Origin of the sequence: Notoacmeibacter marinus, assembly GCF_002238045.1 — a bacterium.
In the GTDB taxonomy this organism is placed as follows: Bacteria; Pseudomonadota; Alphaproteobacteria; order Rhizobiales; family Rhizobiaceae; genus Notoacmeibacter; species Notoacmeibacter marinus.
Map to the genome: position 1 here is coordinate 620959 of NZ_NBYO01000003.1, position 56664 is coordinate 677622.

At 61.5% G+C, this 56664-nt stretch carries 58 protein-coding genes, 1 tRNA gene and 1 pseudogene (2 of these 60 cut by a window edge); 24 read left to right on the forward strand and 36 right to left on the reverse strand.

Translation table 11 applies throughout. From position 1 onward, the window contains the following. The 5 genes in view from B7H23_RS15330 to deoA are tightly spaced (at most 27 nt apart) and all read left to right on the forward strand, a layout consistent with a single transcriptional unit that may run on beyond the window. A protein-coding gene (locus B7H23_RS15330; protein ID WP_094078287.1) for an ABC transporter permease crosses the window boundary here: on the forward strand, positions 1-736 show its 3' portion. It extends 389 nt beyond the left edge of the window; only the last 736 of its 1125 coding nucleotides appear in the window; the start codon falls outside the window, past its left edge; its stop codon occupies positions 734-736. After that, positions 736-1704: an ABC transporter permease gene (locus tag B7H23_RS15335; protein WP_094078288.1), complete on the forward strand. Its 969-nt coding sequence runs from the start codon at positions 736-738 to the stop codon at positions 1702-1704. Before B7H23_RS15330 ends, B7H23_RS15335 begins: the two co-directional genes overlap by 1 nt. 1 nt (position 1705) lies before the next feature. Further along, positions 1706-2113 (forward strand): cytidine deaminase, encoded by a 408-nt coding sequence (cdd, locus tag B7H23_RS15340; protein WP_094078289.1) that lies wholly within the window; start codon positions 1706-1708, stop codon positions 2111-2113. A gap of 27 nt (positions 2114-2140) precedes the next feature. After that, positions 2141-2905, forward strand: a complete 765-nt coding sequence (gene deoC / locus B7H23_RS15345) for a deoxyribose-phosphate aldolase (protein WP_094078290.1) — start codon at positions 2141-2143, stop codon at positions 2903-2905. Positions 2906-2907: 2 nt separating this feature from the next. Further along, the gene (gene deoA, locus B7H23_RS15350; RefSeq protein ID WP_094078291.1) at positions 2908-4218 is read left to right on the forward strand and encodes a thymidine phosphorylase; all 1311 of its coding nucleotides are present in this window, start codon (positions 2908-2910) and stop codon (positions 4216-4218) included. A 135-nt stretch (positions 4219-4353) separates the two neighbouring features. Here the strand turns inward: deoA and upp are convergent, their stop codons facing one another. The 4 genes from upp to B7H23_RS15370 all read right to left on the reverse strand — a co-directional run bounded on the left by upp (position 4354) and on the right by B7H23_RS15370 (position 8861). Further along, positions 4354-4977: a uracil phosphoribosyltransferase gene (gene upp, locus B7H23_RS15355; protein ID WP_094078447.1), complete on the reverse strand. Its 624-nt coding sequence runs from the start codon at positions 4975-4977 to the stop codon at positions 4354-4356. A 53-nt stretch (positions 4978-5030) separates the two neighbouring features. After that, positions 5031-6002 carry an adenosine deaminase gene (gene add / locus B7H23_RS15360; RefSeq protein ID WP_094078292.1) on the reverse strand — a complete coding sequence of 324 codons (972 nt, stop codon included), beginning with the start codon at positions 6000-6002 and terminating at the stop codon, positions 5031-5033. Positions 6003-6123: 121 nt separating this feature from the next. Next, positions 6124-8529, reverse strand: a complete 2406-nt coding sequence (locus tag B7H23_RS15365) for a putative bifunctional diguanylate cyclase/phosphodiesterase (RefSeq protein ID WP_158215853.1) — start codon at positions 8527-8529, stop codon at positions 6124-6126. A 257-nt stretch (positions 8530-8786) separates the two neighbouring features. Then, positions 8787-8861: transfer RNA gene (locus tag B7H23_RS15370), tRNA-Gln, on the reverse strand. Positions 8862-9007: 146 nt separating this feature from the next. Here B7H23_RS15370 and B7H23_RS15375 point away from each other — a divergent pair. Next, the gene (locus B7H23_RS15375; protein ID WP_094078294.1) at positions 9008-9913 is read left to right on the forward strand and encodes an MBL fold metallo-hydrolase; all 906 of its coding nucleotides are present in this window, start codon (positions 9008-9010) and stop codon (positions 9911-9913) included. 25 nt (positions 9914-9938) lie between these two features. Here the strand turns inward: B7H23_RS15375 and B7H23_RS15380 are convergent, their stop codons facing one another. Together B7H23_RS15380 and B7H23_RS15385 are read right to left on the reverse strand one after the other, a co-directional pair. Beyond that, positions 9939-10709 carry a DUF1499 domain-containing protein gene (locus tag B7H23_RS15380; protein ID WP_094078295.1) on the reverse strand — a complete coding sequence of 257 codons (771 nt, stop codon included), beginning with the start codon at positions 10707-10709 and terminating at the stop codon, positions 9939-9941. 51 nt (positions 10710-10760) lie between these two features. Beyond that, on the reverse strand, positions 10761-12395 hold the full coding sequence (locus B7H23_RS15385) for a 3-(methylthio)propionyl-CoA ligase (protein WP_094078296.1): 1635 nt from the start codon (positions 12393-12395) through the stop codon (positions 10761-10763). A 120-nt stretch (positions 12396-12515) separates the two neighbouring features. Here B7H23_RS15385 and B7H23_RS15390 point away from each other — a divergent pair, with 120 nt between their 5' ends. Further along, complete coding sequence (locus tag B7H23_RS15390; RefSeq protein WP_094078297.1) at positions 12516-12863, forward strand: DUF427 domain-containing protein; 348 nt, start codon at positions 12516-12518, stop codon at positions 12861-12863. A 12-nt stretch (positions 12864-12875) separates the two neighbouring features. Here B7H23_RS15390 and ppdK read toward each other — a convergent pair whose 3' ends face one another. The 3 genes from ppdK to B7H23_RS15405 form a co-directional block, all read right to left on the reverse strand. Further along, the gene (ppdK, locus tag B7H23_RS15395) at positions 12876-15575 is read right to left on the reverse strand and encodes a pyruvate, phosphate dikinase (RefSeq protein ID WP_094078298.1); all 2700 of its coding nucleotides are present in this window, start codon (positions 15573-15575) and stop codon (positions 12876-12878) included. A 112-nt stretch (positions 15576-15687) separates the two neighbouring features. Further along, positions 15688-16590, reverse strand: coding sequence for a DsbA family protein (locus B7H23_RS15400; protein ID WP_240535138.1), 903 nt, complete (start codon positions 16588-16590; stop codon positions 15688-15690). 148 nt (positions 16591-16738) lie between these two features. Next, a complete protein-coding gene (locus tag B7H23_RS15405; RefSeq protein WP_094078299.1) occupies positions 16739-17242 on the reverse strand; it encodes a DUF721 domain-containing protein in 504 nt (167 codons plus the stop codon). A gap of 69 nt (positions 17243-17311) precedes the next feature. Here B7H23_RS15405 and mutY point away from each other — a divergent pair, with 69 nt between their 5' ends. Then, entirely contained in the window at positions 17312-18421 is a 1110-nt protein-coding gene (mutY, locus tag B7H23_RS15410; RefSeq protein ID WP_094078300.1) for an A/G-specific adenine glycosylase, read from the forward strand. 14 nt (positions 18422-18435) lie between these two features. Next, positions 18436-19044 (forward strand): HAD family hydrolase, encoded by a 609-nt coding sequence (locus B7H23_RS15415; protein WP_094078301.1) that lies wholly within the window; start codon positions 18436-18438, stop codon positions 19042-19044. Positions 19045-19053: 9 nt separating this feature from the next. Here B7H23_RS15415 and B7H23_RS15420 read toward each other — a convergent pair whose 3' ends face one another. Beyond that, positions 19054-20211 carry a site-specific DNA-methyltransferase gene (locus B7H23_RS15420; protein WP_094078302.1) on the reverse strand — a complete coding sequence of 386 codons (1158 nt, stop codon included), beginning with the start codon at positions 20209-20211 and terminating at the stop codon, positions 19054-19056. A 164-nt stretch (positions 20212-20375) separates the two neighbouring features. On the opposite strand from B7H23_RS15420, the gene B7H23_RS15425 reads away from it, so the two are divergent. Next, positions 20376-21062 carry an HAD family hydrolase gene (locus B7H23_RS15425; protein WP_094078303.1) on the forward strand — a complete coding sequence of 229 codons (687 nt, stop codon included), beginning with the start codon at positions 20376-20378 and terminating at the stop codon, positions 21060-21062. An 85-nt stretch (positions 21063-21147) separates the two neighbouring features. Then, complete coding sequence (locus tag B7H23_RS15430; protein ID WP_094078304.1) at positions 21148-21480, forward strand: hypothetical protein; 333 nt, start codon at positions 21148-21150, stop codon at positions 21478-21480. Positions 21481-21488: 8 nt separating this feature from the next. On the opposite strand, the gene B7H23_RS15435 is transcribed toward B7H23_RS15430, so the two are convergent. Further along, the gene (locus B7H23_RS15435) at positions 21489-22088 is read right to left on the reverse strand and encodes a hypothetical protein (protein ID WP_240535139.1); all 600 of its coding nucleotides are present in this window, start codon (positions 22086-22088) and stop codon (positions 21489-21491) included. A 189-nt stretch (positions 22089-22277) separates the two neighbouring features. On the opposite strand from B7H23_RS15435, the gene thrC reads away from it, so the two are divergent. From thrC to B7H23_RS15455, 4 genes are read left to right on the forward strand one after another with little or no spacing between them, the layout of a single operon-like run. Then, positions 22278-23672: a threonine synthase gene (gene thrC / locus B7H23_RS15440; RefSeq protein ID WP_094078450.1), complete on the forward strand. Its 1395-nt coding sequence runs from the start codon at positions 22278-22280 to the stop codon at positions 23670-23672. Between the two features lie 53 nt (positions 23673-23725). Beyond that, the gene (locus tag B7H23_RS15445) at positions 23726-25021 is read left to right on the forward strand and encodes a M16 family metallopeptidase (RefSeq protein WP_094078305.1); all 1296 of its coding nucleotides are present in this window, start codon (positions 23726-23728) and stop codon (positions 25019-25021) included. Positions 25022-25035: 14 nt separating this feature from the next. Then, positions 25036-25620 carry a GNAT family N-acetyltransferase gene (locus B7H23_RS15450; protein WP_094078306.1) on the forward strand — a complete coding sequence of 195 codons (585 nt, stop codon included), beginning with the start codon at positions 25036-25038 and terminating at the stop codon, positions 25618-25620. A gap of 12 nt (positions 25621-25632) precedes the next feature. Beyond that, a complete protein-coding gene (locus B7H23_RS15455; RefSeq protein ID WP_420814489.1) occupies positions 25633-28539 on the forward strand; it encodes an EAL domain-containing protein in 2907 nt (968 codons plus the stop codon). A gap of 25 nt (positions 28540-28564) precedes the next feature. Here the strand turns inward: B7H23_RS15455 and B7H23_RS15460 are convergent, their stop codons facing one another. Then, positions 28565-29140: a YqgE/AlgH family protein gene (locus B7H23_RS15460; RefSeq protein WP_094078307.1), complete on the reverse strand. Its 576-nt coding sequence runs from the start codon at positions 29138-29140 to the stop codon at positions 28565-28567. Between the two features lie 143 nt (positions 29141-29283). Here B7H23_RS15460 and B7H23_RS15465 point away from each other — a divergent pair, with 143 nt between their 5' ends. Further along, entirely contained in the window at positions 29284-30108 is an 825-nt protein-coding gene (locus B7H23_RS15465) for a protein-disulfide reductase DsbD domain-containing protein (protein ID WP_094078308.1), read from the forward strand. A gap of 77 nt (positions 30109-30185) precedes the next feature. Continuing rightward, complete coding sequence (locus tag B7H23_RS15470; RefSeq protein WP_094078452.1) at positions 30186-30668, forward strand: peroxiredoxin; 483 nt, start codon at positions 30186-30188, stop codon at positions 30666-30668. Positions 30669-30679: 11 nt separating this feature from the next. On the opposite strand, the gene rnhA is transcribed toward B7H23_RS15470, so the two are convergent. The 11 genes from rnhA to coxB all read right to left on the reverse strand — a co-directional run bounded on the left by rnhA (position 30680) and on the right by coxB (position 39622). Beyond that, positions 30680-31123, reverse strand: coding sequence for a ribonuclease HI (rnhA, locus tag B7H23_RS15475; protein ID WP_094078309.1), 444 nt, complete (start codon positions 31121-31123; stop codon positions 30680-30682). Then, positions 31120-32085 (reverse strand): homoserine kinase, encoded by a 966-nt coding sequence (locus B7H23_RS15480; protein ID WP_094078310.1) that lies wholly within the window; start codon positions 32083-32085, stop codon positions 31120-31122. The genes rnhA and B7H23_RS15480 overlap by 4 nt, the downstream gene beginning before the upstream one ends. Positions 32086-32092: 7 nt before the next feature. Beyond that, complete coding sequence (gene ispH, locus B7H23_RS15485) at positions 32093-33097, reverse strand: 4-hydroxy-3-methylbut-2-enyl diphosphate reductase (protein ID WP_094078311.1); 1005 nt, start codon at positions 33095-33097, stop codon at positions 32093-32095. Between the two features lie 61 nt (positions 33098-33158). Continuing rightward, positions 33159-33953 (reverse strand): SURF1 family protein, encoded by a 795-nt coding sequence (locus tag B7H23_RS15490; RefSeq protein ID WP_158215854.1) that lies wholly within the window; start codon positions 33951-33953, stop codon positions 33159-33161. 97 nt (positions 33954-34050) lie between these two features. After that, positions 34051-34929, reverse strand: a complete 879-nt coding sequence (locus tag B7H23_RS15495) for a cytochrome c oxidase subunit 3 (RefSeq protein ID WP_094078313.1) — start codon at positions 34927-34929, stop codon at positions 34051-34053. Position 34930: 1 nt separating this feature from the next. Further along, positions 34931-35557 (reverse strand): cytochrome c oxidase assembly protein, encoded by a 627-nt coding sequence (locus tag B7H23_RS15500; RefSeq protein ID WP_094078314.1) that lies wholly within the window; start codon positions 35555-35557, stop codon positions 34931-34933. Next, positions 35554-35712: a hypothetical protein gene (locus tag B7H23_RS16115; RefSeq protein WP_173861924.1), complete on the reverse strand. Its 159-nt coding sequence runs from the start codon at positions 35710-35712 to the stop codon at positions 35554-35556. Before B7H23_RS16115 ends, B7H23_RS15500 begins: the two co-directional genes overlap by 4 nt. A 2-nt stretch (positions 35713-35714) precedes the next feature. Next, entirely contained in the window at positions 35715-36644 is a 930-nt protein-coding gene (locus tag B7H23_RS15505) for a heme o synthase (RefSeq protein ID WP_094078315.1), read from the reverse strand. Beyond that, entirely contained in the window at positions 36641-37036 is a 396-nt protein-coding gene (locus B7H23_RS15510; RefSeq protein ID WP_094078316.1) for a hypothetical protein, read from the reverse strand. Before B7H23_RS15510 ends, B7H23_RS15505 begins: the two co-directional genes overlap by 4 nt. A gap of 15 nt (positions 37037-37051) precedes the next feature. Further along, a complete protein-coding gene (gene ctaD / locus B7H23_RS15515) occupies positions 37052-38704 on the reverse strand; it encodes a cytochrome c oxidase subunit I (protein WP_094078317.1) in 1653 nt (550 codons plus the stop codon). 6 nt (positions 38705-38710) lie between these two features. Then, the gene (gene coxB, locus B7H23_RS15520) at positions 38711-39622 is read right to left on the reverse strand and encodes a cytochrome c oxidase subunit II (RefSeq protein WP_094078318.1); all 912 of its coding nucleotides are present in this window, start codon (positions 39620-39622) and stop codon (positions 38711-38713) included. Positions 39623-39944: 322 nt separating this feature from the next. Here coxB and B7H23_RS15525 point away from each other — a divergent pair, with 322 nt between their 5' ends. The 5 genes and pseudogenes from B7H23_RS15525 to B7H23_RS16295 all read left to right on the forward strand — a co-directional run bounded on the left by B7H23_RS15525 (position 39945) and on the right by B7H23_RS16295 (position 43461). Then, positions 39945-40469, forward strand: a complete 525-nt coding sequence (locus B7H23_RS15525) for an invasion associated locus B family protein (protein WP_240535140.1) — start codon at positions 39945-39947, stop codon at positions 40467-40469. Positions 40470-40563: 94 nt separating this feature from the next. Continuing rightward, positions 40564-41988, forward strand: coding sequence for a metalloprotease TldD (gene tldD, locus B7H23_RS15530; protein ID WP_094078320.1), 1425 nt, complete (start codon positions 40564-40566; stop codon positions 41986-41988). A 101-nt stretch (positions 41989-42089) separates the two neighbouring features. Next, positions 42090-42662, forward strand: a complete 573-nt coding sequence (locus B7H23_RS15535) for a type 1 glutamine amidotransferase domain-containing protein (RefSeq protein ID WP_094078321.1) — start codon at positions 42090-42092, stop codon at positions 42660-42662. A gap of 81 nt (positions 42663-42743) precedes the next feature. Next, positions 42744-43196 (forward strand): annotated as a pseudogene (locus B7H23_RS16290) (Sir2 family NAD-dependent protein deacetylase); the annotation flags it as partial. Positions 43197-43242: 46 nt separating this feature from the next. Continuing rightward, a complete protein-coding gene (locus B7H23_RS16295; RefSeq protein WP_338044361.1) occupies positions 43243-43461 on the forward strand; it encodes an SIR2 family protein in 219 nt (72 codons plus the stop codon). On the opposite strand, the gene B7H23_RS15545 is transcribed toward B7H23_RS16295, so the two are convergent. The 11 genes from B7H23_RS15545 to B7H23_RS15595 all read right to left on the reverse strand — a co-directional run bounded on the left by B7H23_RS15545 (position 43458) and on the right by B7H23_RS15595 (position 52542). Further along, on the reverse strand, positions 43458-44720 hold the full coding sequence (locus B7H23_RS15545) for a class I SAM-dependent RNA methyltransferase (RefSeq protein ID WP_094078322.1): 1263 nt from the start codon (positions 44718-44720) through the stop codon (positions 43458-43460). The genes B7H23_RS16295 and B7H23_RS15545 overlap by 4 nt on opposite strands. Before the next feature lie 5 nt (positions 44721-44725). Further along, a complete protein-coding gene (locus B7H23_RS15550; protein ID WP_276295150.1) occupies positions 44726-45472 on the reverse strand; it encodes a TlyA family RNA methyltransferase in 747 nt (248 codons plus the stop codon). Between the two features lie 116 nt (positions 45473-45588). Then, positions 45589-45843, reverse strand: a complete 255-nt coding sequence (locus B7H23_RS15555) for an exodeoxyribonuclease VII small subunit (RefSeq protein ID WP_094078324.1) — start codon at positions 45841-45843, stop codon at positions 45589-45591. Next, positions 45844-46782 carry a histone deacetylase family protein gene (locus B7H23_RS15560; RefSeq protein ID WP_094078325.1) on the reverse strand — a complete coding sequence of 313 codons (939 nt, stop codon included), beginning with the start codon at positions 46780-46782 and terminating at the stop codon, positions 45844-45846. A gap of 42 nt (positions 46783-46824) precedes the next feature. After that, on the reverse strand, positions 46825-47820 hold the full coding sequence (locus tag B7H23_RS15565) for a hypothetical protein (RefSeq protein ID WP_143534792.1): 996 nt from the start codon (positions 47818-47820) through the stop codon (positions 46825-46827). After that, the gene (locus B7H23_RS15570; protein WP_094078327.1) at positions 47817-48248 is read right to left on the reverse strand and encodes a pyridoxamine 5'-phosphate oxidase family protein; all 432 of its coding nucleotides are present in this window, start codon (positions 48246-48248) and stop codon (positions 47817-47819) included. The genes B7H23_RS15565 and B7H23_RS15570 overlap by 4 nt, the downstream gene beginning before the upstream one ends. Positions 48249-48319: 71 nt before the next feature. Continuing rightward, entirely contained in the window at positions 48320-49426 is a 1107-nt protein-coding gene (gene aroC / locus B7H23_RS15575) for a chorismate synthase (RefSeq protein WP_094078328.1), read from the reverse strand. A gap of 79 nt (positions 49427-49505) precedes the next feature. After that, entirely contained in the window at positions 49506-50111 is a 606-nt protein-coding gene (locus tag B7H23_RS15580; protein WP_094078329.1) for a histidine phosphatase family protein, read from the reverse strand. 35 nt (positions 50112-50146) lie between these two features. Beyond that, positions 50147-50971, reverse strand: coding sequence for an enoyl-ACP reductase FabI (fabI, locus tag B7H23_RS15585; protein WP_094078330.1), 825 nt, complete (start codon positions 50969-50971; stop codon positions 50147-50149). Positions 50972-51057: 86 nt separating this feature from the next. Beyond that, positions 51058-52020: a DnaJ C-terminal domain-containing protein gene (locus tag B7H23_RS15590; RefSeq protein ID WP_094078331.1), complete on the reverse strand. Its 963-nt coding sequence runs from the start codon at positions 52018-52020 to the stop codon at positions 51058-51060. A 96-nt stretch (positions 52021-52116) separates the two neighbouring features. Then, positions 52117-52542, reverse strand: coding sequence for an RT0821/Lpp0805 family surface protein (locus B7H23_RS15595; RefSeq protein WP_158215855.1), 426 nt, complete (start codon positions 52540-52542; stop codon positions 52117-52119). A gap of 97 nt (positions 52543-52639) precedes the next feature. Between B7H23_RS15595 and pdxH the strand changes: the two genes are divergently transcribed. Then, positions 52640-53254, forward strand: coding sequence for a pyridoxamine 5'-phosphate oxidase (pdxH, locus tag B7H23_RS15600; protein WP_094078333.1), 615 nt, complete (start codon positions 52640-52642; stop codon positions 53252-53254). A gap of 9 nt (positions 53255-53263) precedes the next feature. Here pdxH and B7H23_RS15605 read toward each other — a convergent pair whose 3' ends face one another. Both B7H23_RS15605 and B7H23_RS15610 read right to left on the reverse strand, forming a co-directional pair. Beyond that, complete coding sequence (locus B7H23_RS15605; protein ID WP_094078334.1) at positions 53264-54022, reverse strand: crotonase/enoyl-CoA hydratase family protein; 759 nt, start codon at positions 54020-54022, stop codon at positions 53264-53266. A gap of 15 nt (positions 54023-54037) precedes the next feature. Beyond that, positions 54038-55861, reverse strand: a complete 1824-nt coding sequence (locus B7H23_RS15610; RefSeq protein WP_094078335.1) for an acyl-CoA dehydrogenase family protein — start codon at positions 55859-55861, stop codon at positions 54038-54040. A 263-nt stretch (positions 55862-56124) separates the two neighbouring features. On the opposite strand from B7H23_RS15610, the gene B7H23_RS16360 reads away from it, so the two are divergent. Next, positions 56125-56664: the 5' end (the start) of a GH25 family lysozyme gene (locus tag B7H23_RS16360; RefSeq protein ID WP_420814490.1), read on the forward strand. Its footprint extends 1041 nt past the window's final position; the window shows 540 of its 1581 coding nt (coding positions 1-540); it begins with the start codon at positions 56125-56127; the stop codon falls past the right edge of the window.

A 56664-nucleotide genomic window follows, 5' to 3' on the forward strand; every position in this document is an offset into this window, starting at 1 on the left:
GCCTGGCTATCTGCAGGCCGTGCGCGGCAGCCATGTCGTCATCACCACCATCATGTTCAACTTCATTGCGGCGGCCCTGATGAACTGGCTGCTGGTGGACTGGCTGCGCCCGGTCGGTCAGATGGGACCGGAAACCGCCGTCTTCGCCGAGGGCGGATGGCTGCCCAAACTGACCGGGCTCATGAACTTTCTGGGTGCCGATGTTCGGAGCACGCCGCTGAACCTGTCCTTCTTCGTCGCCCTTATCTGTTGCTTTCTGGTGTGGGTGCTGATCTGGCGGACCCGCTTCGGCTACGGTATCCGCACCATGGGCCTCTCTCCGTCGGCCGCGAAATATGCCGGCATCCGCCCGGCGCGCACCGTTATAATCGCGATGATGATTTCCGGCGGGCTGGCCGGACTTATGGCGCTCAACCCGGTGATGGGGGATCTTCACCGGCTGACGCTCGATATCGTTCAGGGCGCCGGCTTCGTCGGCATCGCGGTCGCACTGATGGGCCGCAACCACCCAGTCGGCATCGTGCTGGCGGCGCTTCTGTTCGGCATGCTCTATCAGGGCGGCGCGGAAATGGCGTTCGACATGCCGACGATCACGCGCGACATGATCGTGGTCATTCAGGGCCTCGTGATCCTGTTTGCCGGCGCCCTGGAGAATATGTTCCGCCCGCAGCTGTCGCGCTTCTTTCTGGCCATGCACCGACGCGGCGTTGCACCGGAAGCGGAAGGAGCAGCGTGATGGATTTCAACGCGACCCTCCTGATCCTCGACTCCACGCTACGCCTTTCGACACCGCTCCTTCTGGCCGCCCTCGCCGGGCTCTACTCCGAACGCGCCGGCATCTTCGACATCGGGCTGGAAGGCAAGATGCTGGCCGCGGCCTTTGCCGCGGGCGCCGGCGCGTCAGTTACGGGCTCGGCTTATGCCGGCCTTCTGCTCGGTGTTCTCGTCTCGGTGATCTTCGGGCTCGTCCACGGCTTCGCCTCCATCACGGCCCGCGGCAACCAGATCGTCTCCGGCGTGGCGCTGAACTTCGTTGCCGCCGGCGCGACCGTCCTGCTGGGTCAGGCGTGGTTCCGCCAAGGCGGGCGAACGCCGCAGCTTTCCACCGATCAGCGCTTTCTCGGCAGTGAACCGAATTTCGCTGCCGAGCTGCGCGATATTCCTATCGTCGGGTCGATTGTCTCGGAACTGGTCCTTGGCCATTCGCTGCTGGTCTATATCGCCTTCATCATGGTGCCTCTCACCTGGTGGGTGCTGTTCCGCACCCGCTTCGGCCTGCGTCTGCGCGCTGTCGGCGAGAACCCGGCCGCCGTCGACACCGCCGGCATCTCCGTCACCGTGCTGCGCTATAAGGCAGTCATCATATGTGGCGCATTATGTGGCGTGGCCGGCACTTATCTGGCGATCAGCCAATCCGGCGGGTTCAACAACAATATGACGGCAGGCAAAGGCTATATCGCGCTGGCAGCGCTGATCTTCGCCAAGTGGAAGCCGGTGCCGGTGATGTTCGCCTGCCTGCTATTCGGCTTTCTCGACGCCGCCGCCATCCGCCTTCAGGGCGCGGAACTTCCGGTCATCGGACGGGTTCCGGTGCAGTTCATCCAGGCCCTGCCCTATGTGCTGACGGTGGTTCTTCTGGCGGGCTTCATCGGCCGTGCGGAACCACCCCGCGCGGGCGGCGTGCCCTATGTCAAGGAGCGGTGAGATGAGTGCGGGCAACGATCTTTTTCGCCTCGCGCAGTCCGCGCTGGCCCATGCTCATGCGCCCTATTCCAAATTCGCGGTCGGCGCGGCGCTGCGCACCCGAGACGGCGCGACCTTTCAGGGTGCCAATATGGAGAATGTCTCCTTTCCCGAAGGCTGGTGCGCCGAGACCTCGGCCCTTGCCCATATGGTGATGGCGGGTCACGCCGAACCCGGCTGCCTCGCCGAAGTTGCTGTGGTAGCGTCTAAAAAGGACCGCATCACTCCCTGCGGTGGATGCCGGCAACGCCTGGCCGAATTTGGGACGGCAGAAACGAAAATTCATCTTTGCGACCAGACAGGAATCGTCGAGACCGTGACGCTCGGCGATCTTCTGCCCATGGCCTTTTCCGATTTGCCGAACACGTAAATTCATTTGCCGAAAGCGATACTATCCATGACCGAATTATCCGATGCCGCCTATGCGAAACGTCTGATCGGCTGCCTCGACCTGACCGAACTCTCCGATGACAGGGCGGCCGACAAAGCCGATCGGCTTCTGGAAAAGGCGCGCACTCCTTTCGGCCCCGTCGCAGCCGTCTGTGTCTGGCCCGACCATGTCAAGCGCGCGGCCATAGCAGTCAGGGGCACGCCGATCCAGATCGCCACAGTGGTCAACTTCCCTGGCGGAGAGGAGCCGTGGGAGCAAACCCAGCACGATATTCGTCTGGCGCTTGCGAATGGCGCCACGGAGATCGATGTGGTGGTCGATTACCGGCGCGGCGTCGAAGACCCGCATGCCGTGACCTTCTCGGTTCGACAGGTGAAGGACGCTGCTGGCGGCCTGCCGGTAAAAGCCATTCTGGAAACCGGCATGCTAGACGATATCGACGATATGCAGCTTCTGGCAGGAGCGGCTCTGACCGGCGGGGCGGATTTCGTCAAGACGTCGACCGGCAAGGTGAAAACCGGGGCGACGATGGAAGCCGCCGAAGCACTACTAGACGCCATCGCGGCGGCTGGAACCGGTGGTCTGAAGGTCTCCGGCGGCGTTCGCGGTTTTGCTGAGGCGAAGGCTTATGCCGATCTCGCGGCGAGAAAAATGGGTGAAGCCTTCGTCGGCCCGAAGACTTTCAGGATTGGCGCATCGAGTCTTCTGACCGATCTGGTGGCCGTGGCTGGTGGCGAGCAAAGCTCCGCTACAAGCGGATCGGGGTACTGAAAATGCTGCCACAGGAAATCGTCCGCGCAAAACGTGACCGTCAGCCCCTCGATCCAGAAGACATCGGTGCGTTCGTTGCAGGTGTGATGGACAAAAGCGTTGCGAAGGAACAGATCGCCGCGCTCGCCATGGCAATCTATCTGAACGGCATGAGCCGCGAAGAAGCCGTAGCGCTGACGCTTGCCCTGCGCGATTCCGGCACGGTGCTCGACTGGTCCGATCTCGGTCCGGCGGTGGTCGACAAGCATTCGACCGGCGGCGTCGGCGACAATGTCAGCCTTGTTCTCGCGCCGATCATCGCCGCCTGCGGCGGTTATGTGCCGATGATTTCCGGGCGTGGCCTCGGCCATACGGGCGGCACGCTCGACAAATTCGAATCTATTCCCGGCTACGACGTCAAGCCGGACGATGAGACGTTCCGACGCGTCGTCAAGGAGGTCGGCTGCGCGATCATCGGCCAGACCGGCTCGCTCGCCCCGGCCGACAAGATCGTCTATGGCATCCGCGATGTGACGGCGACGGTCGAGAGCGTGCCCCTCATCACCGCCTCGATCCTTTCGAAGAAACTGGCGGCGGGCCTCAGAGGGCTGGTTCTGGATGTGAAAGTCGGGTCCGGCGCCTTCATGGCCGACGAAGCGGCAGCGCGCGAACTGGCGACAAGCCTCGTCGAAGTCGCCAATGGCGCGGGAATGCCGACCGTGGCGCTGCTGACCGATATGGATCACCCCCTCGCCAGCGCCGCGGGCAACGCGGTCGAAGTGCGCAGCGCGGTGAACCTGCTTCGCGGCGATGGTAGCGAGCCGCGTCTCCGCGAGATCACATTGGCGCTCGCCGCGGAAATGCTGGCCATTGTCGGCCTCGCAGACGATGCGGAACAAGGCTTGCGGAAGGCCGAGGATGCCCTGTCTTCCGGTGCCGGCGCCGAGCGATTCGGACAGATGGTCGCGGCTTTGGGCGGACCCTCCGATTTCATCGAACGGATGGACGAGTATCTGCCGTCGGCGTCGATCATCCGCGACCTGACACTGGACAATGACGCGAAGCTTACCGGCAACCTCTCATTTAACACACGTGAACTGGGGCTCGCGGTGATCGAACTGGGCGGCGGGCGAACGCGCTCCGAAGACGATATCGACCACGCTGTCGGGCTTAGCGATCTGGCGCCGCGCGATTGGGACGGCGCTTCGCCGCTCTGCCGCATTCACGCGCGTGACGAGGCAACCTTCGAACGCGCGGCCAAACGTATTCGCGCGGCCGTTCGACAGGGCGACGGCAAGACACCCCCGGCCGTCTCGGAACGGATCGCCCTCTAACGAACAAACCGCTGTTCTGCCCTCCCCGCTGCCGGTTCACAAAATGATTCAAGGCGTTGAAGGGATGATTCAACGCCTTGCGTCCCTGATTCCGATGGGGGCGGATTTGCGATTCAATTCAGCGGGTTCGACAACCTACTTCGTGCCGTACATCCGGTCTCCGGCGTCGCCCAGGCCAGGCAGGATGTAGCCCTTCTCGTTCAGCCGATCATCGATGGACGCGGTGAAGACCGGCACGTCCGGATGCGCCTGCGTGAACCGTTCGACGCCTTCGGGCGCGGCCAGAAGGCAGAGGAAACGGATATTCGTCGCGCCCTCTTCCTTCAGCTTGTCGATCGCCGCCACGGCCGAATTGGCGGTCGCCAGCATCGGGTCGACAACGATGACCAGGCGGTTGCCGAGATCGCTCGGCGCCTTGAAGAAGTAGTGCACCGGCTGAAGCGTTTCGTGGTCGCGGTATAGGCCGATATGCGCCACCCGCGCGGCGGGCACCAGATCGAGCATCCCTTCCAGAAGACCGTTCCCGGCGCGCAGAACCGAAGCGAAGACCAGCTTCTTGCCTTCCAGCATCGGCGCGTCCATCGGCTCCAGCGGCGTCTCGATACGCTCATAGGTGATCTCCAGTCCGCGGGTCACCTCGTAACAGAGCAGCAGGGAGATCTCGCGCAACAGACGCCTGAAGCCGGCCGTCGAGGTTTCCTTCTTGCGCATAATCGTCAGCTTGTGCTGAACCAGAGGATGGTCGACCACCGTCACCATCCCCGATCCGTTTTCCTGGTTCATGATTTTCTCCGATTGCCTTTGAGCCGACGCTAGGCGGACTCGTCCAGCCGCTCAAGAAGGCGCGCACGTGTATCCCCATCGACGAAGGCGGCTTCGATGGCCGTACGGGTGCTTGCGCGCAGTTCGTTGTCCGACAGGCCGAAAGATTGGCGTCCGATCCGATATTCGTTCTCGAGGCTGGTCTGAAAATGGGGAGGGTCATCTGAATTGAGCGTGATCCGGCATCCGGCCGCGATCAGCTTTCGAAGCGGATGCGCATCCAGGCTTTCATAGACGCCGAGAGAGATGTTCGAGGCCGGGCAGACCTCCAGGACGATGTTCTCTTCGGCGATTCTCCGCATCAGGTCGTCGCTTTCCGCAGCGCGTACACCGTGGCCGAGCCGCTCGACCTTCAATAGATCGAGCGTTTCCTCAATGCCGTCCGGCCCGACCCATTCGCCAGCGTGGCAGGTCAGACGAAGACCGCCGTCCCGCGCGATATCGAAGGCCTCTGCATAATCTCCGGGACGACCGACCATCTCATTGCCCGCCATGCCGAAACCGGTCACGGAATCCAAGCCGCATTCGACGCCGATTTTCGCGGCCTCGCTGACGGCATCGGGGCCGAGATGGCGGACGCCCGTTACAATGATCCGTCCCTCGATTCCATGTTCGGCGCCGGCCCGTTCAATTCCATCGGCAAGCCCTTCCAGATAATCCTGCGGCGAAAGACCCACGGCCTCGGCATGGGCCGGCGAAGCGAAGATTTCGGCATAGAGGGCGTTCTGTCCGGCCAGCGCGCTGTAATGCTCATAGGCCAGACGCTCGAAGTCGGCGCGTTCGCGCAGGAGATTGGCGACGATATCGTAGCTGGCGAGAAACCCGATGAAGTTCTGGCGTCGATAGCGGTCGCCGTCGAGAACCGGTTCGAGATCGACATTGTGGCGGCTTGCCATTTCGCGAGCGAACGTCGGGCTGACGGCGCCCTCGATATGACAGTGCAGTTCCGCCTTCGGGATCATTCGGTCGCTCCAAACTATCGGAAAGGCACGACCCTATCCTTCAAATCGCTTCGGGCATAGCCTCCGAAAGCGCTGGACAAGCTTACGCACAGCCAGGGCGGCTCGTGACTCTGTCGATGGGTCAGGCAACGTCGCGGGATGACGGCGTCTGCTTATCCTCGACGCCGGGATTCATGCCGATCATTCGACGCAAATCATAGTCTGAGGCGGGCCGGGCGAACAGATAACCCTGGCCGTAATCGCAGCCCAACCGCCGCAACTCCTCCGCCTGCCATTCTTCCTCGATGCCCTCTGCGGTCACCGGCAGGTTCAGCATCTGGGCCAGGCTGATCATGGCCCGAATGAGCGTATCCGACGTTGCACCACCCTCGACCGGCTTCTGCTGAAGGCTGGAGACGAATGAGCGGTCGATCTTGATCTTGTCGAACGCGAAGGATTGCAGATAGCTCAATGACGAGTAACCGGTGCCGAAATCGTCCAGAATGATCCGAACGCCATGCTCGCGCAGCTGCGCGATTGTTTCCAGCGCGAGATTTGCCTCTTCGAGAAAGACCGTCTCGGTCAGTTCGAGCTCCAGCCGCGATGCAGGGAAACCGGTTTCCTGCAAAATGGTGAGAACGCTTTGCCTGAAACCCGGACATAGAATCTGCTTGGCCGATACATTCACGGAAAGCGAAACCTTCTCGTTCCAGTCTGTGGCCGCCCGACAGCCATTGAGAAGAACCCACTCGCCGATCTCATGGATCAGCCCGCTTTCTTCGGCAATCGGAACGAAGACCTGGGGTGAAACGAAACCATGCTGGGCGCTGTTCCAGCGCAACAGGACTTCGACGCTGGAGACGACGCCGCTGTCGAGTTCCACGATGGGCTGATAAACGAGACGAAGCTCATTCCTGTCGATCGCGTCGCGAAGACTGACCTCCAGTTTCTTGCGGTTCTGGGCCCGCCGATCCATGCCGGCAATATATCGTCTGAACTGGTTTCGACCTTCGCTCTTTGCACGATACAGCGCCAGGTCAGCCCGATTGGTCAGATCCGAGAGGGAGGCGGCATCTTCCGGGAACAGCGCATAGCCGACCGATCCGCCGATCGTCACGGTTCCGCCCTGCAGTTCGAACGGTTCGGCCAGGCAATCAACGATGCTTCGTGTCAGGTCCTGGATAGGGGCCTCATCGGTCTTGTCATCGGCATCCTGCCGCAATGGCGCTGCGGCGAGAAACTCGTCGCCGCCAACCCTGGCGCAAATTGCGTTCGGCGCCGCGTCGCCGGCGCAGCGCCTCAGTCGCTTCGAAACCGCAATCAACAATTCGTCACCGGCAGCATGCCCGAGCGAATCATTGACCAGTTTGAACCGGTCCAGATCGATATGCAGGCAGGCAAAGGGCCGGTCCTGTTCGATCCAGGGGTCGACCGTATCCGTGAAAAGCGTCCGATTGGGCATTTCGGTCAGCGGATCGTGCGTCGCCAGGAACTTGATCTTTTCCTCCGCCAGCTTGGTTTCGGTGACATCGCTGATCAGTCCCCGATAGCCAAGAAAATCCCCGTTCGAGCCGAAGATCGGTTTGCCGCTTATCGCAAACCAAAGGCTCTCCTCGTCCGCGCGGGGAAAGGAGACGAGGTAGTCGTGGAACTTTCTGGGTCGTGACAGAACACCGCTCAGTTCGCTCCGTTCCTGCCGATTGTTCACGCCGGCCAGATCGCGAATGCTCCAGGACAATCCCTCCCGAGCCTGTCCAAGCAGTGTTTCGATCGCCTTGGGCATGCGCGTGATGCGACCGTAGCTGTCGCATTCCCAGGGCCATGTGCGAACGCCGTCCTCATACTCTTTCAGAAGCAGAGCGATCATATCCTGCTTTTCCTGCAGGGATTCGCGAATGATGAACTGACGCGTCATGTAGTCGGACTGCTTGATGCAGTTCACGCCGGCGACGAGCGTGAAGGCGATGTTCATGATGGCCGCGGCCACAAGATGTACATCGCCGAAAAGGAAGAATGCCACGGTGTTCAGCGAAGCGGTCGTGACCAGCCAGGCCAACGCCGCGGAAGGAACCGGATGCAGAACGGTCGGCCCGAGAATCACGCCGCCGACGGCCAGCCCGTTGATGATCAACTGGTCATGGCCGATCGAGACCGGCAAAAGATAGAAGAAGATGATCGACCAGCAGGACGCCATCACGATGCTCTGATGCACGATCCGTCGGGTCGTCCTTTCGGACCCGGAATAGGGCCGCATACGATCCCGCCTCAGCCGCATGATCAACGCGACGGTCGATAGCGATATTTGAATCGCCACCCACACGAAGAGCACGGAATCCACTCCGTGATCGACAAACCAGTAAACCATGAAGACGGCGGCGATGACGTTGAATACGGTGAAGGGCGTCAGATTGTTCATCAGCGCCGTCACGCGTTCGCTACGGAGCTGCCTTGCGGTCAGTTCATCGAACTGATCGGCGCGAAGACGGCTGAGTATACTCCGTAGCTGCGCTTTTTGCCGGGCTAAAATGCGACGAAACCGTCTGAACATTGCTGTGTCCTCTGCAATATCGAAAGCATCGCAGAGGCGCGTTAAATGCGGCTTAATGCCTTTGTGCCGGCCCAATAGTCGCATTCATTGCGTCAACAAATGGTTATTCTTCAAATCAGGCATGCCGAAATCTTGGTGAAACCTGGCGGAATCAATCGATTTAGCGTGCTGCGGTCGCGAAGTTTTCCGGAAACCAAGCAGCATCGCCGCCCATAGTCGATCAAATCAAGCGCATTTGTGCCATGTCTGGAAAGTTCTGGCTGGGGCGGCAGGATTCGAACCTGCGAATGGCGGCACCAAAAGCCGCTGCCTTACCGCTTGGCGACGCCCCAGCAACGGGATGACGATTCATCCTTGGCGCGCTGCATTAGCAAAGGCGGTCCCTTCGAGCAACGCCGTTTTGATGTATAGGTTGGTAAGCCACATTTGTTTGCGGCTGCGGATCCGTCGATCCGGGCCAACATGCTGAAGGGGTTTCATGAAATTCGATCGTGATTTCGAACCGTGCCATGGCGGCGGCGTCCGCGTCGCCGAAAACGTGCTGCGAGTGACATGCGCCAATATGTCGCCTTTCACTTTCCAGGGCACCAACTCCTACATCATCGGCGATAAATCCGTCGTGGTGCTCGATCCCGGCCCCATGGATGAGAACCATCTGGAAACGCTTATCTCCGCCATCGGTGGCCGGCCCGTCAGCCATATTCTCGTCAGCCATACCCATCGCGACCACTCGCCATTGGCACGGACCTTGCAGGCGCGGGTCGGTGGCGAAATCGTGGCCGAAGGTCCGCACCGCGCCGCCCGCGACCTCTCCGTGAACGAAGAAAACCGTCTGGACGCATCGGGCGACCATGATTTCAGGCCCGACCGGACAGTCGGCGATGGCGAGACGGTCGAAGCCGACGGATTCAGCTTCACTGCGCTACATACGCCCGGTCATACGACGAACCATCTGTGTTTCGCCCTCGACGACACGGGAATTCTGTTTTCGGCCGACCATGTCATGGCCTGGTCCACCACCATCGTGGCGCCACCGGACGGCAGCATGAGCGATTACATGGCCTCGCTCGATCATCTGATGGACCGTCGTGACGACCGCCTTTATCTTCCCGGCCACGGCGGACCGGTCGTCAAACCGGCTTCGTTCCTGCGCGGGTTGAAGACCCATCGCAGAATGCGCGAAGGGGCGATTCTGAAACGGCTATCGGTCGGCGACAGGACTATTCCGGGCATGGTGGGCGTGATCTATCGCGACATCGATCCGCGCCTGCACGGCGCTGCCGCCCTCAATGTCTTCGCGCATCTGGAGGCGCTGATCGAGAATGGCTCCGTTCGCTGCGACGACGACGCGCCGCGCCTCGAAAGCTATTATTATCCGGCCTGACCGAGAGACGGTGGACGATGTTCCGTCACTCCTGGACGCCCGCCTGCAGTTCGGCGGCCAGAGCATCGAAAAGTTTGGTGATCACTGCGCCATTGGCCCCCATATCGTGAGCACCCGCCAGGGTGCGGCTGCGAATATCGACGTAGCTGGTTTCGCCCTCTTCGGTGATCCGTACCGCGATGCGGGTCGGCAGAAGCAGAAGGCCGGCTCGGCCTTCGACGAGAAGGGTAACTTCTCCGTTCGTCTCCAAGGTGCCGAACTGGCCCCGAAAGAACCAGCTATTGTCGGCAATCACCCGCCGGAGCGCCTCCTCCACCTCCTCCGGCGAAGAGGCGTAGCGCCGGCCGGTCAGATCGGGCCAGGCTGCGATCTGGGCCTGAATGGCGGGCAGAGCAATCGGTTCCTCCTTTCGCGGCAGAAAGCGCGGCGGCTCTACCGGATCGGTCGATAGCTCGGTCAATGGCGGGTTGGCGACGATATGCACCGCACCGATGGCAAGCAGCACGATCACCGGCAAGGCCCACAGCAGTGCGCGCGCGAGGAGGCCAAGTCCGGCGCTGCCTTCCCGCCAGATATCACGAATGGCGACCACACCCGCCACCATCGCGACGAGCAGCATCAGAACGATGGCCCCGATGATCCAGAACAGGGACAAAGGCGCGATCAGCCCGAAAAAGTGGGCGGCCCCGGCCACGATCGCAACTATAGTCGCCAGCCGCGCCAGAAAATGGCTGAACGCGACCGCCGGATGGGAGGGTGGGGAAAACGCCGCATTGGGCCGGCCAATCACCGTCATGACCGGCCCCAGCCCGCCACTTGCCTGCCGCCGATTAGAATCTGGGTGGCGTCACGCCTCGTCACGATCGGAGAAACTGTAGTCGGAGAATTGGTCACGAAGCGTCATCTTCTGGATCTTGCCCGTTGCCGTATGCGGAATTTCATCGACGAAGACAACGTCGTTCGGCATCCACCATTTGGCGATCTTACCCTCCATGAAGGAAAGAATGTCATCGCGCTCGACCGATTGGCCGCTCTTTCGGACGATCACGAGAAGCGGTCGTTCGTCCCATTTCGGATGCGACACGCCGATCACCGCCGCCTCGGCAACGGCCGGATGGGCGACGGCGAGATTCTCCAGATCGATGGTCGATATCCATTCGCCGCCCGATTTGATGACGTCCTTGGAGCGGTCGGTGATCTGCATGTAGCCGTCCGGGTCGATATGGGCGACATCGCCAGTGTCGAACCAGCCATCGTCATCGAACTGTTCGGCGCCTGCGCCGCCATAATAGCCTTTGGCGACGGCCGGCCCGCGTACCTTCAGGCGGCCGAACGTCTTGCCGTCCCACGGCTTCTCCTCATTGTCGTCGCCGGTAATCTTCATCTCGACGCCGAACGGCGCAAAACCCTGCTTCTGTTTGATCGCGAGCTGTTCGTCCGGTGAAAGACCCCTGAACTTCGGCTTGAGCGGACCGAGCGAGCCGAGCGGGCTCATCTCCGTCATGCCCCAGGCGTGGATGACATCGACATCGTAAAGGTCGCGGAATTTCTCGATCATCGAAGGCGGACAGGCCGACCCGCCAATCACGACATTGGTGAGATGGGGCAATTTCTTGCCGGTTTCGTCGAGATATTGCAGGAGCATCAGCCAGACGGTCGGAACCGCCGCGGAGAAAGTGACCTTCTCCGTATCGAGCAATTCATAGATGCTCTCACCATCCATCTTCGCGCCCGGCATGACCAGCTTTGCGCCGGTCATCGGCCCGGCTTGTCCGATACCCCAGGCATTGGCGTGAAACATCGGCACGACGGGTAGGATCACCGAGTTGGAACTCAGCGCCATCGCATCGGGCATCGCCGCCATCATGGCATGGATCACGTTGGAGCGATGCGAATAGAGAACGCCTTTCGGATCGCCCGTTGTGCCGGATGTATAACACATGCCGGCCGCGGCGTTTTCGTCGATGTCGACCCAGGCGAAATCGCCGTCGGCCTCCGCGATCCAGTCTTCGTAGCAGATCAGATCGATGGCGCTGTCCGGCATGTGATCGCTATCGGTCAACACGACGATCTTCTTCACCGTTTTCAACTGATCGGCGATCTTTTCCACAATCGGCACGAAGGTCAGATCGACGAAGAGCGCTCGATCCTCCGCGTGGTTGACGATCCACGCGATCTGGTCCGGGAACAGTCGCGGATTGAGCGTATGATAGACGCCCCCCATACCCATTGCGCCATACCAGACCTCCAGATGGCGACTCGTGTTCCAGGCCAGCGTGCCGATCCGGTCGCCATTGGCCATTCCGTCCGCCAGCAGTTTCTGAGCGACCTTTCGTGCGCGTTCGTGAATGGCGCCATAGGTGGTGCGCACAATCGGCCCCTCCACGGAGCGTGAAACGATCTCCCTGTCAGCGAATTGTCGCGCGGCATGGTCGATAATCTTGTCGCATGTCAGCGGCCAATCCTGCATCAAACCCAGCATCGCTCTCTCCCTATTGTTTGTGTTCAATCTGGAACGCAGAGGTCTCCACGTAAAGCGCAGAATGCTCTGGAACCGACCTCGCGGCGCGACGTTGGGGAAGCCAGTACGAAGGAGCAGACCATGTCGAACAGCCCGTATATCCGTATCGATCCGTTGGGACGACCGATCACCGTCAAGTTCCGCGATGCGGTCGTTGCCTCATCGGAAAACGCACTTTCCCTGAAGGAAGGGGATTATCCAGCCGTCGTCTATATTCCCCGAGACGACGTCTATTTCGAACATCTGACGCGCGTGGATACGACCAGCCACTGTCCCCACAAGGGCGACGCAGTGTATTTCCGGCTATCGGCTGCCGGCGAAGCGGCAAACGAAGCCGCATGGAGCTATGAGACGCCAAAGGCCGAAGTCGGTCAGATCGCGGGGCACGTCGCCTTCTACCCGGATCATGTGACCGTCGAGCAGGGCTGACAGACGCTCTGACTACGATGCGCCGTTCTTCACCCGCAGAGCCGCCTGCGCGGCAGCGAGCCGGGCGATGGGCACCCGAAATGGGGAACAGGACACGTAATCGAGGCCGGCTTCCTCGCAAAATTCGATCGATTTCGGATCGCCGGCATGTTCGCCGCAAATGCCCGTCAGCAGTTCGGGCTGAACCGCCCGGCCATTGACGCAGGCCATGTTGATAAGCTCTCCGACGCCTTCGACATCCAACGTGATGAAGGGATTCGCTTCCACGATACCGGCTTGGCGATAGGTTTCCAGAAACTGCGCTGCGTCGTCACGGCTGATACCGAACACAGTCTGCGTCAGATCGTTCGTGCCGAAAGAAAAGAAATCGCACGACTGGGCGATGAGACTGGCCCGGACAGCCGCGCGAGGCAGCTCGATCAGAATACCGACCGTATATTCGACGCTCTGACCGGTCTCCTTCATGACGTCCCGGGCGACCCGGTCGATGATCTCGCGCACGAAGTCGACCTCGCGCTGCAGGCCGACCAGCGGCAACATGATCTCCGGTTTAACGGGGCGGCCGGTCCGCTGCCCGGCCTCGATCGCCGCTTCGAAAATCGCGCGGACCTGCATTTCAGGGATGGCCGGATAGGAAATCGCCACCCGCACGCCGCGATGACCGAGCATGGGGTTGGTCTCACGCAGCGTCTCGGCCCGAAACTCGATCTTTTCGACCGGCACACCAAGCGCGTCGGCCGTCTCCCGCATTTCCTCCTCGGTATGCGGGAGAAACTCATGGAAGGGCGGATCGAGCAGGCGGATGGTCACCGGCAATCCCGCCATCTGCTCGAACAGTTCGACGAAATCCCGCCTTTGGCTCGGCAGCAATGTCAGAAGCGCCGATTCGCGGTCGTTATCCGTTTCGGCCAGAACGAGATGACGCATCGCCAAGATGCGCTCATCGCCGAAGAACATATGCTCGGTCCGGCACAGGCCGATGCCTTCCGCGCCGAAATCGCGAGCCAGTTCGGCATCGCTCGCCACATCGATATTGGTGCGTACCTTCATGCGCCGCGTCGCGTCGGCCCATTCCAGTATGGTGCGAAAATCGTCGGAGAGCTGCGGCTTGCGCATGGCGATGGCGCCGGCGAAAACCTCGCCGGTGGTGCCATCGATGGTGATGGTGTCGCCTTCGTCGAATGTGCGGCCCATCGTGGAGAGCGTTTTCGCATCATAATCGACACGTAGCGTGCCGGCCCCCGACACGCACGGCTTTCCCATGCCGCGGGCCACCACGGCAGCATGACTGGTGGTACCGCCACGGGTGGTCAGGATGCCTTCCGCAGCGCTCATGCCGTGAATGTCTTCGGGGCTCGTTTCGGTTCGCACCAGAATGATCTTCTTGCCGCGTTCCGCCAGATCAGCGGCTTCATCCGGCGAAAAAACGATCTGGCCGGACGCAGCGCCGGGCGCCGCCGGCAGACCGCTGGCAATATGGTCGCGCTCGGCATCCGGGTCGATCGAAGCATGCAGCAGACTGACGAGCGACAGCGGATCGATCCGCAAAAGCGCGTCGTTTCGGGTGATAAGGTCGGCCTCGGCCATCTCCACCGCGATGCGAAGCGCCGCACCCGCCGAGCGTTTGGCCGTGCGCGTCTGGAGGATATAGAGCTTGCCGCTTTCCACGGTGAACTCGATATCCTGCATGTCGCCATAATGCGCTTCGAGCCGCTCGGAAACACATTTCAGTTCGTCATAGACGTTCGGAAAGACGACCTGCATCGAGCGATCCGCATTGTCGACGCCGTGCCCGCTTGCCTGTCCGCTGGACAGCGGCAAGGGCGTGCGCATGCCGGACACGACATCTTCGCCCTGGGCGCGCGGAAGATATTCGCCATAGAGCGTCTTCACGCCAGTGTTGGGCTCGCGCGTGAAACAGACACCCGTTGCGGAACGATCATCGCGATTGCCGAACACCATGGCCTGGATGGTGACGGCAGTTCCATCCTGATCCTGCAGGCCGTGAAGAGCCCGAAAGGCGATGGCGCGCGGGTTCATCCACGAACCGAGCACGGCGCGGATCGCACCGCGCAGCTGGGTTTCGACATCCTGTGGGAAAGGCTCACCCAGCTCCTCTTCGACAAAAGCGAGGTAGCGGGTGACGACAGCCTTCCAATCGCCGGCGGTCATTTCGGCGTCGCTGTCGCGACCGAGGCGCTCGCGCTCCTCTTCGATGATCTCCTCGAAAAACTCCAGATCGAGCCGCAGAACCGTGTCGGAATACATCTGAATGAAGCGACGATAACTGTCCCATGCAAACCGGCCGTCGCCCGTCTCTTCGGCCAAAGCCTCTACCGCGCTATCGTTAAGGCCGAGATTGAGGATCGTATCCATCATACCCGGCATGGATGCGCGAGCGCCCGAACGGACGGATAGCAAAAGACTGTTGTGGCCCGCGCCGAAATGGCGACCGGTCGTTTCTTCCAACCGGTTCATTGCGTCGCGGACCTGCCGCTCCACGCCATCCGGCACGACACGGTGCTGGCTGAAATGTCGGCAGACTTCGGTGGTTAGCGTGAAGCCGGGCGGCACTGACAGACCGAGCGCCGACATCTCGGCCAGATTGGCGCCTTTCCCTCCAAGGAAATCCGCCATCTCAGCCGAACCATCCGCCACGCCCGCCCCGAAACTGAAGACGTAACGCTCAGGCGCTGTGTGCTCTTCGCCCACCACTATCGATCCTGTATTGGCCTCCCTGCCCGCAACCAACACGATTACGAAGCTTTTCGCAAATGCGAAAAGCCGCTTCGCGATGCGAAACGGCCGAAATTGTCGCCGATGGTTACTGCGAAGCGGCCTGGTCGATCAATGCCGCCATCTGACCGGCCGACAGAGCGCCAGCATATTTCTTCCCGTCGATGAAGAATGTCGGCGTGGACTGAACGCCGAACTCTTCGCCTGCCTGCTTGCGCACGGAATTGATATTGTCCAGCAGAGCCTGATCCTTCAGACAGGCATCGAAGGATTCCTCGGTGAACCCAGCAATTTTGACTGTGTCGAAGAGCGACTTCGCTGCATTTTGAGGTTCGGCGCGTGCCCACACATCCTGTCGGTCGAACAAAACGTCAACCACAGGGAAATATTTGTCCTTGGAGCAGCGCGCCAGCATGAAGGCGGCGGTGGCGCGGGGATCGAGCGGAAATTCGCGAAGGATGAACCGCACCTTGCCGGATTGGATGAATTCTTCATTCACCTTTGGGAACGTCTCCTCATGAAACGTCCGGCAGTGGCCGCAAGTCATCGAGGCGTATTCGACAATTGTGACCGGCGCATCTTCGCTACCGAGCACCATTTCTGGCAAACTGCCGTTCTGCAGCAGCTTTTCCATATCGACCGTGCCTTCTGGCTCCGGCGCTTCAGCGCGCTCGATCGTGGCTCCAGTCGTGCCCGCCTCGCTCGCCGCAGCCGGCGTTCCGGCGTTTCCGGTCGTCTGATCGGCCGCTTCGGTTTCGGCCGCCGGCTCGTCTTTGGCGGCATCGTCGACCTGCGCCAGCTCGACGGTCTTGTCTGCCTTGCCTGCATCGGTCTCAGGCGAAGTTCCCGTCGAGGCCGTGATCTGCATGTCGGCGGCATCGGTGCTCGCCGTTTCGTTCGAGCTGTCGGAGCAGCCGGCAATACCGAGCGCCATGGCGCTTGCGGCGGAGATGGCGATAAAGCTCGAAGAGCGGAAGAAACGGAGATCCATTACAGGCCTTTCCTGGGTCGCAGCGCCGGAGGGGCGGTGGCAATCATTCGCTTGCTCCATACGTTGCCGCTAAACGGGACGAGAGCATGACGACCAGATATGTTCGAACAGCGACAATTCCAGCGTCTGGAAGCGTTCTCCACTGTTTTCAGCGGCTTATCTCGCCCTTGACCGCACGGCCCAGTCTCTGGAGCGCCTGCCGCAAGGGGTCGCTGTCGATCTCGGCCAGGCTCTGGTTCAACTGTTCCTCCTCGTCGGGCCGCAGAGTTCGGAGGGCTGGTCTCACCTTACGACGTTCCGGCACGGCGACCGGCTTCTGAACCAACTTGATCCGTTCGATGGCGCCATATCCGAGGAAAGTGTTGACCCGCGCGATCAACTCTCCCGTCTCATGCTGAATCGCAAGCGCCGCATAGCCTTCCGCAGCGACGATCAGCGTCGCGGGTTTGAAGGGATCGTCGTCGGATATGCGACGTGGCCACACAATGCGCTCTGGCCGAGAGAGCCTGGCCAGCCGGCGCCCGGCTATTTCTTCCCAGCCCTGGATCAATTCCAGCGACACGCCCGTCCGTTTGCGCAAAACTGGATCGACGAGGCGCGAGACCAGATCGGCCACCGGCTGCGCATTGCGTTTGCGGGAGCGTTTGGCCATATCGTTTCGCTGCACCCTTCGCGGCATTCCGTTCGCTCCGTTTCCTAGCACAGGGCCGAAACCGGCGATATGGCCTCATTCCAACGGCAACCCGCCGAACGCCTTGTGAAGCCGAGCGCCATCGCACCGGCGCTTCTGGACTGGTACGACCGCCACGCCCGCACCCTACCCTGGCGCGTCGCCTCTTCCGATCTCGCAAAGGGCATCCGTCCCGACCCCTACCGGGTCTGGCTATCGGAAATCATGCTCCAGCAGACCACCGTCGCGGCTGTGAAGGGCTATTTCGAAAAGTTTGTCACGACCTGGCCAACCGTCGGCGATCTTGCCGCCGCGACCGACGATAGCGTAATGGCGGCCTGGGCGGGGCTCGGCTATTATTCGCGGGCGCGCAATCTGCTCGCCGCGGCCCGGCAGGTGAACGAGGCGGGCGGCTTTCCGGCCGACGCGGCCGGGCTGAAAGCACTGCCAGGCGTCGGCGATTACACTTCTGCCGCCATTGCCGCCATCGCATTCGACGAGCCAGTCGCCGTTGTCGATGGAAATGTCGAGCGTGTCGCCAGCCGCCTCGCTGCTATCGAAGTGCCGGTCAAAACGGCGAAGAAACAGATTCAAACCGTCGTATCGTGCATCACGCCGGCCGTGCGGCCCGGCGATTTCGCACAGGCCATGATGGATCTCGGCGCGACGATCTGCACACCGAAGCGTCCGGCCTGCGCGCTCTGCCCCGTCAATGCCTATTGCGTCGCCTTCAAGGAAGGACCCGACCCCACGACCCTGCCGGTCAAGCTGCCGAGAAAGGCGCGACCGGCCCGGCTTGCCGGCGCCTATGTGGCCGAACGATCATCTGACGGTGCAATTATGCTCGTGCGCCGCCCGGCTAGCGGCCTTCTGGGCGGCATGGCCGGGCCTTACCTGACCGATTTTTCGTCGCGTCATGACGGAGCCACCGGCGAAGACGCCGCGCCCTTTGCCGGCGACTGGATCGATTGCGGTACGGCAGAGCATGGGTTCACGCATTTTCAGTTGACCCTGGAGGTGATGTCGGCGCGTATCGATGGCGAGCCGGCTCTGCCTGACGGAGCGTTCTGGTGCCCACGTGACGAGCTGATTCACGCGGCGCTGCCGACTGTCATGAAAAAGGCAATTGCCGCCGCTATACCGAACGCCTTTCACGCGTGAAGAGACCTGATCCGATGAGTATCCATCATATCGTTTTCGACATTGGTCGCGTTCTGATCCATTGGGATCACCACGCCGCCTATCTGGACGCCCTGCCGGACGAGGAAGCGCGTCTGCGCTTTTTCGAGGACGTGGACTTCCAAGGCTGGAATTTGCAGCAGGATGCAGGGCGAAGCTGGGCCGAAGGCGAAAAAGACCTTGCAGCGCGCTTTCCCCACTACGAAGAACTGATCCGGCTCTTCCGCAAGAACTGGCATCTGACGGTGCCGCACGCCATCGAGGAGAGTGTGGCGATCATGCGCGATCTGATCGACCGCGGTTATGACGTGACGCTGCTGACCAACTGGTCGGCGGACACCTATCCCATTGCAACGGAACGCTATGGCTTTCTCGCCGAACCGCGCGGCGTGACCGTCTCCGGCCAGATCGAGATGGTGAAGCCGGACCCGGCGATCTACGATCACCATCAGCGAACCTTCGAACTCGATCCGGCCCGAACGCTCTTCATTGACGATTCAGAACGCAATGTGGAAGCGGCCCGCGCCCATGGCTGGCAGGCCGTCCAGTTCGAAACGCCCGACCGGCTCCGCGCCGATCTCCGAAATCACGGCATCAGGGTGTAAGGCAACTGCTTAGCCGCCGCTGCGTGCGATCTGCCGGCGAATGATGGCGCGCAGCGAATCGATCGGTTCGTGGCCATCGCCATTGTCGTAGTGCCAGAAGGTCCAGCCATTGCAGGCTTCGAAGCCCTGAACGCGGGCACCGACCCGGTGGATCGAGCCTTCGTGCTCGCCGGCGACGAGCGTGCCGTCCGCCCGCACCGTCGCCGAATGGCGGCTTTTCGCGTCGGTCAGCACCGTGCCCGGCTGTAAGAGCCCAGCTTCGAGCAGCGAGAGAAAGGCGACGCGTGGCTCGGCGCGCTTGGGCATCAACTGACGCAGATCGACCGAATGCAACGGTTCGATCCTCTCCATCCGCGCGTTTGCCGCATCTATATAGGCCTGCTCGCGTTCGATCCCGACGAAGCGGCGGCCGAGCTTCTTGGCCACCGCGCCCGTGGTCCCCGTGCCGAAGAAGGGATCGAGCACCACATCGCCCGGCTTGCTGGACGCCATCATGATTCGCGCCAGCAGCGCTTCCGGCTTCTGGGTCGGGTGAACCTTCTGGCCGTTATCGTCTTTCAGCCGTTCGCCGCCCTGGCAGATCGGAAACAGCCAGTCGGACCGCATCTGCGTGTCGTCATTGGCCGCTTTCATGGCCTCGTAATTGAAGGTGTAGCTCTTGGCCTTCTCGTTTTTCGAGGCCCAGATCATCGTTTCGTGTGCGTTCTGGAAGCGGCGGCCACGAAAATTCGGCATCGGGTTGGTCTTGCGCCAGACCACATCGTTCAGGATCCAGTAGCCGAGATCCTGCATCGTCGCGCCAACGCGGAAAATGTTATGATAGCTGCCGATCACCCAGATCGTGCCGGTCGGTTTCAATACCCGACGGGCGGCCAGCATCCAGGCCCGGGTGAAGGCGTCATATGCGGCGAAACTGTCGAACTGGTCCCAGTGGTCGTCGCAGGCATCGACCTTGGACTGGTCGGGCCGGTGCAGATCGCCGCCAAGTTGCAGATTGTAGGGCGGATCGGCGAAGATCACATCGACGGACGCGTCGGGCAGCTTGTCCATCGCGGCCACGCAATCGCCCTTGATGATCGTGTCGAGGTGACGCGCAAGCTCCGGCTCGCGCGGCGAAGTGTTGGCAGGCGAAAGATTGGCCTTGAGGGCGGACAGTTTGGAAGCCATGAACTCAATACTCGAATACGCAACAGATAGGCCCCATGGTTACCCGACAGGATGAAGATTGCGTGAATGGTGTACCGAAACGGCGCAAGCGGGTTGAACGCGAGGCGGCCGAACCGATATAGGCCGCTGCATTCGACCGCCCTTCTTGCAGAAAGCCATCTTCCATGCCCGCTCCCGAATTCGTCATCTTCGATTGCGACGGCGTTCTCGTCGATTCCGAGGTGATCGCATCCCGCGTCGACGCCAAGCTGCTTTCGTCGATCGGCTACGAGATCACACCAGAGGAGATGTCGGAGCGTTTTGCAGGCCTTACCTTCAAGGACATTCTGCTGGTGGTCGAAGCCGAGGCGAACATCCCGATTCCGGCATCGTTGCTTGGCGACGCAGACAAAGAGATCGACCGCCGACTGCGTCGCGAGATCAAGAGCATCGAAGGCGCTGCCTGGCTTTTGCAATCGGTCGGGCTGCCCTTTGCCGTCTGCTCCAATTCCGGTTATGGCCGGCTCGACATCACGCTTACGGCGACCGGCCTGAAACCACTGGTGAAGTTGCTCTACAGTGCAAAAGACGAAGAGGGCGTCATGGAGAAGCCCGCGCCGGACGTCTATCTCATGGCTGCCGAGAAGGCGGGCGCCAATCCCGACCGGACCTTCGTACTGGAGGATTCCACCCATGGCGTTCATGGTGCGAATCGGGCCGGGATGCGGGTGATCGGCTTTACCGGCGGCAGCCACACCTATCCCGGCCATGCCGACAAGCTGCTGGAAGCCGGTGCGGAAACCGTCATCACCAAATTGCGGGACTTTCCCGCGACCATGGAGGCGCTGGGCAGTTTCGGCCGTCTCGGTTAAGGGCTCTACGATGATACGAAACTGGTCATAGCCAGTTCGGCGCGCAATAATCATTCGGCACGACGCAAGAAAGCGGGAGGCCGGTATGAGTAATGAAAGCCCGTTCGCAATCCTATCCGGCCTGCTGCGACCCTACGCGCCCCAAATGACGGTCAAAGCCGATACCGGCGAGACCTATCTGCTCGAAGAAGAGCGCTCCGAGCCAAAGCCGCAAATGTTCGGCAAGGCGCAGATCGGCAAGCGCTATACCAGTCTTCACCTTATGGGGGTGTACTGCCGTCCCGAACTGCTGGATGGCATGAGCGACGCGTTGCGTAAGCGCATGCAGGGCAAGTCATGCTTCAATTTCACGAAAGCGGAGCAGATACCGCGCGCTGAGTTGGAGCGCCTGATCCGCCGCTGCTACGAGAGCCTCTGACCGTTAGGTCAGTTCGTCGCTGCACCCTTCTTCGGCCCCTCATCGAAACCGGCGAAAATGACGATGTTGCGCGCGTCGGGCTGATCGACGGCGATGTTTGGATCGGTATAGATGAACTGCGTCGCGCCAGCGGTGTTCACCTCGACCGAATAGGGTTTGATGTCCGAATAGACCACCGTGTCGCCTTTCAACGCCGCCACCCGGATCGGCAGTTGAATGGTGCCGCTGCTGCCTTTGGGACCAAGAAGAACACGGCCAGCCACAGCAACAGTCATTGCCAGGCGACCATTCTCGTATTTGCACTGGCGCGACACATCGGTAATCGCCGCCTGATAGCGGACGTTCTGCGAGGTTTCCTCGCCCTCATAGGTATTGAAATAGGCTGTCCCGTCGCGCAGGCGGACCTTGGGACAATAGCCTCGCAGCTCCTCGAAGGTCACTTTTTCCAGATCGCTATTGTCCGTCTTCGACTGGGACACGTTCAGCCCATCCGTCGAACTCTGGCAGGCCGCCAAAGAAGCCCCGATCAGAATCACAGCGGCCGTTCGCAGCATCGCCCCGCCCTTGCCTTTGAACATCATCGCCACCAACCCCATACACCGATCCATTTGCCGGCCTGTCCTATCGTTTCTGAACGGTGATGAAAACCGTTTCGATTGGGCCAAAGAAAGGCGAGACCAAATCGAGCGGACATGACAGCCGTTTGCATCGCCGGCAGCATGGCCTATACCCACGTCGAAAACTCATCAATGCCTGCCGGAGGACTTCGGCCTCGGCGGTTCTGCCCGGACATCACGATGGAATATGTTTCAACACGGGGCGAAGCACCGTCCCTTTCGTTCCGAAACGCTCTGCTGACAGGCCTTGCCCGCGATGGCGGCCTTTACGTGCCGAGGGATTGGCCGCAATTCAGTGCGGACGATATCCGCTCCATGGCGAACCTGCCCTACGCCGATCTTGCGGTGCGCGTGCTGTGGCCCTTCGTCGACGGCGAGATCGAACGCTCGGCCTTCGAAGAGATCGTTCATGAAGCCTATGGAACGTTTGCCCATGAAGCGGTCTGTCCACTGACGCAGACGGGCCATAACCGCTTCGTCCTCGAACTCTTTCACGGGCCGACGCTCGCCTTCAAGGACGTCGCCATGCAATTGCTGGCACGGCTGATGGACCATGTTCTGACCGAAAGGGATGAGCGGGCGACCATTGTCGGCGCGACGTCCGGCGATACCGGCGGGGCGGCCATCGACGGTTTCGGCGGGCGCGACCGGACCGACATCTTCATCCTCTTCCCGCATGGCAGGGTGTCGCCGGTTCAGCAGCGCCAGATGACGACCTCGCCGCACGCCAATGTTCACGCACTGGCGCTGGAGGGCAATTTCGACGATTGCCAGAACCTTGTGAAGGCGATGTTCAATCACCACGCCTTCCGCGATTCGACGCGTCTGTCCGGGGTCAATTCGATCAACTGGGCCCGCATCATGGCCCAGATCGTCTACTATTTCTCCAGCGCGATCAGCCTCGGCGCGCCGGACCGGCCGGTCTCCTTCACGGTACCGACCGGCAATTTCGGCGATGTCTTCGCTGGCTATTGCGCCAAGCGGATGGGCCTGCCGATCGATCGGCTGGTCGTGGCAACCAACGCCAACGACATTCTGGCGCGGACGGTCGAAAGCGGCACCTACGCCATGGAAGGTGTCGTCGCCACCACCTCTCCCTCCATGGACATTCAGATCTCCTCCAATTTCGAGCGTCTTCTTTTCGAAGCCGGTGGCCGCGATGCAGGCAAGGTGCGCCGGTCGATGAACCAGCTGGTGCAAAGCGGGAGCTTCACGCTGGAAGAGGAGGTGCTGTCGGCCATTCGCGGTGAATTCGACGCCGACCGCGCCAGTGAGGACGAGATCGCAGGCGAAATTGCGCAAAGCTGGTCGCAAAACGGTTATCTTCTGGATCCGCATTCGGCTGCCGCTCATGCCGTCGCCCGCCGCTATGCAGAATCCGGCGTGCCGATGGTGGTTCTGGCGACGGCCCATCCGGCAAAATTTCCAGATGCCGTCAGGGCTGCGAGCGGTGTCACGCCGGACCTTCCGAATCACCTCTCCGATCTGATGGAACGAACCGAACGCTACGAAGTCCTTTCCCCTCGGCTTGAAATGGTGGAGGATCATATCAGGGAACGGAGCCGCGCTGGCTAAGCAGTGTTCAGCCTAGCGGTCCGCCGTAGAGTATCGAGTGAGTTGGAGGAACAATGAGGGTTCAAACGACAACGCTTTCGAACGGCCTGATCGTGGCCACCGAAACGCGGTCCCATGTGGAAAGCGTGGCGCTCGGTCTCTGGAACAATAGCGGTTCGCGCCACGAGCATCCGGACGAGCACGGCATCGCGCATCTGCTCGAACATATGGCGTTCAAGGGCACGAGCCGCCGCAGCGCCGAGGACATCGCGGTCGAGATCGAGAATGTCGGCGGCGAGATCAACGCCTCGACTTCCGTCGAAACGACGTCTTTCTTCGCCCGCGTCCTGAAGGAGGATGTGGGCCTGGCGACCGACATTCTGTGCGACATCCTTCGCGACTCGACCTTCGACGAGGACGAGTTGCAACGCGAGAAGCACGTCATCGTGCAGGAGATCGGCGCGGCGATGGACACGCCCGACGATATCGTCTTCGACCGGTTCGCCGAAGCCGCCTTTGACGGTCAGCCCGTCGGTCGTTCAGTTCTAGGAACACGGGAAACCATCGAGACGTTTTCGTCCGACCAGCTCCGGTCGTATCTTGCCCGCGAATATGGTGGCGACAGGATGATCGCGGTTGCGGTCGGCGCCGTCGAGCACGAAGATTTTCTGCGTGAGATCGAAAGTCGACTGGGCGATCTCGGCTCTCACACGGGCGACGATTCCTTGTCGGCCGCCATCTATACGGGCGGTGACTTTCGGGAAACGCGCGATCTTCTTGACGCCCAGATCCTGATCGGCTTCGAGGGAAAGGCGTTTCTCGCGCGCGATTTCTACGCCAGTCAGTTGCTGGCCACGGTTCTGGGCGGCGGGATGAGTTCGCGCCTGTTTCAGGAGGTGCGCGAGAAACGGGGGCTGTGCTACTCGGTCTCGGCCTTCCACTGGAGCTTTTCCGACACCGGCCTGTTCGGCATTCACGCCGCCACCGGCGAAGAGGACATTGCCGAACTCGTGCCGGTTCTCCTCGACGAGATGACCAATCTTGCCGGCAGCATTCGTCAGGACGAGGTCGACCGCGCCCGTGCCCAGCTGCGCGCCAGCCTGTTCATGAGCAATGAAAGCTCGATGAGCCGGGCCAGCCAGATCGCCCGCCAACTGCTCATTCACGGCCGGGTTCTGCCACGGCAGGAAATCATGGACCGCCTCGGCGACATCTCCGTCGAACGGATCCGCGATCTGGCCTATCGCACCTTTGGCGGCAGCACGCCCACCGTGGCCGCAATCGGCCCGCTCAACCCGATGCTGTCCTATAACGACGTGCACGGCCGCCTTTCAGGGCCCTTGGAGATGCGGCGCGTCGCAGCTTCCTGAGGCGCAGACGCGCAATGCTGAACCGGCTGCTTCAACCGCCGCTCAGACTCAAGGGACGCGAGGTTACGCTGCGCCTGCCGCAGCCGAGCGATTTCAGCGACTGGGCCAATTTGCGGATCCAAAGTCGCGCTTTTCTGGAGCCATGGGAGCCCGCCTGGCCGAACCCGCCCTTTTCGCGGCGCGAGTTCACCAAGACCGTCCGCCGGCAGATTGGCGAAGCGCGCGCCAAAAAGTCCTATACGTTCTTCATTCTATCGCCGGACGAGACCCTGATGGGTGGAATCACGCTTTCCAACATCCGTTACGGCGTCTGCCAGAATGGCGAAATCGGCTACTGGATGGGCGAGCCCTTTGCGGGCAAGGGCTATATGCACGACGCGATCGACACGCTTTGCGAGTTCGGTTTCGGTCGGCTGCGTTTGCATCGCATTCAGGCAGCCTGTATCCCCGGCAATGAACGTTCCGAACGCCTGCTCAAAAAAGCCGGATTTGAGCGCGAAGGGCTTTTGCGATCGTATCTGCTGATAGGCGGCGCGTGGCGGGACCATCATCTTTACGCCCGGCTGAGCGGCGAAGATGGCGGGCTGGGGACGTTGTAAAGGGAGCGGGATGTGACGCGCAACGAAGCGCAGACTGACATATGGCGCTGGCTGGCAGCATCTCTGGTGTTGCTTGCCGGACTTCTTCTGCCAGGCGCTGGACTTCTTCACGCGCAGGATGAAACCATTCGAGTGGAAGCCGACGATCTGGCGCTCGATCTTTCGCGCGCAGTCGCCATCACCTCCAACGGATCGCGGACGTTCCAGGTTTCTGCGACGCCGGGTGAAGACGGCATCGTTCGGCGGATCGAAGTGGAGGCCCTCGGCAGCCCGCCTACTGGTCACTGGGCCGTCCTGTCCCTAGCCAATGCCAGCGGCCAGCAGATCGACAGGCTGATCGTCGCGCCGCATTACCGGCTGGTGGGTTCTGGCCTGTGGAAGCCCGATCTCGGTGCCCAGCGCATCGTGAACATCACCCCTTCGGAAGGTTTCGCGCTTGACCGCCAGCCCAGCGACGATGCGGACATCTTCAACCTAACGCTCAACCCGAACAGTGTCGTGACGCTCGTGCTGGAACTGGCGACGCCGGAATTGCCGCAGCTCTACATCTGGGAACCGGAAGCCTATAAGGACACGATCAATGCCTACACGCTGTTCCGAGGCATCGTGATCGGCATCTCCGGGCTGCTGGCCCTTTTCCTGACCATTCTCTTCGTGGTGCGCGGCACGGTAATGTTTCCCGCCGCCGCCGCCCTCGCCTGGGCCGTCCTGTTCTACATTTCCGTGGATTTCGGCTTTTTGGGTCGTCTTGTCGGAATCACGATCGGCAGCGAGCCGGTCTGGCGGGCAACGGCGGAGATCGCACTGGCCGGAACGCTTGTTATTTTCCTGTTCGCCTATCTGAACCTGTCGCGCTGGCACAAGCATTTCAGTCACGCCGCGCTTGTCTGGCTGACGGCACTGGGCTGTCTTGTCGCGCTCGCCGTCTTCTACCCCAATTTCTCCGCTGGCGTGGCGCGCATTTCCCTGGCGCTGACGGCCGTTGTCGGTCTCGGCGTCATTATCTGGCAGGCCACGCACCGCTACGACCGGGCGATCATGCTGGTGCCAAGCTGGGCGGCGGTCGTCGCCTGGGTGGTCGCCATGGGCATGACGGTGGCCGGCGCGATAGACAATGATGTCGTTCAGCCGGCGCTTGGCGGTGGGCTGGTGCTCATCGTGCTTCTGATCGGCTTTACCGTGATGCAGCATGCCTTTTCCGGCGGCGCGGTCCGGCAGGGCCTGTTCTCCGACGTCGAACGCCAGGCGCTGGCCATGTCGGGATCGGGCGATGTGGTGTTTGACTGGGACGTTCTGAGCGACCGGGTAGTGACCCGGCCGGATGTCGCGCCGATGATCGGACTACAGCGCAACGCCCTGCGCGGCCCGGCGCGCAATTGGGTCGAAGCGATGCATATCGACGATCGCGACCATTTCCGCACCACGCTCGACATGATCCTCGAGCATCGGCGCGGTCGCATTCGCCAGGATTTCCGCCTGCGCGGCGAAGACGGCCATCACCACTGGTACAGCCTGAAGGCACGGCCTGTTGTCGGCGCCGATGGCGAGGTGGTTCGCTGCGTCGGAACCATGAGCGAGATCACCGAACAGAAGAAGGCGGAAGAGCGCCTACTCTACGATTCGGTGCACGACCATATGACAGGACTGCCGAACCGCGAGCTTTTCATGGACCGGTTAAGCGCGCTCATCGCCGCGGCGAAGGATGACGATCGGGTCAGGCCGACGATTCTTGCCATCGATATCGACCGCTTCAAGACGGTCAATGAATCGCTCGGCATCTCGGTCGGCGACACGATCCTGTTGACAGTGGCGCGCCGTCTTGCCCGCATCTGCCGCAGCGAGGATACGCTGTCGCGCTTTTCGGGCGATCACTTCATGATTTCACTGGCCGGGCGACCCGATCCGTCCGAGGTTAAAACCTTTACCGCTCAGGTGAAGAAGACGATTTCTGCTCCAATCAACTTCGCCAATCAGGAAATCGTCCTGACGCCCTCCATTGGCGTCGCAGGCTGGACGCAGCAGCATGGCAGCGCCCAGGATCTGGTCAAGGATGCGGAACTGGCGCTGCATCAGGCCAAACGCTTCGGCGGCGACAGGATCGAACCCTTCCGCCCCGCTTTCCGGACGCTCGGCTCGGATCATCTGCACATCGAGGCGGATCTGCATCGCGCGCTCGATAATGGCGAACTGCATGTCCTCTACCAGCCGATCATCAGTGTCGGCACGATGAGCGTGGCCGGTTTCGAAGCGCTGATCCGCTGGAACCATCCCAAGCGCGGCCCGATCGCACCGTCCGACTTCGTGCCGATCGCCGAGAATTCGGGGCTGATCGCCCGGCTCGGCCTGTTCGTCATGCAGCGTGCCGCCGACGACATTGCAATGATCTCCCGCAATAGCGGGCGCGACGACATCTATGTCGCGGTCAATCTGTCGTCGAGCCAGTTCCTTCGCCAAGACCTCGTATCCGACGTGAAGTCCGTCCTGACCCGCACGGGCGTGAAGCCTCAGACCTTCCGTCTCGAACTGACCGAATCGATGGTGATGAGCAACCCGGAACAGAATGCGCGTGTGCTGGAGCGGCTCGACGCGCTCGGGATCGGTCTTTCCATCGACGATTTCGGCACAGGCTATTCGGCGCTGTCCTATCTGACACGCTTCCCCTTCGACTGCATCAAGATCGACCGTTCCTTCGTCATCGATCGGTCCGAGCGCTCACATGCTCTTCTGCGATCCCTCATTCAACTCGGCCATGACATCGGCATGACTATCGTCGTCGAAGGCGTCGACGACGACGAAACGCTGGCGCTTTTGCAGGAAGTGGGCTGCGACTACGTGCAGAGCTTCATGTTCGGCAAACCGGTCGATGTTCATACGGCTCAGGATTACTGCGCGCAGGAGCCTTCGGCTGCGGCGCAGTAGCCAAACACGGCACGGGAAAACCGCTTCAGGCGTTTCCCGCGACCGTACTGAGATTGACCGGATTGATGCCGAGGAGGTTGAGCGCGCCCGGCCATATGTCATCGAGGGGGCTGTCGAAAATCAGGTCCGAAGGCGCATCGGCAACGAGCCAGCCATTCTGGGCGATTTCCTCTTCGAGCTGCCCGGCGTCCCAACCAGCATAGCCGAGCGCCATGATCGCCTTTTGCGGCCCCGATCCATCACTGATGGCGCGAAGAATATCGACCGTCGCGGTCAGGCGCAGGCCGTCCGAAACATCGAGCGAAGACGACAGGGCGTAGTCGTCGCTGTGCAAAACGAAGCCGCGGCTGCGATCGACCGGGCCGCCATCGCGCACGATCATTTCACGCGCCTCGCGCGGCAGGTGAATCGGCTCGTCTTCGTCCAGAAGGCCGATCTGCATCAGGAGATCGGCGAAACCCAGTTCCTGGCCCCGATTGATAACGATACCCATAGCGCCTTCGTCGGAATGGGCGCACAGCAGTATCACCGCACGCGCAAAGCGCTCATCCGGCATGTCTGGCATTGCGATCAGGCATTTTCCTTCAAGAAAACCGCGCATCGTTCCAATCCTTCAACTGGTCCAGCCTAGCGGGAGATTGATCGCTGTAAAGCGAAACATTGTCATGGAACCATGCCCCGATGCGGCCCATATTCTCGGTATGCTGGCCGTTCAAGGCCGATATGAAAGCAATGGAGTGACAAATGCGGGCCAGCTTCAGCGCCTCTACGATCGGGCTTGTAGCAAGCGTTGTTTTCGTTACGGGCGCAATGGCCGGCGTTGGCCCATGGGCCGAGTTCGATGGGGGCCGCGCGCGCCTTCTTTCCGATACCAACGTCAACGAAGCCACCGGTCAGGCCTGGCTCGAAATCGAACTGCAAGCCGGCTGGAAAACCTACTGGCTTGAGCCAGGCGACGGTGGCGTGCCGCCTTCCATTACCCTGCAGACCGGTGGCCAGACCATCGAACCGGATCTTACCATGCCGGCCCCGACCCGGTTCCGCGACCCGAACACCGTATGGGCCGGCTACACGGACCGGACCTATATCTCGATGACCTATCCGGTCTCCGCCTCGTCGCCCCCTGCCCGGCTCCAAGCCTCGGCGTTTCTCGGTATCTGCCGCGAAATCTGCATTCCGGTGAAGCTCGACCTTACCGCACCGCCAACCGACGAGCCGACAGTTGCGACCGCGACCGAGCGGATGCGTGAGGCAGGCGAACTGCCAGCGGCCTTTTCGCCCGGCGGCGTAGCGCCGACGATCGAACAGCACGGAGATACGCTGACGGTGACCTTCGAAGGAAACGAGCTGAAGGGCGCCGAGGGGGCGGAACTTTTCGTTGCATCCACACCGCGCGGACTGCGCCTTGCCACGCCATCGTCGGCCTCGGACTATGGCGAAGGGAAGCTGCAGTTCCAGGTTCCGATTCTGAAGCAGAAGAGTGCGATCGAAGATGGCAATCTCGGCCTTCTGCTCAGCCTGGCTACAGGCAGCTATCAGGGCGAAGCGCCACTTCCCCATCTGAAATGAAAGCCTTGTTTTCGGGGTGACCGCTCTAGCTTTCCCGCCGGGCGGCACTTTCTGCCGCCTTCGAAAAGGAAATGACGATGACAATCGCCCAGGGCCAGAGACTGCCATTCGGTTCATTCATGACGCCCGGGCCGGATGGCCCGCAGAAGATCGCCACCGACGCGCTGTTTCAGGACAAGACCGCTGTTCTGATCGGGGTGCCGGGTGCTTTCACGCCGACCTGTTCGCTCAACCACTTGCCGACCTTCATCGAAAAGAACGATGCGTTGCGCGCCAAGGGCATCGACGAGATCGCCGTCGTTTCCGTCAATGATCCGTTCGTTGTCAAAGCCTGGCGCGATGCGACCGGCGGCGAAGGCAAGGTAACCTACCTGGCCGATCCGCAGGGCGAATATATCAAGTCGCTCGGTCTCGACATGGACATGCCGGGCCTCGGCGGCCTTCGATCCAAGCGCTTCTGCATGCTGGTGAAGAACAATGTGCTGGAAGAACTGCTGGTGGAGGATAGCCCCGGCGAAAGCGGGCTGACAGATGCGGATGCACTTCTCGCAAAGCTCTGAGAAACTCCGGATCAGCCCTTCTTCTTGAAGGGCTCCATCCCCTTGCGCGCCAGTTCGTCGGCGCGTTCGTTCTCGGGGTGGCCGGCGTGGCCCTTGACCCAGTGCCACGTGACATCATGGCGGGAGCGGACCTCGTCCAGCGCCCGCCATAACTCCTCGTTCTTGACCGGCTTCTTCGCGGCGGTCTTCCAGCCGTTCCGCTTCCAGCCATCGATCCAACGGCGGATGCCGTCGCGCACATAGACGCTGTCGGTGTGCAGATCGACCCGGCACGATCCCTTCAGCGCGCCCAGCGCCTCGATCGCGGCGGTCAGCTCCATGCGATTATTGGTCGTCTGCGCTTCGCCGCCCGACAGTTCCTTCTCCGCCTTGCCATGGCGAAGGATCGCGCCCCAGCCCCCCGGTCCGGGATTGCCCGAACAGGCGCCGTCGGTGAAGATTTCCACGTGCTTCATTCGGAAAGTCCGTAAGCGCCCGGATCGGAAACGCCGGCATGATGGCGCATCCAGGCCAGCGGCTGAGCGGGGTCCTTTTTCGTCACGGTCGCGCCGTCCGGCGTATGGATCCAGTCGTAAAGGCGCGTCAGCATGAAGCGTGTGGCAGCACCGCGGCACAGCGCGGGCAGCGCCGCCTTTTCCGCATCGGACAGGGCTCGCGCACGCTGATAGCCAGCCAGCAGGGCCGCGCCCTTCTGGCGATCGAAACGGTGATCGGCATCGAAGCACCAGGCGTTCAGCGCGATGGCCACGTCGTAGGCGAACAGGTCGTTGCAGGCGAAGTAGAAGTCGATCATCCCGGAGAACCGGTCGCCGAGAAAGAACACATTGTCGGGGAAGGCATCGGCATGAATGACGCCGGAGGGCAGATCCTGCGGCCATTCCTCTTCGAGCCGGTCCAGCATGGCCCGGCTCTCCGCCGCGAGACCCGCAATCACGTCATCGGCCCGCTCGCCGACCTGTTCGAACAGCGGCCGCCAGTCGCAGAGCGACAGGCCGTTGCGGCGCCGACCGGCAAAGTCGCCGACATCGCAATGCATGCGCGCCAGGGCTTCGCCGACGCCTTCGCAATGGGCGGGCAATGGCTCGCGCGGCCAGACGCCTTCCAGAAACGTCACCATTGCAGCGGGACGACCCGCAAGATGGCCGATCGCGCCGCCATCGCGCCGCTGAACCGGCCGCGGACAGGAAAAACCCTTTCCGGCCAGATGATCCATCAATCCGACGAAGAAGGGTAGTTCCCGTTCGTTCACCCGCTTCTCGTAAAGCGTCAGGATGAATTCGCCGCCATCGAGATGCACAATGAAGTTGGAATTCTCCACGCCTTCCGCGATGCCACGATAGGAGAGCAGTTCGCCAAGATCATAATCCGACAGGAAGGCGCGCAACTGGCCTTCCGTGATGTCCGTATAAACCGCCATGGACCGTTCAGGCCGTACCGTTGACGAAAGCCATGTCCGCAGGCGTCAGTTCGACGTCGCGCAGCGCCCGCATGACCGGGAAGGTTTCGTTCTCTTCCATTGCAAGCGCAATATCGACGGTGACGTCAAAGCGTTCGCGGAACGCTTCGATAATCGCATCGACGATGATCTCCGGTGCCGATGCTCCTGCCGAGAGGCCTACCAGTGCGCCATCGCCCAGCCGATCCCACCATTCGATTTCATCGGCCTGCTGAACCAGTTTGGCCAGTTTTGCGCCGCTGCGCTCCGCCACCTCAACCAGCCGGCGCGAATTGGAGGAGTTCGGCGCACCGACGATCAGAAACAGATCGCAGCCCTCGGCGGCCTGCTTCACCGCATCCTGCCGATTGGTGGTCGCATAGCAGATGCTCTCGGCAGCAGGTGCCTGCATCTGCGGAAAACGTTGCTCCAGGCGGGCGATGATGCCTGCCGTATCGTCTACGGACAGGGTCGTTTGGGTAACGAAGCCGAGCGCGATCTCGTCGCTGAAAGTCAGCGCGTCGGCATCCTCTTCGGTCTCGACGAGCGTTACCTCGCCCTCCGGCAACTGTCCCATCGTGCCGATCACTTCGGGATGGCCGGCATGACCGATCAGCAGCACATGGCGGCCGAGACGGCGATGGCGCATCGCCTGTTTGTGAACCTTTGAGACAAGCGGACAGGTGGCGTCGAGATAAAAAAGGTTACGCTCCCGCGCGTCGGCCGGCACACTTTTCGGCACGCCATGAGCCGAGAAGACGACGGGCCGGTCGCGGTGCTCTGGCGGGATCTCCGACAGTTCCTCGATGAAGATCGCGCCCCTGTCGCGCAGCCCTTCGACCACGTATCGGTTGTGCACGATTTCATGACGGACATAGACCGGAGCGCCATGTTTCTTGATGGCCAGAACGACGATCTGAATGGCACGGTCGACGCCGGCGCAAAAGCCGCGCGGCTCGCAGAGGCGGAGCGTCAGCTTCGGTCGTACGGTCATGAAAATCCTCGATTCCGGTGCGGTGCGCTGAACCTCAACTGGGGTTTCATGCCCTACCCTGTCAAGCGTTGCGGACAGTTCGCCGAGACTGCCAGAACGCGTAGGCGACCACGCCGAGCAGAACCACCGCGAGGCCATACCATGTCAGCGCGTAGGACAAATGATTGTTCGGCAGATTGACCTGCGTGACACCAGGGCGAGGCGTTGTGCTGGGCATACCCTCTTCGCCCGGTCGGCCGAGATCGACGAAAAGCGGGACGATCCGGCCCGTTTCGATACCGAGCGCGCGGGCCATGGCGCCGCCGTCCTTCCAGAAGAACGACCCATCCTCCGGCTCATTGTCCGGCATGAGCGAAGTCGGTTTCTCCGCCGGTATTTCGCGGGCGATGCCTTCGATGGAGATAATGCCGGTCGGTGCGCCTTTGCCTTCAGCGTAGTCGTCCCGCCGGTCGTACGGAATGAAACCGCGATTGATGAGCAACGTATCCTCGCCCTCCTGCGGCCACTGACCGGGCTGCAGCGTGAACGGCTGGTAGACATACCAGCCGGACTGGCCCCCGAAAGTTGCGAGGTAGAACACGGCCGATCCGGCCTTGAACGACCCAGAGACTTCGACGGGGGTGAACTCGACACTGCCGGCGCTCGAAACCTTGTCGGCGAGGGCGGAAAGCGCCAAAGCCGGCTGGTGGATACGCGAATCGATCGTCGCCAGCAGGCCTTCTTTCCAAGCCAGCCGCTTCATTTGCCAGGTGCCAAGTCCGACCAGGACGATGAAGGCGCCGGCGATGAGAATGCCAGTGGTAACGAAACCTGCGCGCCCCATCCGAACTGGCGATCGATCCTGGACAGAACTCATCTCTACCCTCCACGACTGGTCCGCGCGTTTACGCAAAGAAAAAGGCGGGACGAGCCCGCCTTTTCGATATTCAGATAGGTCTGCGTTCAAGCGGTTCCTAGTGATGGGCGATGGGAGCGCCCCAGCTGGCCCATACATAGATGCAGAAGAAGAGGAACAGCCAGACCACATCGACGAAGTGCCAATACCAGGCGGCCGCCTCGAATCCGAAATGCTTCTGCGGGGTAAAGTGGCCGCGCATCGCCCGGATCAGACAGACAATCAGGAAAATCGTGCCGACAAAGACGTGGAAGCCATGAAAGCCCGTCGCCATGAAGAACGTCGCGCCGTAAATGCTGTTTTTGAACTCGAACGGCGCGATGACATATTCGTAGACCTGCACGGCAGAGAAGAGAATACCAAGCGCCACGGTCAGGGCCAGGCCCCAGATGAGCCCCTTGCGGTCGTTGTGGATCAATGCGTGGTGCGCCCAGGTGACAGTGGTGCCGGACAGCAGCAGAATAACCGTATTGTAAAGCGGCAGATGGAGCGGGTCGACAACCTCGATGCCCGCCGGCGGCCATTGGCCACCCGTATATTCGGACCGCGTGACCTGAACGGCTTCGCCCGGGAAAAGGCTGGCATCGAAGAATGCCCAGAACCAAGCCACGAAGAACATCACTTCGGAGGCGATGAACATGATCATGCCGTAACGCAGATGCAGCTGCACCACGCGCGTATGGAAGCCCTGATGGCTCTCCTTCACCGTATCGGCCCACCAGCCGAACATGCAGTAGAGCACCAGTACGAGGCCGATGAAGAACAGCCAGGGATTGGCAAGGTCCAAACCGAGGAACGGCAGGGGCGAGCCGGCCGCATAACGCATCCACGCAATCGTGCCGAGGGCCATGACAAGGGCGCCTAGCGCCGACAGAACCGGCCAGGGGCTCGGATCGATGATGTGGTAGTCGTGCTTCTTTGCGTGGGCGTCCGCCATATCAATCCCCGGTTGTCTCGCGCGCAATGGAGCGCGTGGTCACATTATCCGTCCTCTCAGCGGATGCCACTGCATCGCTGTCCCGGTCAAGTGGGAACATGGTGTAGGACAGGGTTATGGTCTGCAGGTCGGCCAGTTCCGGCACCTCCAGAATGTCAGGATCGACGTAAAAGGTGATCCCCATATCAACCTTCTCGCCCGGCTGAAGCGTCTGCTCGGTGAAGCAGAAACAGTCGATCTTGTTAAAATACGCGCCCGCCATCTCCGGCGTTACGTTGAAGCTGGCCTGACCGGAACTGGGCTGATCGATCAAATTCTTCGCCGTATAATTGACGATGGCGGATTCGCCGAGACGCACAGTCACCGGCGCCGCGGGCCTGAAGTCCCAGGGTACGCCCGGTGCATTGGCATCGAACCGGACGGTAATCGCACGGTCGACGACGCGATCCGAGGCCGTATCGACCCGCTGGGTCGTGCCGCCAAATCCCGTCACCTGGCAGAAAATCTCGTAAAGGGGGACGGCAGCGTAGGAGAGCGCGCCCATGGCTGCCACCAGCGAAAAGGCCATGCCGGCCGTACGGACATTGCGCCAGTTCGCCCTTTTGGTCTCGCCGCTTTTCCCGCTCACTGACCGATCCCTCCGAAATAGCGAATCGTATAGGCGTAAAAGAGAACAACCAGCCCACCCAGCACCAGAGCGATTGCAATCGACCGCTTGCGGCGCGCCTTCTGTTGCTGCGGCGTCAGCTGGATGCGCTCCGGCTCCTTGTCCGTGTCGGCCATCGTCAGCCTCCCAATACAGGGTAGAAGGGCGCGGCGATATGATCGATCAACAAGCCGGCGAAGATGGCGAACAGGTACAAGATCGAAAACGCGAACAGCCGCTTGGCCGGCGTCATCTGCTCGTCGCCATCGGCCATGCGCAGCGTGTTCCAGGCATGGCGCAGGAAGTTCAGACCGAGGATCGCAGCAAGGACGCCGTAGACGGGGCTGGCAAAGCCAAGCAGCGCCGGAACCACGCCGAGCGGCGCCAGAAGCAGCGAGTATCCGAAGATCTGCCGCTTTGTGGAGGCTTCGCCGGCAACATTCGGCATCATGGGGATGCCGGCTGCGCCGTAATCCTTGCAGGCAAAAAGAGCCAGCGCCCAGAAATGCGGCGGCGTCCAGATGAAGATGATCAGGAAAAGGATGACCGGTTCGATACCGACCGTGCCCGTTGCGCAGGCCCAGCCCAGCAACGGCGGAAAAGAGCCCGCAGCCCCGCCGATAACGATGTTCTGCGGCGTCGCACGCTTCAGATACATCGAATAGATCACGGCGTAAAAGAAGATCGTGAACGCCAGAATGGCCGCCGACAGCCAGTTGACCATCACGCCGAGCGTGGCGACCGAGAAGCCGGCGAGAACGAGACCGAAAGCAAGCGCTTCGCCCGGCTGGATGCGCCCGGCTGGAATTGGCCGCTTGGCAGTCCGCCGCATGATAGCGTCGATATCGGCATCGAACCACATGTTCAACGCGCCAGATGCACCTGCACCGATGGCGATGCACAGAATCGAAATGAAGCCGGTGAAGGGATCGATACTGCCCGGCGCGACGACGAGACCGACCAGCGCGGTGAAGACGACGAGGCTCATGACACGCGGCTTGAGCAATGCGAGGAAATCGCCCGGCGTTGCTTCCGAAACAGTGCTATCGACAGTCGGCGTCACGCTCATCGGATCGCTCCCCAAATGGCCAGTCCGGCGACCGGCAAGAACAGAACCCATTGCGGCAGCATTGCCGCTGGCAGGCGCTTCAGAACAGTGACCACGACCGCCAGAATGCCGAAGGCTGCGGCCATGACGCCGTTGGCCCAGGCGATCGCCTCGAACTCCGGCCGGAACGCCGCCAGAAAGAAGATCAAGGTCGCAAAGGCGAGCCAGATGCTGACGACGTGCCATGCGTAATATAGCGTCATTCTCGCATCGAGCGGCACGGTACCGCTGTCCGCGAGAAGCGGGCGGACGGCCTGACGCCCTCCCGCGACGAGATGGATGAAGAAGGTGGCGCCCATCAGAATGGCCGCCAAGGCGAACGGCCATTTCTCACCGATATCGAAACCAGCCATGAACGCTTTCTTCCGTTAGCGGACCCGCGGCAATTCTTCCCACTGGTGGAAGGGCGGCGGCGACGACAGCTGCCATTCCAGCGTGGTAGCGCCCTCGCCCCACGGGTTGGCAGACGCCGGACGCTTCTTCATCAGCGCCTCAATGGCACCGATCGCGAACACGACCATCGCCGCAACCGAGATGTAGGAGCCGATGGACGACACGAAGTTCCAGCCCGCATAGGCGTCCGGATAGTCGATATAGCGGCGCGGCATGCCGGCAAGACCCAGGAAGTGCTGCGGGAAGAAGGTCACGTTCACGCCAATGAACATGATCCAGAAATGCAGCTTGCCATAGATCTCGTTATACATGGTGCCGGTGATCTTCGGCCACCAGTAGTACCAGCCTGCGAAGATGCCGAAAACCGCGCCGAGGCTCAGCACGTAATGGAAGTGCGCCACCACGTAATAGGTGTCGTGATAGGCGCGGTCGAGGCCGGCATTGGCCAGCTGCACGCCCGTCACGCCGCCGACCGTGAACAGGAAGACGAAGCCGATCGACCACAGCATCGGCGTGGTGAACCGGATCGAGCCGCCCCACATCGTCGCGATCCAGGAGAAGATCTTGATGCCGGTCGGCACTGCGATCACCATGGTGGCGAAGACGAAGTAGCGCTGCGTGTTGAGCGAAATACCGGTGGTGTACATGTGGTGCGCCCACACGATGAAACCGACCGCGCCGATGGCGACCATGGCGTAGGCCATGCCGAGATAGCCGAAGATGGGCTTCCTGCTGAAGGTCGAGATGACGTGGCTGACGATGCCGAAAGCCGGCAGGATCAGGATGTACACTTCCGGATGACCGAAGAACCAGAACAGGTGCTGGAACAGGATCGGATCGCCGCCATATTCCGGCGCGAAGAACGCCGTACCGAAATTGCGGTCCGTCAGCAGCATGGTGATCGCGCCGGCGAGAACCGGAAGCGACAACAGCAGAAGAAACGCCGTGACGAGAAGGCTCCACGCGAAGAGCGGCATTTTGTGCATCGTCATGCCGGGTGCGCGCATGTTGAAGATCGTGGTGATGAAGTTGATCGAGCCGAGGATCGAAGAGGCGCCGGAAAGATGCAGCGACAGAATCACGAAATCCATCGCCGGACCGGGCGCTGCCGAGGTCGAAAGCGGCGGATAGACCGTCCAGCCCTGGCCCGGCCCGTAACCACCGGCATTGCCCGGCATGAACATGCCGATCAGGCCGAGGATGAGCGCCACGGGAAGCAGCCAGAAGGAAATGTTGTTCATACGCGGAAACGCCATGTCCGGCGCACCGATCATGATCGGCATCATATAGTTGCCGAAACCGCCGAACAGGGCCGGGATGACAACGAGGAACATCATGAGCACGGCGTGCATGGTGACGAACACATTGTACATCTGCTTGCCGCCATCGATGGCGGCTTCGCCGGTGAAGCCATAGATGATCGAGGCGAGACCATCGAAGATCTGGATGCCCGGCTCCTGAAGCTCCATGCGCATGAAGATCGAAAGCGCCACCGCAATGAAGCCCGAGATCAATGCAAAGAACAGATAAAGGATACCGATGTCCTTATGGTTGGTCGAAAAGAACCAACGCTTGAAGAAGGATGGCTTATGGTCGTGATGCGCGTCGTGCGCCGCTACGGTCGACATCGTCGTTTACTCCGTCATCGTCGTGGTGGCGCCGGCGGTTGCGTCGGCGAGTTTCTTGTTCTTGTCCGCTTCGATGGAAGCGACCAGATCGCCGAACGCGTTCCGAAGGTCCGATCCGGCTGACTGAATGAAAGTGTTGTACTGGTCCTTGCTGACCACACGCACCGCGATGGGCATATAGGCGTGGTCCTTGCCACAAATCTCCGAGCACTGGCCGTAATAGATGCCTTCCTTCTCGGCGCGGAACCAGGCCTCGTTGATACGGCCGGGAACACCGTCATGCTTCAGGCCGAAAGCCGGCATGGCGAAGGCATGGATCACGTCAGCACCCGTTACGAGCAGCCGAACGGTCGTATCGACCGGAACCACCATCTCGTTGTCGACGGCCAGAAGGCGGGGATACTCGTTCATATCCGTCTTGCCGGCAGATTCGCGATCGCCTTCCTTCAGCATGATGGAATCGTAGGAGACTGCTTCGACGCCTTCTTCAGCACCCTCGGCAGGCTGGTATTCGTACCCCCAGTACCACTGGTAGCCGGTCGCCTTGACCGTCAGTTCCGGCTCTTCGTCCGGTGTGTATTGCGCGGTGAGCAAGTTGAAGGACGGAATCGCAAGAAGAAGGAGAATCAGAATCGGCGCAGCCGTCCAGATCACCTCGATCACCGTGTTGTGGCTGGTGCGCGAAGGCGTCTTGTTGGCGCTCTCGCGGAAGCGGAACGCGACATAAAGCAACAGAGCCAGAACGAACAGGACGATCGGAATGATGAACCAGAACGTATAGGTCTCAAACCAGATGATTTGTTCCATAATGGGCGTTGCCGCCGGTTGCAGTGTGAACTGCCACGGCTCCGGTTTCGCCGCATGGGCCGCACCGCCGCCAAGCAAAATAGTCAAAAGGCTGGCAGAGATTCTCTTCATCGCCGTACCGTCTCCTCGATCGGATTGCCCCGATGGCGGCCTGCGCTACGCGTCAACGCCGCCTGTGATCCGCGTTCTCAAACCACACTCCATGCGAGTGTGCAACATACAGTTTGGTCGCAAGACCCGATCCTACGGGGCAGTAAGAATAACCTTCTTCTAATGCGCCGGGCCGCGTTCGAAAAGGGCCGGTAGCACGAAAATGCCTCCTCCTTTTGGACGTATTGCGGTGACAGGGGAAGGACATCGCCGCCCTTTGGCTGGCAAAATGTCAACGAACGCGCCATGTTGGCGTCAAGACGAATCGTTCGGAGATCGACCCGTGAAGCTTTCCCTCTGCCGGTTCCAGACCGCTTTTGCAGCGCTCTTCTGCCTTTTCGCCTTCGGAACATCGACGCCAGCCCAGGCGCAGGACGGTGTGGTCAAGGAAACATTCGGCGAATGGAAGCTCGTTTGCGATACGCCTGCCGGCGCATCGTCCGAGCAGTGCGCGATCATCCAGCTGGTGCTGGACGAAGAGGCCGATATCGGTCTTTCGGCCATCGTTCTGCGAACGGCGGATGGCAAGGCGGAACTGCTTCGTGTGGTCGTGCCGCTCGGCGTGGTCCTGCCCAACGGCCTTGGCCTTCTGGTGGACGAACAGAATATCGGCAATGCGCAGTTCACCTCGTGCCTGGCCGATGGTTGCTATGCGCAGGTCGTTCTGAACGAGCAGCTTCTGGAAACGATGAAGAACGGCAAGAACGCGACCTTCGTGGTCTTCAAGACGCCCGAAGAGGGCATCGGCGTTCCGATCGAGCTGGGCAATTTCGCCAAGGCCTATGAGGCGCTCGGCCAGTCCAACTGATCGATTTCGACCTTCGCAACCGGTGGTGACGGAGCGGGTGCGCGTTCCTATATGGTTTCTCACGCGCCCGATCGAGCCATAGAGGAACAGCCGCATGACCGACAGCCTGGTCGAACAGTTCGATGTTTCGCCGGAGGAGGTCCGCACCATCGTGGCCGACGCCGTGGGCCAGGGCGACGATGGCGAGCTTTTCATCGAATATACCGAAAGCGAAGCGCTCGCCTTCGACGACGGCAAGCTGAAGACCGGCAGTTTTTCCACAGATCGTGGCTTCGGCCTGCGCGCGGTTGCCGGCGAAGCGACCGGCTACGCCCACTCCTCCGACCTGTCCGCCCGCAGCCTGCGACATGCGGCCTCCGCGGTCAAAGCCGTGACCGCCGGCCATTCCGGCACAATGGCCGACGCGCCAGCCGGCACCAACAAGAGGCTCTATGGCGATACCAATCCGATCCTCTCGCCAAGCTTCGATAAAAAAGCGCAGCTTCTGCAGACTATCGACGCTTATCTGCGAAACCGTGATCCCCGGGTCCGTCAGGTCAGCGCCTCGCTTGTCGGCTCCTGGCAGCATGTGGAAATCCTGCGCGCCGACGGACGGCTCGTTCGCGATGTGCGTCCGCTGGTGCGCGTCAACATTTCGGTAATCGTTGGCGAAGGCGACCGGCAGGAGACCGGAAGCGCCGGGATGGGGGGGCGCTCCGGCTTCGGCGACTTCATTGCCGAACAGAGCTGGCAGGCGACCGCCGAAGACGCGCTTCGGCAGGCCCTCGTCAATCTGGAAGCGCGGCCGGCGCCCGCTGGCAGTTTCGACGTGGTGCTCGGCGCAGGCTGGCCCGGCGTCATGCTGCACGAGGCAGTCGGCCACGGCCTCGAAGGCGATTTTAACCGCAAGAAGACCAGCGCCTTTTCCGACCTGATGGGCCAGCGTGTCGCTGCACCCGGTGTAACCGTGGTGGATGACGGTTCGATCGCGGAGCGGCGCGGCTCGCTCACCGTGGATGATGAAGGCACGCCGACCCAGCGTACGGTGTTGATCGAGGACGGTATTCTCGTCGGCTATATGCAGGACCGGCTGAACGGTCGGCTGATGAAGGGGGGATCGACGGGCAATGGACGGCGCGAAAGCTACGCCCATTCGCCCATGCCGCGCATGACAAATACGATCATGGAAAGCGGCGAACACGATCCGGCGGAGATCATCGCCTCGGTCAAGGACGGCATTTATGCGGTCTCCTTCGGCGGCGGACAGGTCGACATCACGTCCGGCAAGTTCGTCTTCGGCTGTACCGAAGCCTACCGGATCGAAGACGGGAAGGTCACCTATCCGGTTCGTGGCGCCATGTTGATCGGCAACGGCCCGGAAGCGATGCGGCGAATCGACATAATCGGCAATGATTCCAAGCTCGACCGTGGCATCGGCATGTGCGGCAAGGCCGGACAGGGCGTGCCCGTCGGCGTTGGGCAGCCGCATCTTCTGATGCGCGACATGACCATTGGCGGGACCGAAGCGAAGGCCGCCTGAGCAGAAACGGTTGCCGCAGCGTTCACCACAGAGGCGTCGTGGTAGCGGAACGCGCTCCGTCCCTCGACGTTTGTCATCCCAAATCTCTAAGGGAGACATTCATGAAACTGCAAGGCAAGAAAATCGCCATCCTCATCGCACCGCGCGGCACCGAAGAGCCGGAATTCGTCCAGCCGAAAAACGTGGTCGAAACGGAAGGCGCCGATGTAACCGTCATCGGCCTGAAAAGCGGCACGGCGAAAACCGTCAACAATGATCTCGACCCCGGCGGAGACTATGCGGTCGACAAAACGTTCAACGATGTTTCCGCAGACGATTTCGACGGGCTCATCATTCCGGGCGGCACGGCGGGAGCCGACAAGCTGCGCGCGGACGACACTGCAGTCGCCTTCATCCGGGCGTTCTTCGAGCAGAAGAAGCCGGTCGCGGCGATCTGCCATGCGCCGTGGACCCTTGCCGAGGCCGATGTGTTGAAGGGCCGCAAGGTCACGTCCTTTCATTCCATCAAGACCGATCTGCGCAATGCCGGTGCAAACTGGGTCGATGAAGAGGTGGTCGTCGACGAGGGCCTCGTCACTTCGCGCAATCCGGACGATCTGGATGCGTTCTGCGCCAGGGCGGTGGAAGAATTCTGCGAAGGCAAACATGAAGAACAGAGCCGCAGCGTGGCCTGACGGCCAAGGCGGTTGATCTCTGAGGCGGGGCAGCGCATGGCTGTCCCGCTTCATCTCCGCCCGAGTCGCAAAGAGTTCCGAATGGCTGTCACCTCCAACATCGTCATTCTGACCGGCGCGGGGATTTCTGCCGAAAGCGGCGTCAACACGTTTCGCGATCGGAACGGAATATGGAGCCGCGTCCGACTGGAGGACGTTGCGACACCCGAGGCCTTTGCCGCCCATCCCGGCCGCGTCCAGAAGTTCTACAATCAACGCCGGGCGCAACTGCCCAGCGTGAAGCCAAACCCGGCTCATCATGCTCTTGTCCGGCTGGAGCAAAGCCATGCCGGTTCTGTCACCATCGTCACGCAGAATGTCGACGATCTGCACGAACGGGCTGGCTCGCAGAACATCATTCACATGCACGGCGAATTGAACCGATCGCTCTGCGCGGCCTGCGGTGCCTCCGCCCTGCATCGTGGCGATCTTTCTATCGACAGTGAATGTGCGTCATGCGGCGCGATCGGCCGGTTGCGACCCGATATCGTATGGTTCGGCGAGATGCCCTACCAGATGGATCGGATCTACGATCTCTTGCGTGATTGCGACCCTTTTTCTCTCCGTCGGTACGAGCGGCAATGTCTATCCGGCGGCGCAATTCGTTCAGGAAGCAGACCGGCATGGCGCTCATACGGTGGAGATCAACCTGGAACCCTCGCTCGGCGTTTCCGACTTCGCCGACACGCGGCACGGCAAGGCCGGCACACTCCTCCCCACTTTCGTCGACGAAGTTCTGTCGGGGCAGTACCGGTTCTAACGCAGCGAGCGTCGGCGCGGCCTGCCAGGCTTTTCAAGAAGCGCGACGGCCTCGAGGTGAGGAGACCATAGAAACTGGTCGACCGGCATGACGGATTTCAGCCGATAGCCGCCCTCGATCAGTATGGCGAGATCGCGCGCCAGTGTGGTGGGGTTACACGACACCGCGGCGACCTTCGGCACATCGCTTTTCGCCAGTTGCCGGCACTGCGCCTCCGCGCCGGCGCGCGGCGGATCGAAAACGACGCCATCGAAGGCTTTCAGTTCTTTCCATGTGAGCGGCCTTTCGAACAGATCGCGCTTTTCTGTCGTCACGCGCTTCAATTTGTCGCCGAACCGGAAACCCCGATCCAGCGCGGCGAGCGACGGGGCGTCGCCTTCCACGGCATGAACGGTTGCGAACCGCGCAAGGCGTAGCGCAAAGGTGCCGCAGCCCGCAAAGAGATCGGCCACGTTCTTTGCACCGCGCAGATGTTCGGTGACTACGGTTGCCATCGTCTCTTCCGCTTCCGTTGTAGCCTGAAGGAAACCGCCCGGCGGCGGCGTAACCTCGACCGCACCGAAGGCGACAATCGGCTTTTGCGGCTCAATCAGGATTTCGCCGTCAACCGATAGCCGGGCGAATCGCGCTTTCAACGTAAAGTCGGCAGCAGCCTGACGTCTGGCACCCGACAGTGCCGGCAAGCCTGAAATGGCGATATCGAGACCGGTCCGCGATGCCGTCACCACCAGGGAGAACGGCTTGCTGTCCTGCGCGAGCAATAATACCAATTGCCGCAGATGCGGCAGGGCATCAACAATCGCCCGATCCGCGATGACGCAGCTTTCGATGGGGACGATCCGGTTCGACAACGCGGCATGGTAGCCGAGGAGCAGGCCGGCTTCCGTCCGCCGCGCGCTCAACGTCACGCGCCGCCGCGCATGTTCAGCCGAGGGGACGAGAGGCCCGACCTCAGCTTCGATGCCGCGCGCAGCCAACACATCGATCAGTTTTTGCCGTTTCCAGCTTTCATAGGCAGGCTTTTGCCAGTGCTGCAGGGCGCAGCCGCCGCAATCGGTAAAATGCGGACAGGGCGGCGCAACGCGCTCATCGGACTTTTCAAGAATAGCAATGGGCTCGCCGCGCCCGTTCGACACGGCAGCGTTGACTGTCTCACCGGGTAGCGTGAAGGGAATGAAGGCCCTGTTGCCGGAAGTGTCGCGAGCAAGTCCGTCGCCTTTGTCACCCATATCATGGATCGACCAGCGGGTCGCGGACATCGCTATCACTCGGTGTTCCTCACACCGGCCAGCAGAAATTCGCGATTGCCCTCACCACCAAGAATCGGGCTCGGCACGACGCCTAGCGAACGCCAGCCACGCTGACGATCCAGCCACATGCGGATATCGTGCGCCACTGCCTCTGCGACCGCGACGGATTTCACGATTCCCCCTTTGCCGATCTGCGCGGGCGACAGTTCGAATTGCGGTTTGACGAGCAGGACGCAGCGCGCACCGAACGGCGCGATTTCGAGCGCTGGCGGCAGAGCCAGGCGCAGCGAGATGAACGAGACGTCTGAGACAATCAGATCGGGCCGGTAGGGCAGATCGTCCGCCGTCAGCGCCCGCGCATTGAACCCTTCCATGACGGTGACGCGCGCATCGTTGCGCAGGCTCTCATGGAGCTGATCACGTCCGACATCGAGCGCAACGACACGTTCGGCCCCTTCATTCAGAAGGACCTGCGTGAACCCGCCGGTCGACGCGCCTACATCGAGCGCCTTTGCGCCCTGTACGTTCAGCCCGAAGGATTCGATGGCGTGGTCGAGCTTCAGCGCCGCGCGCGAAACGAACCGCAGCGCCGGATCGTCGACCATGATCTCGCAGGCCGTCGAGACCGATTGGCCGGGCTTTTCGACATGGCGACCGTCGACCCGGACCGTGCCGCGCAGAATGGCGTCGCGTGCGCGCGAACGCGTATCGAACATGCCGCGTTCGACAAGCAGTTGATCCAGTCTCTTGCGTTGTTCCACCCAGCCCATGGCCGATGGGTGCACCGAACGGCCGCGCCGATCAAGTAGCAGATCGCGTCGGGCAGTCCGTTTGCATGGGGAAATCCGTGCTGCCGCTGATCATAAATGCGATACGCCTATCTAGGATCGAGCGGTTCCGTACCAACCGGCTCGCCATCCCGTGACAGGCGGATCTTCTCGACCTTGTCCTCGGCACTCTTCAACAGCGTGTCGCAACGCGCCTTCAAAGCCTCGCCGCGCTCGTAGAGCGCAATGGAACGCTCCAGCGCGACATTGCCCTCCTCGAGCGCCGTGACGATCTTCTCCAGTTCCGCCATCGCCGATTCGAAAGACAGTGTCTCGACTGGGGGACGCTCGGCCTCCGCCACCATTCAGCCCTCCATCATGCGGCGAATATGCGTGGCGGTGCCCGCCGCCAGTCCGATCAGATCGTAGCCGCCTTCGAGGAAGCTTACCACGCGATGGCCGCAGACCGCTCCCGACACATCGAGCAACTTGCCGGTCGCCCAGTCGAAATCCTCTTCCACCAGATTGATGTTGGAGAGCGGGTCACGGTGATGGGCGTCGAACCCGGCCGAAATGATCATGAGATCGGGTTTGAAATCGACAAGTGCCGGCAGCACCCGCTCATTGAATGCGGCGCGAAAGGCATCGCCATCGTCGCCAGCCGACAGAGGCGCATTGACGATATTGCCATGCGCGCCGGTTTCATTCTTCGCGCCGGTGCCAGGATAAAGCGGCATTTCATGGGTCGAGCAATATAGGAAATTCGGATTGTCCCAGGCGATGTCCTGGGTGCCGTTGCCGTGATGCACGTCGAAATCGATAACGGCGACACGGCCAGCACTATGCTTGTCCAGAGCATGTAATGCTGCGATGGCCGCCGTGTTGAAGAAGCAGAACCCCATGGCCTTGGTTCGTTCGGCGTGATGGCCGGGCGGGCGGGCCGCGATGAAGGAGTTGTCCATTTCGCCGTTCATCACCGCATCCACCGCCGAAACGCCGGCGCCGACGGCCCGCATGGCCGCTTCCCAGCTCTTTGCGCTGGCCACCGTGTCCTCGTCGAAACGGTAGAGTTCCTCGCTGCCATCGCGTGGGATCGCCGCGCGTACGGCCTCCAGATGCACTTCCGGATGGGCCCTCAGTATCGCCTCTTCCGGCCCGATGGGCGCTTCGATCCGAATGAGATTCTGGAACGCCTCGTGGGTCAGCGCCTGATCGACGGCCGCCAGACGGTCCGGCCGTTCGGGATGCCCCGGACCGGTCAAGTGTTCCTGAAAGATCGGATGGTGGTAAAGGTGCGTGGTCATAATCCTGTTGTAACGCCTTCCCGCAAAACGGCAATGTGTTCGTCAGGGAAGACGCACCGCATAGAGCTTTCCTGTAGCCGATCGCATCACGACGGCGTTGCCGACAATCGCCATATCGTCGGCGACTGTGAAATTGAGCGGCAGACGAAAGAGAATTTCGTCGTTTCTGCCGACGATCAGCGCGCGTCGTTCGCGTTCGGGCACCGCCCAGATGGTCTCATTACGAACCGATGTCGATAGATCACGGCTGCCGATGGCATGATTGGAAAAGAGCGTTTCGCCACCAAGCCGAAGCGGTTCAGACAAAGCGTCATTCTCGAACCGCCATTGCAGAAGCGGGCCGCCCAGATGCGGCGTGATCACGGCCATGACCGGCGCATCGTCGCGTACCGGCAGCGGATTGAGCCAGCGGTTCGCGCGACCTATGGGCTCGCCCGCGGCGCGCTCGGCCAGCGCGCCCTCGACGATTCCCCATATCGAAAGGCGCGCGCCGGATGCCGCGTTGCTGACAATCGTGACGACCTCTATCGTTCCGTCACCGTCCAGATCGGCCAGGCGTGGCGTCAGATCCTCGAACACCTCGTCGGTCGGAAGATCCGCCTTGTAGGTCTGGCCGTCGGCGGTTCGCGCAACCAGGCTTCCCGCCTCGAATTCGTCGCCAAGGACGCCGTGCGGATAGCGGCGGGTCGGCATCGCGTACCAGGCTTCGCGAATATCGCCGTCATCCCGCTCGGCGACGGTTCCGTCAGGCAGTCCGCCCGGCGGCGTCGGCGTCGGCTGCTCGACCCGGCCCGTTTTCAAAGCGCAGACCAGCGTCGCGGCGCAGGGTTCCAGCCGGGCATAACCCTCATCGGTACGGATGAAAGCGCCCGCCTTTAGAAGCATCACATCCTTTACGGGCGCGGGCGTCGCTATTTCCACGACTTTATGATCGTCCGCCGTCTCCTCGGTCGGATCGGCGCTGACACCGCCAGCGACCGAAAGCATCGCGAGAAGGGCAACCAGGGGGGAGCAGGCTTTGACGGTTCGTATTCTCACGCTTTCGTCCCGTCCAGAACGAGTTCGCCATCGCCGTCGCCGCCCCAATAGGCGATTCGCTCGGCCGCCACTTCCAGCAGCACGAGGCCTTCTGTCTCCACGCCATCGGCGAACCAGCGATCGAGATCGTCGACCCAATGCTCGCGGAACGCGGCCTTTTCCTGAACGACCTTCGCCTTGCCTTCCATCGCCAGCGAGAACCAGTCCTCACCCTGGAATGTGAGGCAGACCTGCGGATCGTTCTCGATATCCGTCACCATGCGGGTGTCGTCGAGCGTGAAGAAATAGGAGGTGCCGTCGTAATCGACATCGGAATTGTTGCTCATCGGCCGGGCGCCGATGCGGTTTCCGGCGGTCTTGCTGCACAGCATGCAGATGTCGATCTTCGCCATTCGTTCGGCGAGGTCTCTCAATGTCTTTTCGGTCATGATCGATCGCTCCGTTTCGTTCCAGCGGTAACGTCCGGCGCGCGCGACGGTTCAGCCGGCCCGGAACGAATTCATATCCGCCCGGTCTGGCCGCGATGCATGAGATAGGCGTCGGCGATGGCGCAGGCCACCATGGCTTCGCCGATCGGTACGGCGCGGATGCCGACGCAAGGATCGTGGCGTCCCTTCGTCACAATATCGACTTCCTGGCCCTGCCGGTCGACGCTGCGCCGCGGCGTCAGGATGGACGAGGTCGGTTTGACCGCGAAACGCGAGACGATGGGCTCGCCGGTTGCTATACCGCCGAGAACGCCGCCCGCCTTGTTGGAGAGAAAAACGGGCCGGCCATCGTCTCCGGTCCGCATCTCGTCAGCATTTTCCACGCCGGTCAGGCGGGCGGCGTTGAAACCTTCGCCGATTTCCACGCCCTTGACCGCATTGATGCTCATCAGCCCGGCCGCGATCTCGGTGTCCAGCTTGGCGTAGACAGGCGCGCCGAGACCGGCCGGGACGCCCTCGGCGACGATCTCGATGATCGCGCCGACGCTGTCATGGGCCTTGCGGACTTCATCGAGATAGGTTTCGAAAACCGGAATGGAGGCCGCGTCCGGGGTGAAGAACGGATTGTCCTCGCGCTCGACGACAGACCAGTCCCAGTTGGAGCGGTCGATATCCTTTTCGCCCATAGCAACAAGCGCGCCACGCACCTTGAGACCAGGTACGATCTTGCGGGCGAGCGCGCCGGCAGCAACACGGGCGGCCGTTTCGCGGGCCGAGGAACGGCCGCCGCCACGATGGTCGCGCAGACCGTATTTAACGTCGTAAGTGTAATCGGCATGGCCGGGACGGTACTGCTCGGCGATCTTGCCGTAGTCCTTCGAACGCTGATCGGTGTTCTCGATCATCATCGCGATGGGCGTGCCGGTCGTCACCACTGTCTCCTCACCGCCGTCCGGATCGTCCATCACGCCGGAGAGGATCTGCACCGCATCGGGCTCGCGCCGCTGCGTGACGAAGCGGTTCTGCCCCGGCTTGCGGCGGTCCAGCTCATGCTGGATGTCGGCGCGCGAGAAGCGGATGCCGGGCGGGCAGCCATCGACGACGCAGCCCAGGGCCGGCCCGTGGCTTTCGCCCCAGGTCGTGACCCGGAAGAGATGGCCGAAACTGTTGTAGCTCATGACGAAACGCCCTTTCGCTGCGCCGGACTGGAAGGGCCTCTCCTAAACGCAAAGCGAGTGAGGCGGCAAGGCGCGCTGGCTAGAGCCAGCGTATGGCGCCGTCTTCCAGAACCGCGATGCGGTCCTGCGGCACCGCCATCTCGGCGGCTTCTTCCTGCGAATGGTTGCCGAAAAGCCGGAAGGCGCAGCGAAGGATGCCGCCATGGCTGACGCATATTGCTGATTTTTCGCTATCCATCATCTCGTCGAACCAGGGGCGCACGCGCTGCAGCAGCATCTCGTAGCTTTCGGCGCCCTCGCCCGGCGGCACGAAGTTCCACTTATCGGCTTCGCGCCGCTGCGAGACGCCTGGATCGTTCCGTTCCAGCTCGGCGAAAGTGTGGCTCTCCCAGTCTCCGAAGCTCAGCTCCTTCAGCCTTTCATCGGTCTGGAAGCTCTCTTCGGGCAGGCCAAGGCCGCGCCGGACCAGACCCATCGTCTGCCGTGTCCGCAGCATGGGCGAAGCGACAAAATCGAAATCGCTTATCGGTTCGGAAAGGTTGGCGCGCAGAAACGCGCCATTGCTCAGCGCCTGCGCCTCGCCGGTCTCGTTGAGCGGCCGGTCGGTCTGGCCCTGCAAGCGGTTCTCGGCGTTCCAGTCGGTCTGGCCGTGGCGAATGAGGTAGATCGGCTGGGTCTGCGGCACGGTCGTGTCGTCTTCCGCCTTTGAGGTTGCCTCGGTCAGCTATCGCCGGTGACAACGGCGATATCGGGCGCGTCGACCGCCTTCATGCCGACGACATGATAGCCGCTATCCACATGCAGGACCTCGCCCGTCATGCCGCGGCCGAGATCGGACAGCAGATAAAGTGCCGAATCGCCGACCTCCTCGATAGTCGTGTTGCGCTTCATCGGTGAGTTCAGCTCGTTCCACTTCAGAATATAGCGGAAGTCGCCGATGCCGGAAGCCGCGAGCGTGCGGATCGGACCGGCGGAAATGGCGTTGCAGCGGATGCCGCGATCGCCGAGATCGACGGCGAGATAGCGGACGGATGCCTCCAGCGCGGCCTTGGCGACACCCATTACATTGTAATGGGGCATGACCTTCTCGGCACCGTAATAGGTGAGCGTCAGCATCGAGCCGCCATCGTTCATGATCGCTTCGGCGCGGCGCGCCACCGCCGTAAAGGAATAGACCGAAACATCCATAGTGCGCAGGAAATTGTCGCGGCTCGTTTGCAGATATTTGCCGTCGAGTTCGCTCTTGTCGGAAAAGGCGATGGCATGGACGACGAAGTCGATCTTGCCCCATTCCTCTTCCAGCTTGTCGAACGCGCTATCGATCGAATCCGGATCGGTCACATCGCAATCGCTGACCAGAAGCGCGTCGAGTTCCTCGCCCAGCGGGCCGACCCGCTTCTTCAACGCTTCGCCCTGCCATGTCAGTGCGATTTCCGCGCCGGCCTCACGCAGTGCTTTGGCAATGCCCCAGGCAATGGATTTCTTATTGGCAAGACCCATGATCAGGCCCTTCTTGCCTGCCATGAGCCCGGATGTATCGGCCATGTTACGGACTCTCCAAACGCGTGCGCTGAGCGGAAGCACTCTTCCGTCGCTATCGCACAAGCCTTGGAGGCGTTCAAGTTCGCCGGTCAGCCCTGATTTGCGGTTTCGTGGCGAAGAAACTGTTCCAGTGCGGCGTCGCCACCTTCCGGCAACATGATCCGCAGGTGGACCAGAAGGTCGCCAGCGCCACCGTTTTTACGGGGCAGCCCTTTGCCGGGAATGCGCAACACCTTATCCGAAGACGACCATTTGGGCACAGTTACCGCGACACGGCCGCCCTTCGGCAAATCCACAGCAACTTTGCCGCCGAACACCGCCTGCCGCAGGTCAATCGGAAGGTCGACATGCAGGTTGACGCCGTCCAGCCGGAATCTGGGGTGCGGCGCAAAACGAATCGTGATCAGCGCATCGCCGGCCTCCCCGCCCATGGGCGAAGGGGCCCCCTGCCCGCGAAGGCGAATGGTCTGACCGTCCTCGATATGCTCGGGCAGCTTGACCGCAAGCTTTCGGCCGTCAGGGAAAATGGCCGTCGCCTTTTCAGCACCGAGGATCTGTTCCAACGTCACATCGAGAGTCGCCTTGACGTCCTGCCCCTTGGACGAGAAGCCCGAAGCCGACTGCCGCCGCGCTCCACCACCACGATCTTGAGCGCCGCCACGGGCAGCACGGCCGAACAGTTCGGAAAAGATGTCGTCGGTAAAACCGCCGCCCATGCCGCCCGGGCCGCCGCTTCGAAACTCGAAATGCTCGCCGCCGGGTCCGCGCTGCCCCCGGCGGAATCCGGCGAACGGATCCTCGCCGCCCGAGAAGCTTGCGAAGGCAGGCTTGCCTTCGGCGTCGATCTCGCCGGCATCGTACTGCTTGCGCTTGGCAGCATCGCCGATCACATCGTAGGCCTGACTGACTTCGGAAAACCGGTCGCGCATCTTCGGATCGTCCTGATTCGCATCCGGATGATACTTCTTGGCCAGTTTGCGAAAGGCGCTTTTGATCTCTTTATCCGACGCCGTCTTGCCGACGCCGAGAACGGTGTAGGGGTCGCGTGCCATCGTGTCAGACTGTGTCCATCGTCGAAAAAGGAAATTCAGTTATCTGAAATATGGGGTTCAACCCACTGGATTTCCAGATTTTCGTTCCTGAAACGGTCAGACTTTCTGAAAGCTCGTGACCGTCCAGTCATCGCCTGGGCGGCGGCAAACCTCGGCCGTCCAAAGCGCCACGCCCTGATAGGTCTGGCGATTGACCGTGAACTGGCGGCAGGTCACACCGAGACTGGTCGTTTCGCGAATGCCCTGCACCATGCCCGAAGCCCCCGTCGTGACGTTGCGCCAAGCCAGAGCTTCGCCGTCATAGGCCTTCAGATCGGTCGCGACGACGAGGCCGACGACCGTATCGCGGTCGCTGTTCAATTCGTCCTCGATGGCATTGCCAAAAGCGCCAGGAACAGCAGGTTCGACAGTGTTCGACTCAATCGATCCGGTGATGAGCGAGGGGTCATCGTCGATGGCAGCCAGATTGACGCCGCCGCCGCATCCGGCCAGCAGCGATGCCAGCAGCAGAAGCGATGTCACCACGACAAACCGCGACTGGCACTTTCTATTCTGCTGCCTTAATTGATGGCTAGCGGCCAATTCAGGCTCTCCAAACGCAACCATAGGACGTGCCATTTTGAAACCGACAGAGTTAACGGCTGGTGACTTCGCCACGTATTCCGACCCCTATGAGTTGTTCGGACTGTGGCTCACCGATGCCGAAGGCAGCGAAATCAACGATCCGAACGCCATGTCGCTGGCCACCGTCGACCAGGACGGAATGCCCGATATTCGCGTTGTCCTGTTGAAGGGATTCGATCGCGACGGCCTTGTCTTCTACACCAATTTCGAAAGCGACAAGGGCCGGCAATTGCTCGGTCAGCCTCGCGCAGCTCTCTGTTTTCATTGGAAATCGCTCCGGCGTCAGGTCCGTATTCGCGGTACCGTCGAACCGGTGTCCAGTGCAGAGGCCGACGAATATTACGCCACGCGTCCGCGCGGCAGCCGAATCGGCGCATGGGCCAGCCGGCAATCGCGGCCCCTGCCCGATCGCGCCACGCTGGAAAAGGCCGTTGCGGATTATGAAGAGAAATTCGAAGGCGAAGAGCCGCCGCGCCCGGACCATTGGTCGGGCTTTCGGATCAAGCCGGTCCAGATGGAGTTCTGGCACGATCGGCCCTTCCGCCTGCACGACCGCGTTCGCTTCGATAGTGAAGGCGGTGACTGGCGCAAGAGCCGGCTCTATCCGTGAGCTTCCCGGTCAGCCCTTCGAGGCCTTCCGGTTCATAAACGACTGGAAGGCCTGGCGCGCCTCATCGCTTCTGAGGCGTTCGCCGAACAAGCGCGCTTCCCGCATGCAGAGGTTCATTCTCTCATCGCGATCTCCCATCAGAAGATCGCGGGCGATGGCCAGCGCCTCCGGCGGTTTCTGAGCGAGGCGTTCGGCCGTCGCCATCGCTTCGCTTTCCAATTGCCCAGGCTCGACGATCTTCCAGACAAGGCCGGCCTCGCGCGCCTCTTCGCCACTCAGCGCCTCACCGAGCGCCAGAAGGGCGAAGGCGCGCTGATGGCCCATCATGATGGGAGCGACGACCGAGGACGCAAATTCCGGCGTCAGACCGAGATCCAGAAACGGCGTGGTGAAGCTCGATCGCGCAGTCGCGATCGTCAGATCGCAGTTGAAATGAATGGTCGTGCCAATCCCCACAGCGATGCCGTCAACACCGGTCACGACCGGCTTTCTGGCGCGGATCATCGCATCCATGAATTCGAAGACCTCGTTGCCATGTTCACCGCCCATCGCGATGGCCATGAAGTCGCCGAGATCGTTGCCGGCCGAGAACACGCCCTCGCCGCCCAGCAGCAGATGAACGCGCACTTCGTCATCGACATCGGCGGTGCGGATGGCGTCAGCCATCGCGGCGTACATGGCGCGGGTCAGCGCATTCTTTTTCTCCATCCGGTTCATACGGACGATGTTGACCGCGCCCTTGCGGCTGACTTCGATATGTTCGCTCATGCGTACTCGTTCTCCTTACGCGACAACAAGGGCGCGTTCCGCCGCAGCTTCAAGACTGTCTGCCCCGGCCATGACCCGGTCCTTAAGCGTTGATGTTTCACCCAGCAGGTTCTCGGCGAAGAAACGGGCCAACGCTGTCCGCGCCTCATCGTCGCCATTGCCCGCGCCTCGCGCGAGATAGCAGCCCCCAGCCGTCAGGCCGAACTGGCGCAGATAGGGCGTAGCGCCCGCGAGCGCGGTTTCGGCTTCGCCGGCCTGCAGGCGCTCCTGCAACCATTCTGTGCTTTCGGTCAGGTCTTCAAGCGCTCTGGCCAGTCGCTCGCCAGTCCTGCCGAAGGCCTCAGCATTCGACTGGGCGACCTCGTCGGCCATCCGGCGAAGATCCGCGATATAGTCGTGAACGGCCCGGCCATCGGCCAGCGGCAGCTTGCGCATGACGAGATCGATAGCCTGAATGCCGTTCGTGCCCTCATAGATCGGGGCGATCCGCGCGTCGCGTAGCAGACGAGCCGCGCCTGTTTCCTCGACATAGCCCATGCCGCCATGCACCTGAATACCGGTATTGGCAACATCGACGCCGATATCCGTCGAGAAGGCCTTGGCGATCGGCGTCAGCAGATTGGCGCGCGCGGACCATTTGCCTGTCTCGTCGGCCTGCCCTTCGGCGCCCGATGCCGCGCCGCGCGCCGACACCCCATGCGGATCGTGGCTCATATCGATAGCGAAGCCGCAGGCGTAGCAGATTGCGCGAGCCGCGGCGGTCATCGCCTTCATGGTCAGCAGATCCCGCTGCACATCCGGGTGATAGACGATCGGCGCCATGCCTTCGCCTTTCCAGCCGGCCGCCTTGCCCTGACGGCGCTCCTGCGCATATTCCAGCGCTTTCTGAAAGGCGGCCTCCGCGACGGCGACGCCCTGCAAACCAACGAGAAGCCGCGCATTGTTCATCATCGTGAACATGCAGTTGAGGCCGCGATTCTCTTCGCCGATCAGCCAGCCGATGGCGCCAGGTTCGTCACCGAACTTGCCGTCGCCATAGATCATCGTACAGGTGGGCGAGCCGTGAATGCCGAGCTTGTGCTCGACGCTGTGGCAGATCACGTCGTTGCGCGCGCCGGGCGTGCCATCCTCTTTCGGAATGAATTTCGGCACCAGAAAGAGCGATATGCCGCGTGTGCCGGCGGGTGCGTCCGGCAGACGCGCCAGAACCAGGTGAACGATGTTGTCGGTGAAATCATGCTCGCCGAAGGTAATGTAAATCTTCTGGCCGAAGATGCGGTAGGTGCCGTCGCCCACCGATTCGGCCTTGGCCTTCAACGCCGCGAGGTCCGAGCCGGCCTGCGGTTCGGTCAGGTTCATCGTGCCGGTCCACTCACCGGAGACGAGCTTTTCCAGATAGGTCGCCTTGAGCTCTTCGGAGCCATGCGCCTCAAGCGCCTCGACCGCACCCATCGTCAGGGTCGGACAAAGAGAAAAGCCGATGGACGCACTGTTCCACATTTCGGATACCGCCAGACCCAGAGAAAGCGGCAAGCCCTGACCGCCGAACTCTTCCGGCCCGGTGATCGCGTTCCAGCCGCCCTCGGTCCAGCGCCGGTAGAGGTCGGCCCAGCCTTCCGCCGTGGTCGCTTCGCCATCCTTCAGCGTCACCCCGTCACGGTCGCCGTGCCAGCCGATGGGCACCATCTCCTCATTGGCGAAGCGGGCCGCTTCGTCGAGGATCGCATCGACGAGGTCGTCGGACATCTCTTCGCCGAACCGTCCATCTTCGAGGGCGGTGGCGAAGCCGACCGTGTGTTTGAGCGTGTGAGCGATATCTGAAACCGGGGCGCGATACATGCCGGGGCCTCCCATTTACTGTTTTGCAGGCTGTCTTCTGCTCATATGGGCCGCACAACTGCGTCAGCCATGGGGGTCCTGTCCAGTTCGTCGCGCCATCCACAACCGGACGTATGGCCGGCGCGATGCGACAAATGTGGCGGTTGTGGGCCTATTTCCGTCAAACCACAGCCCCATTGGTAGGCCAAAAGATGCCGCAAGGGTGCTTCGTCGGCGGGATGGCGCGAGCAGAACACGGCAAAGACATCTAGAGGGGACACTGCGTGCGGGACGGCATAAAGAAACTCACTCTGCGTTTAAGCGGTGCGGTACTGGCCGCGCTGATTTGCATACCGGCAATGGCCGATACGGCGAACGAACCATGGAAGCGGGACGACCTCGCTCTGGTTATCGACGCCTATGAGTACAATCCAATCGACTGGCAGGCGCTGGCCTCCGACAAGCGGATCGCCGGGTTCATCAATAAGGGTTCGGACGGTCTGCCGCCGAAATATCGCTGCAAGGGCGAGGGGATGGAATACGACCATTGCCGGCTGGCCTGGAAGCGGTATTCCGTCACGAAAGAACTCTACCATACACGCCGGATGATGGCGAAGGAGCTGGGGCTCGTTTGGGGCGCCTATCATCTCGGACGTCCCGGCAATCCGGAAGATCAGGCCGACCATTTCCTCGAATTCGCCGATCCGCAGGATGACGAACTGATCGCCATCGATATCGAGGACAACGATCCCGAAAAATTCATGAGCCTTGAGGACGCCGAGATCTTCGCGCGGCGTATCAAGTCTCGGACAGGCCGGTGGCCG

Bases quoted from the DNA above. Each gene is read 5' to 3' on its own strand.
- B7H23_RS15605 (WP_094078334.1), bottom strand. From the start codon at position 54,022: ATGAGCGAACATATCGAAGTCAGCCGCAAGGGCGCGGTCAACATCGTC.
- B7H23_RS15490 (WP_158215854.1), bottom strand. From the start codon at position 33,953: ATGAGTTCTGTCCAGGATCGATCGCCAGTTCGGATGGGGCGCGCAGGT.
- B7H23_RS15535 (WP_094078321.1), top strand. From the start codon at position 42,090: ATGAAACTGCAAGGCAAGAAAATCGCCATCCTCATCGCACCGCGCGGC.
- coxB (WP_094078318.1), bottom strand. From the start codon at position 39,622: ATGAAGAGAATCTCTGCCAGCCTTTTGACTATTTTGCTTGGCGGCGGT.
- B7H23_RS15335 (WP_094078288.1), top strand. From the start codon at position 736: ATGGATTTCAACGCGACCCTCCTGATCCTCGACTCCACGCTACGCCTT.
- thrC (WP_094078450.1), top strand. From the start codon at position 22,278: ATGGAATATGTTTCAACACGGGGCGAAGCACCGTCCCTTTCGTTCCGA.
- B7H23_RS15460 (WP_094078307.1), bottom strand. From the start codon at position 29,140: ATGCGCGGTTTTCTTGAAGGAAAATGCCTGATCGCAATGCCAGACATG.
- B7H23_RS15570 (WP_094078327.1), bottom strand. From the start codon at position 48,248: ATGACCGAAAAGACATTGAGAGACCTCGCCGAACGAATGGCGAAGATC.
- B7H23_RS15430 (WP_094078304.1), top strand. From the start codon at position 21,148: ATGAGTAATGAAAGCCCGTTCGCAATCCTATCCGGCCTGCTGCGACCC.
- B7H23_RS15365 (WP_158215853.1), bottom strand. From the start codon at position 8,529: ATGTTCAGACGGTTTCGTCGCATTTTAGCCCGGCAAAAAGCGCAGCTA.
- B7H23_RS15415 (WP_094078301.1), top strand. From the start codon at position 18,436: ATGAGTATCCATCATATCGTTTTCGACATTGGTCGCGTTCTGATCCAT.
- B7H23_RS15380 (WP_094078295.1), bottom strand. From the start codon at position 10,709: ATGACGGTGATTGGCCGGCCCAATGCGGCGTTTTCCCCACCCTCCCAT.
- mutY (WP_094078300.1), top strand. From the start codon at position 17,312: ATGGCCTCATTCCAACGGCAACCCGCCGAACGCCTTGTGAAGCCGAGC.
- add (WP_094078292.1), bottom strand. From the start codon at position 6,002: ATGATCCCGAAGGCGGAACTGCACTGTCATATCGAGGGCGCCGTCAGC.
- ispH (WP_094078311.1), bottom strand. From the start codon at position 33,097: ATGACCGTACGACCGAAGCTGACGCTCCGCCTCTGCGAGCCGCGCGGC.
- B7H23_RS15495 (WP_094078313.1), bottom strand. From the start codon at position 34,929: ATGGCGGACGCCCACGCAAAGAAGCACGACTACCACATCATCGATCCG.
- B7H23_RS15505 (WP_094078315.1), bottom strand. From the start codon at position 36,644: ATGAGCGTGACGCCGACTGTCGATAGCACTGTTTCGGAAGCAACGCCG.
- B7H23_RS15510 (WP_094078316.1), bottom strand. From the start codon at position 37,036: ATGGCTGGTTTCGATATCGGTGAGAAATGGCCGTTCGCCTTGGCGGCC.
- B7H23_RS15590 (WP_094078331.1), bottom strand. From the start codon at position 52,020: ATGGCACGCGACCCCTACACCGTTCTCGGCGTCGGCAAGACGGCGTCG.
- ctaD (WP_094078317.1), bottom strand. From the start codon at position 38,704: ATGTCGACCGTAGCGGCGCACGACGCGCATCACGACCATAAGCCATCC.
- B7H23_RS15375 (WP_094078294.1), top strand. From the start codon at position 9,008: ATGAAATTCGATCGTGATTTCGAACCGTGCCATGGCGGCGGCGTCCGC.
- B7H23_RS15425 (WP_094078303.1), top strand. From the start codon at position 20,376: ATGCCCGCTCCCGAATTCGTCATCTTCGATTGCGACGGCGTTCTCGTC.
- fabI (WP_094078330.1), bottom strand. From the start codon at position 50,971: ATGGCCGATACATCCGGGCTCATGGCAGGCAAGAAGGGCCTGATCATG.
- B7H23_RS15420 (WP_094078302.1), bottom strand. From the start codon at position 20,211: ATGGCTTCCAAACTGTCCGCCCTCAAGGCCAATCTTTCGCCTGCCAAC.
- B7H23_RS15560 (WP_094078325.1), bottom strand. From the start codon at position 46,782: ATGACCACGCACCTTTACCACCATCCGATCTTTCAGGAACACTTGACC.
- aroC (WP_094078328.1), bottom strand. From the start codon at position 49,426: ATGAGCTACAACAGTTTCGGCCATCTCTTCCGGGTCACGACCTGGGGC.
- B7H23_RS15400 (WP_240535138.1), bottom strand. From the start codon at position 16,590: ATGGATCTCCGTTTCTTCCGCTCTTCGAGCTTTATCGCCATCTCCGCC.
- B7H23_RS15470 (WP_094078452.1), top strand. From the start codon at position 30,186: ATGACAATCGCCCAGGGCCAGAGACTGCCATTCGGTTCATTCATGACG.
- B7H23_RS15465 (WP_094078308.1), top strand. From the start codon at position 29,284: ATGCGGGCCAGCTTCAGCGCCTCTACGATCGGGCTTGTAGCAAGCGTT.
- rnhA (WP_094078309.1), bottom strand. From the start codon at position 31,123: ATGAAGCACGTGGAAATCTTCACCGACGGCGCCTGTTCGGGCAATCCC.
- B7H23_RS15435 (WP_240535139.1), bottom strand. From the start codon at position 22,088: ATGGATCGGTGTATGGGGTTGGTGGCGATGATGTTCAAAGGCAAGGGC.
- B7H23_RS15390 (WP_094078297.1), top strand. From the start codon at position 12,516: ATGTCGAACAGCCCGTATATCCGTATCGATCCGTTGGGACGACCGATC.
- B7H23_RS15480 (WP_094078310.1), bottom strand. From the start codon at position 32,085: ATGGCGGTTTATACGGACATCACGGAAGGCCAGTTGCGCGCCTTCCTG.
- cdd (WP_094078289.1), top strand. From the start codon at position 1,706: ATGAGTGCGGGCAACGATCTTTTTCGCCTCGCGCAGTCCGCGCTGGCC.
- deoC (WP_094078290.1), top strand. From the start codon at position 2,141: ATGACCGAATTATCCGATGCCGCCTATGCGAAACGTCTGATCGGCTGC.
- B7H23_RS15405 (WP_094078299.1), bottom strand. From the start codon at position 17,242: ATGGCCAAACGCTCCCGCAAACGCAATGCGCAGCCGGTGGCCGATCTG.
- tldD (WP_094078320.1), top strand. From the start codon at position 40,564: ATGACCGACAGCCTGGTCGAACAGTTCGATGTTTCGCCGGAGGAGGTC.
- B7H23_RS15555 (WP_094078324.1), bottom strand. From the start codon at position 45,843: ATGGTGGCGGAGGCCGAGCGTCCCCCAGTCGAGACACTGTCTTTCGAA.
- B7H23_RS15450 (WP_094078306.1), top strand. From the start codon at position 25,036: ATGCTGAACCGGCTGCTTCAACCGCCGCTCAGACTCAAGGGACGCGAG.
- deoA (WP_094078291.1), top strand. From the start codon at position 2,908: ATGCTGCCACAGGAAATCGTCCGCGCAAAACGTGACCGTCAGCCCCTC.
- upp (WP_094078447.1), bottom strand. From the start codon at position 4,977: ATGGTGACGGTGGTCGACCATCCTCTGGTTCAGCACAAGCTGACGATT.
- B7H23_RS16115 (WP_173861924.1), bottom strand. From the start codon at position 35,712: ATGGCCGACACGGACAAGGAGCCGGAGCGCATCCAGCTGACGCCGCAG.
- B7H23_RS15445 (WP_094078305.1), top strand. From the start codon at position 23,726: ATGAGGGTTCAAACGACAACGCTTTCGAACGGCCTGATCGTGGCCACC.
- B7H23_RS15610 (WP_094078335.1), bottom strand. From the start codon at position 55,861: ATGTATCGCGCCCCGGTTTCAGATATCGCTCACACGCTCAAACACACG.
- B7H23_RS15545 (WP_094078322.1), bottom strand. From the start codon at position 44,720: ATGTCCGCGACCCGCTGGTCGATCCATGATATGGGTGACAAAGGCGAC.
- B7H23_RS15385 (WP_094078296.1), bottom strand. From the start codon at position 12,395: ATGCTGGGTTTGATGCAGGATTGGCCGCTGACATGCGACAAGATTATC.